A 57,671-nucleotide genomic window follows, 5' to 3' on the forward strand; every position below is an offset into this window, starting at 1 on the left:
CACATTTTTGGCTTGATGATCGCTTTCCGGGATGCGATACAGTAACGAAAGTCGGATGTGCAGATATTCAGAAACTGGAGGAGTGGGGCAAGGTACATGGCCTTGACGGCAAATGGATTCACCGTGACCCCCGTTTTCCTCACTTCGACCTTTTCGGGGATCGTCAGTTTGATATCCTCTCTAAGGAAGGATATGGGGAGCACATTCGCAGATTTCGTTTGAAAAAGCAGAAGGAACGCCCTTAAACCAAAAATAAGACGCCATAAGGCGTCTTATTTTTGGTATTCGAAGGAAGGTTCCTTCCATTTTTCATCTAGTTCCACAAGGAGGGAATGGCCGTCGAAATACCATTCATCATCCGCTTCAATGAAAAAGTGAATCGTTCCTGTATCCGTTTGAGCAATTGGATCGACGGGTTCTGACAGGCTGATGGCTAAAGAAAAACCCGGCTGCAGGCCTCCGACACCGCCGTACCGGACATAGAAACGGAGGTGTCCTTCTTCCTCTATGTCAAGCTCGTCTTTGTACCATTTTGCTGCTTCCTCAGTTACTGTTAAATTCATGATTTCATCTCCTGTTCGTTCAGATGGTCTAATAGTGCTGTATCCTGTGTTTCATCTGTTCAAACCTGTTTCTGCATTATTTAAGGCTGCGTTTTTTATCTGGAACAGGATCGAATCCCCCTTTGTGAAAGGGGTGGCATTTCGAGATGCGTCTTACAGTGAGGTAAAAACCTTTAAAGAATCCAAACCGGCGAAAGGCTTCAAGTCCGTATTCGGAACATGTCGGTTGAAATCGGCATGTCGGCGGGAAGAATGGACTGATGCCCTTCCGGTAAAACTGGATCAATGCAATCATTATGTGTTTCATCGCTTGCGAACCTTAGTTTTGTTCCTGTTTCTTATCATAAGTCACCGTTGCTACTGCATCGTGCAGGTGGATGGATTCTTCATTACGACAGGAAACTTTAAATGCCTCCACAAAGTCGTACTCATACAAATCTGCTGCAACTAGACGTACGATATCCTCGACGAAACGAGGGTTTTCATAAGCCTGCTCCGTCACCATTTTCTCATCCGGACGCTTGAGGACCGGATGAATACGTGCACTGGCATTGCTTTCCGCCGCTTCTAAAAGGGCAGCTTTCCAATCTAAGTCCTGCTCATCGTAATCATCGGTTAATTTCACTTCCATCGTGACATTCCCACGCTGGTTATGCGCACTGTATTCACTAATTTCCTTGGAGCAAGGGCATAATGTTGTGATTTTCCCTGTCAATGCAACTGTTATATCATGACCTGTCTCCCCATCATATTCTACCCGTATGGTTGCATCCGCATGGTTCATGCCTGCAAGATCGGAATAAGGTCCTTTCCGTTCAAAAAACCAAGGGAAGGTTACTTCTACTTCTGCGTCTTTTTGTTTCAGGCGTTCCGCAAGTTCCTCTGTGAACTGCTTCAATGTAGCTATATCGACGGCGAAGCCTTCGTTATGATACTTGTCGAGCTGCTCTGTGAAGCGGCTCATATTTGTTCCTTTACTGCCTTTTTCAATCGAAGAACCGAAAGAAAAAGTACCGATGGTTGTTTGGATCTGAGGTGTGAGGTCGCTCGGAATCCGAATCGGATGCTTTACATTCGAAATCCCGACCATATCGATATCAAATAAGAAATCTTTTCTTGAGTTTTGCAGATCGGCCATTTTATCTTTTTCCATAGGCTTTGTGCGCGGTCCCGGTGCTACGGATCCGAAAAGCTTATGGCGCTCTTCTTTAGAAGGAAGTTGTTTGTTTGTATTAAGCTCTGTCTTGTTCATGACAATGACTCCTTTCAGACCTTCAATATATGTGAAAGTATACAATATGTACTTCTAAATATACAACGGAATGCTTGCAGGATGTGCACTATCCTTTAGGGTATGCTATAAAATAAAGCCTATCCCGGAAAGGATAAGCTTCCTTCATGGATATTCACATCCAGGTAATTTTCGGTTCGGTCTTGTCGATGATCCGTTTAATGTTGGATCGGTGCCGATAAATGACGAAAACCGTAAATAATCCAATGATTATACTCAAACCGAAATCTTTGGTGAGAACGGCTGCAATAATGCCGATAACTCCGCTGATCATCGATGACAGGGAGACATATTTACTGATATACAAAAGGATGAAGAAAGATAAGACCAAAATCAGAAATACGAGCGGGTTCACGCCTAAGATGACACCGGCAGATGTAGCGACCGCTTTTCCTCCTTTGAAACCTGCAAAGACAGGATACATATGTCCAATGACTGCAAATATACCTATGACAAGAGGAATGACGTCAGCACCGGCGAAGAAAGGGATTGCTGCAGCCAAGGTTCCTTTCAGAATATCTGATATTGTAACGATGAGGCCAGCTTTCATGCCAAGTACCCGAAACGTATTCGTTCCTCCGAGGTTTCCGCTTCCATGCTCACGGATGTCTGTACCGTAGCCGATTTTTCCAACAATCAGGCCGGAAGGGATCGAGCCTAAAATATAGGCGAGAACTATATATAGAGCATACTCCATGGCGTTCATCTCCTTTCATAGTAATAGTTTATCATGTGTCGTCCAGTTAAAGAACTGTCTGTCCAAATACTTTTTTCCTGCCGCGAGGGCAAAGGAAAAGGCTGTTGGTCCAATTTTCTGCATTTCTAGTATGTACTGATTAAAGGGAGCGAGGTTCGCTCCGACGACTCTTTATTATACCAATTGAACGGTTCATTACAAGTTTTTTTTGGAGCAGTTCTTAGATAAATGGATAGGGGAAACGAACATGGGGGGATTTGACAGACCAAACTTTCCGCTGAAGGTTTATCCATATAGGAAAATGGATATATAAATATGATGCCAGCTAACTTGTTTACAGGAGGAAAACGATGATTACGTTTAAAGATGTGACAAAAACCTATCCGGATGGAACGACGGCGTTAAAAGACGTTAATTTTGACGTTCGTGAAGGAGAACTTCTCGCCCTCATCGGGCCGAGCGGATGCGGTAAAACGACGACGATGAAAATGATCAATCGTCTCATTGAACCGACGGAAGGATTAATAGAGATACATAACAAGGATATTAAAGAGTACAACATTCATGAACTGCGCTGGAACATCGGTTATGTCCTGCAGGAAATCGCTCTGTTTCCACATATGACCATCGAAGAGAATATTGCCGTTGTACCCGAGATGAAAAAATGGAAGAAAAAGGATCTATCGGCCCGTATCGATGAGCTGATGCATATGGTCGGACTGGACCCTGATAAACACAGGAAGCGTAAGCCGAGTGAATTGTCCGGTGGTCAGCAGCAAAGGGTCGGTGTCATACGTGCTCTCGCTGCCGATCCTGAAATCATTTTGATGGACGAACCGTTCAGCGCTCTCGATCCGATCAGCAGAGAGCAGCTTCAAAAGGATATACGTTCGCTTCAGCAGGAGATTAAGAAGACGATTGTTTTCGTTACCCATGATATGGATGAGGCACTGGCACTCGGGGATCGGATCTGCTTGATGAAAGAAGGGGAAATCGTCCAACTGGACACCCCGCAAAACCTTGTCCTTAACCCGGTGAACAGCTTCGTGGAGGATTTCATCGGCTCAAGAAAAACACCGTGGCAGACGGCGGTCGACGTCATTATGGAACAATCCGGTGATGCTGTTTATTCTGTGGACGATTACGAGAGCGGCCGTGTACCGACTCATGGAATGTTTCATCTTCGCAAGTCCGATGGTACGAACGGCGGAGCAGTCATAGATGGACGCCGGGAGGTTGTTCCGGAACTGGATAATGGGATGGTCTTGAAAGATGCAGTTGCCCTGTTTGAGAAACACAAGTATGACAGCCTGCCTGTCGTTCGCGGCAATAAGCTGATCGGAACACTTTCCTATAAAGATATCGTTCTCTTTCTCAAAAGCCAGTCGAAGGAGGAAGAGGTATGAATCAATTCATCGAGGTGTTCAGCCAGAGACAGGACATTCTGCTTGAAAAGATATGGGAACATCTGCAAATCTCCATTATATCACTCGTCATTGCTACGTTGATTTCTGTCCCTCTCGGTTTACTGTTGACGCGCAAACAGAAAATTGCAGAACCGATCATTGGACTTACGGCAGTCCTGCAAACGATCCCCAGCCTTGCGGTCCTGGCTTTTCTTATTCCGCTGTTCGGGATCGGTCAGACACCGGCAGTTATTGCTTTGACCGCCTACGGACTACTTCCGATCCTGCGTAACACGTACACAGGTATCAAAGGGGTCGATCCTGCTTTGAAAGAAGCGGCTACAGGTATGGGCATGTCCTCTTTCCGAAGGTTGTCTAAAGTGGAACTGCCTTTGGCGATGCCGATCATTATGGCAGGAATAAGGACGTCTATGGTCCTGATCGTAGGGACGACGACCATTGCAGCATTAATCGGAGCAGGCGGGCTCGGTGATCTAATTCTGCTTGGGCTCGACCGCGGCGGCGATGCCAATCTCATTCTTCTTGGTGCGATACCTGCGGCGCTGCTTGCCATCCTTCTCGATTTGATTTTGCGTTTATTTGAACGAACATCAGCGAAGTCCGGATTCCGGTCTTTGATCAGTTTACTGGTAATCGCTGCACTTATCGCTGTGGGTCCGCTCGCATTCGGAGGCAAAGGGAAAGATGACCTTGTCCTCGGTGCAAAGCTCGGGTCGGAGCCTGCTATCCTTATCAACATGTATAAGCTTTTGATAGAAGACGAGACCGACCTCCAAGTAGGCTTGCAGGCTAATTTAGGGAAAACGGACCTGGTCTTCAGTGCACTCGAGGAAGGAAGTATTGATATCTATCCGGAGTTCACCGGAACAGCCATTGTATCCCTCCTTGATGAAGAGGCAGAAAGCAACGATAAGAAGGAAGTCTATCTTCAGGCAAAGCGTGGGATGGCAGAAACGTACGATATGGCTTATTTGGAACCGATGGCATTTAATAATACGTACACGGTTGCCACCACGGAAGAAATAGCAGAACGTTACAACCTGGAAACCATGGAAGATTTAAAAGCTGTGGAAGATCAGCTGACTGCAGGTTTCACCTTGGAATTTAACGACCGACAAGACGGCTATCAAGGGATGAAAGAGCTGTACGGACTCGATCTTGCCGAAGTGAGGACCATGGACCCCGGTCTCCGTCAAGGTGCTATATCGAGCGGAGATGTGGATATCATTGACGCTTATGCCACGGATAGTTATATGGTAGAATTAAATCTAAAAGTGTTGGAGGATACGAAGAACCTTTTCCCGCCTTATCAAGGTGCACCATTGATGAAGCAGGAAACACTGGAAGAGTATCCGGAGCTTGAGGAAATCCTGAATCAGTTGTCAGGAAAGATCTCCGATGAAGAAATGAGAGAAATGAACTATCAGGTAGATTATGAAGACCGTTCCCCGGCTGATGTTGCAAGCGAATATTTGGTTGAGGAAGGTTTAATCGAAGAATAGGAGTCGTTAACGTGACCTTTCAAAATCCATCGAAACAAGAGATAAAAGAACTGCTCCAAAACTCGAAGCGTATTGCCGTCATCGGCCTCTCTGATAAGCCGCACCGTACATCGTATCAGGTAAGCGAGGCGATGCAGCAGGCAGGTTATGAAATCATCCCCGTCAATCCGGCTGTTGAGGAAGTGCTCGGTCAAAAAGCAGTAGCAAGCCTTGCGGAGGTGGAGGGACCCATTGACATTATCAATGTCTTTCGACGTTCTGAATATCTTCCTGAAATCGCTGAAGAAGCCAAAAACGTCGATGCGAAAGCGTTCTGGGCTCAACAAGGCGTTATTCACGAGGGAGCTTATGATATACTGAAAGATGATTCCAAACTTGTCATCATGGATTTGTGTATCAAAGTGGCTCATGCCCTTTATCGATGATATATCTGTGATTTTTCGTTTAAATCCCTGCATCTGCGGGGGTTTTTTCGTTTTTTTTGGAAGAATTATGTTTGCGAAACCATATAAAATCGCTACAATATAACAAGCGATGTTTTTTGTTGTCAGTGCAATACACTTTTTTTGAATGAACAACAAGCTTCTCTTAGGGGGTATAAGAAAGGTCAAGGTAATCCCTGACTTATTCCATAGGGTCTCTTGAGGTTCCATATGTAAAATTCGTTTACACAATCGAACGTTTGTTCTATTATGGTAATAGTTGTTGGTTAAGAAAGGAGCCGATGGTAAATTGTCGAGTCAAAATCAAACATACACAGATGATTCCATACAAGTACTAGAGGGACTGGAGGCTGTCCGAAAGCGGCCGGGGATGTATATCGGATCCACCGATCATCGCGGACTCCATCACCTTGTCTATGAAATCGTCGATAACGCCATCGATGAAGCATTGTCTGGTTTCGGCGAACAAATGACTGTCACGCTCCACAAAGATGGAAGTGTTTCTGTCGAGGATGAAGCGCGCGGAATGCCGACGGGAATGCATAAAACAGGAAAGCCGACCCCGGAAGTCATCTTGACTGTCCTGCACGCCGGAGGGAAATTCGGTCAAGGCGGTTATAAGTCGTCGGGAGGTCTGCATGGCGTAGGTGCTTCTGTTGTAAATGCTCTTTCGGAATGGCTGGAAGTTCATATTGCCAGGGACGGAGAGAAGTTCTATCAACGGTTCGAGAACGGCGGTGTTCCGGTTACGTCTCTTGAGAATAAAGGGAAGACGCGGAAGACAGGTACGACTATCCGATTTAAGCCTGATCCGACCATTTTCTCAGTTACGAAGTTCAACCTGGAAACGTTATCGGAAAGGCTTCGCGAAGCGGCTTTTCTTCTAAAGGGGTTCCGAATCATCCTGGTTGATGAACGGAATGAAAAAGTTCAGGAAGTTTATCAATATAACGATGGGTTGGAGTCGTTCGTCGGTTACTTAAACGAGGAGAAAGATACGCTTCATCCTGTCGTGTCATTTGAGGGCAGCCAGTCCGGTATTGAATTGGATTTCGCTTTTCAATTCAATGATGGTTTTGCTGAGAACATCTTGTCCTTCGTAAACAATGTACGGACGAAAGACGGCGGTACCCACGAGTCGGGAGCGAAGACAGCGATTACACGTATTTTTAATGACTATGCAAGAAGAGCACAGCTGTTGAAGGATAAGGATAAGAACCTGGAAGGTAACGATATCAGAGAAGGGTTTACAGCTGTCATTTCTGCGCGTATCCCTGAAGAGCTGCTGCAGTTTGAAGGCCAGACAAAGAGCAAGCTCGGGACATCGGAAGCAAGATCAGCCGTGGACAGTGTCATCGCTGAGAAGCTTTCCTACTTCCTGGAAGAGAATCCGGACATTTCTTCCATGCTGATTAAAAAAGCGATCAAAGCTAAAGAGGCAAGAGAGGCTGCTCGTAAAGCAAGGGAAGATGCGAGATCCGGCAAGAAGAGGAAGCGCAAAGATACGTTGTTGAGCGGGAAGCTGACTCCTGCCCAGTCGAAGAACGCCCAGAAGAATGAGCTCTATCTTGTAGAGGGTGATTCTGCCGGTGGTTCAGCGAAACAAGGAAGGGATCGAAAATTCCAGGCTGTCCTTCCGCTTCGTGGTAAAGTTATCAATACAGAAAAAGCCAAGATTGCTGACATCTTTAAAAATGAAGAGATTTCCACGATCATTCACACAATCGGTGCGGGTGTCGGAGGAGACTTCACATTAGAAGACTGCAATTACGATAAAATCGTCATCATGACCGATGCGGACACTGACGGAGCGCACATTCAGGTGCTTCTTTTGACGTTCTTCTTTCGTTATATGAGGCCGCTTGTAGAAGCTGGCAAAGTCTTCATCGCTCTCCCGCCGTTGTATAAGGTGAGTAAAGGCAAAGGCAAGAAGGAGAAAGTCGAATACGCCTGGGATGAAGAAGGCATGCAGAAATTATTAAAAGAATTCAAGAATGGTTATTCGATCCAACGTTACAAAGGTTTAGGGGAAATGAACGCAGATCAGCTTTGGGAAACGACGATGAATCCGGAATCACGTACATTGATTCGAGTCACCATCGATGATCTTGCTCGTGTAGAACGCCGTGTGACGACACTGATGGGGGATAAAGTAGAACCTCGACGGAAATGGATTGAATCCCACGTCGCTTTCGGAATGGAAGACGAAGCGAATATATTAGAAAATGATAAAATCCAATCGTAAAAGGAGGACCTCCTGTTGTCTGAGGCAGAAAAGTTTTTAGATTTACCATTAGAGGAAGTTCTCGGAGACCGCTTCGGGAGATACAGTAAATACATCATCCAGGAAAGGGCCCTCCCGGATGCAAGGGACGGCTTGAAGCCGGTGCAACGGCGGATTCTTTATGCCATGCACCAAGAGAAAAATACCCATGATAAAGCCTACCGGAAATCGGCAAAAACGGTCGGTACAGTTATTGGTAATTATCACCCGCACGGAGATTCTTCGGTCTATGAAGCAATGGTGCGCTTGAGTCAGACGTGGAAGGTGCGGCATCCGCTTGTGGAAATGCACGGGAACAACGGCAGCGTAGATGGAGATCCGCCCGCGGCCATGCGTTATACAGAAGCCAGACTGTCTGCAATATCTTCGGAGCTCCTGCGGGATATTGAAAAGCAGACGGTTGAATTCATTCCTAACTTCGATGATACGATTGAGGAACCGACCGTTCTTCCTGCCAAGTTTCCCAGTCTGCTTGTAAACGGGTCTACAGGGATATCTGCTGGGTATGCTACCGAGATACCTTCTCATAATTTAGGCGAAGTCATCGATGCGGTAATCATGCGCATCGATAAGCCGAAATCCACAGTCCCTGAATTAATGACGAAGATTCAAGGTCCGGATTTCCCTACGGGCGGTATTATACAGGGGGTTGCCGGAATTCAAAAAGCTTATGAGACCGGCAAAGGTAAAATCGTTCTTCGCGGCCGGGCGGAAATCCAGCAGCAGCGTGGCGGCAAAGAACAGATCGTTATTCATGAAATACCTTATGAAGTGAATAAAGCGAGTATGGTTAAACGGATGGACGAGCTTCGTATTGATAGAAAAGTGGAAGGGATCGCCGAAGTTAGGGATGAGACCGACCGCACGGGCCTGCGGGTGGTTATCGATTTGAAGAAAGATGCAAACAGCGAAGGCGTGCTGAACTACCTTTATAAGCATACGGACCTGCAGATTTCCTACAACTTCAATATGGTTGCCATTCACGAACGGACGCCGAAGTTGATGAGTTTACCTTTGATGCTGGATGCCTATATCCACCACCAGAGAGAAGTAGTGACGAGGCAGTCGATCTACGACTTAAATAAAGCGAAGAAACGTGCGCACATTGTAGAAGGATTAATTAAAGCTATTTCCATCCTCGATGAAGTCATTGCAACCATTCGGTCATCTAAGGATAAAGCAGACGCGAAACACCAATTGATGGTGCAGTATGACTTCAGCGAAGAGCAGGCGGAAGCCATTGTTACGCTCCAGCTCTACCGTCTGACGAACACGGATATTACGGCACTTCAAAAAGAAGCGGCTGAGCTTGCCGACCAAATTGCCTATTTGGAGAAACTGCTTGGTGATGAGAAGGAAATGATGAAGGTCATCAAAGCAGATCTGCGTTCCATGAAAAAACAGTACAGCGAGAACCGCCGTACAACGATCGAAGAGAAAGTGGAAGAACTAAAGGTCGATCTTGAGGTTACCGTTGCAAGTGAGGACGTCATTGTTTCCGTTACGAAAGACGGTTACCTGAAACGGACGAGCCCGCGGTCATACGGTGCCTCGAACGGGGAAGATTTCGCCCTGAAAGACGGAGACCATCTGCTCCGATTGTTCGAGATGAACACAACGGACACCATTCTGTTATTTACGAATCTCGGGAAGTATCTGTTTCTTCCCGTTCATAAACTTCCGGATATACGCTGGAAGGACCTTGGTCAATATATATCCAACATCGTTCAGGTCGATAAGAACGAATTTATTGTGGAAGCCATCCCTATTCGTACATTTGAAGCGGACCGGTACCTCCTCTTCTTTACGAAGAATGGAATGGTGAAGAAGAGCGAATTAGGGTTGTATAAAGCACAGCGGCATTCCAAAGCTTTGGTCGCCATTAACTTGAAGAACGATGATGAAGTAGTGGATGTCCATTTGACAGATGGAAATTCCGATATTTTCATCGCTTCCAATAAAGCATATGGACTATGGTATAAAGAGGAGGAAGTAAATACTGTCGGCCAGCGGGCTTCCGGGGTCAAAGCCATCACGCTTAAGGAAGACGAACAAGTCGTATCCGGACAGGTCTTTAAAGCATCGGAGGACCCTTCCATCCTTCTTTATACCCATCGAGCAGCGGTGAAACGGATGCGTTTGAAAGAATTTGAATGTACAAGTCGAGCCAAACGAGGGCTCATCATGCTGAGAGAGTTGAAGAAAGACCCGCATCAGTTGATTGATGTGCACCTTGTGCAGCGCGACGATCAAATCGTGCTAATGACGGAGAAGGATCAGATAACAGAATTGAAGCCGATGGATTTCAAAGCCAATGACCGCTACAGTAACGGTTCTTACGTCCTTGATACAGAGGAGCATGGCCGGGTGGTCGAAGCATGGCTCAAGTCGGAATATGAAATCCCTTTTCGTGATGAATCCGAGGATACGGATAACGGTTAAGGTATAAGAAGCGCCCTGATATCAGGGTGCTTCTTTTTACCTCGTTGTATTTTCAGAAAAATGTGATAAGATGAATGTATATTCATCGCTTGGAGGTGATGTATGAGTGAGCTTAGGGACAGGATCATTGGACATTCGCTGATCTTATTTGAAAAACATGGGTTTCACGGCGTTTCCGTTCATGAAATCGTGCAGGCTTCCGGTACTTCCAAGGGAGGGTTCTATCACCACTTTCAATCAAAGGATGAACTGCTGTACGTCATTCATGACATGTTTCTTACATATGTATGGAGGGAAGCGAGGGCAGCAGACGACACGCATCCATCTCCGGTTGCCAAGGTACAGGCGATCATACGTGCTTTCGTACACGTATTCGACTTATATCAACCCCACATTTCCGTCTACTATCAAGAGAGCATCTACTTAAAAGCACCCTATGCAGAAAAAATAAATCAAAAACGCGATGAATTTAAGCAGCTGATTTTTCACATTGTGGAGGAAGGGCAGAAGACAGGACATTTCCGAAGGGAGCTTCCTCTTGAAGTTACGGCCATGGCGATACTCGGAATGGTTAACTGGATGTACAAATGGTATAGAAAAGACGGCCCCTATACGATCGAACAGATAGCAGATGTCTACACAGACCTCGTACTTCACCTTTTGTTACCGGGAAGAGAGGACCGGACATATTTTGATCACTTATTGAAGGTGCCTTTTTTTTACGAATAAAAGAAAGCGTTTTCTTTTTTGTTTGATTACAGACCAACCAGTCGGTCTTCCAACTTGTAAGGAGGATATCTATGAATTTTGAATGGACAAAAGAACAGGAAATGACGAGGAACATGGTGCGTGACTTTGCGGATAAAGTTATCGGACCGAGAGCTGTTGCCATTGATAAGAACGCGGAGTTTCCAGAAGATATCTTTAAAGAAATGGGCAAGCTTGGTCTCCTCGGCATTCCGTTCCCGGAAGAGTACGGCGGTTCCGGTGGAGATACGGTGACTTACGCACTTGCTGTAGAAGAAATCGGACGTGTTTGCGGGTCCACAGGACTCAGTTATGCTGCAGCGGTTTCCCTCGGGGCAAGTCCTATCTATTATTTCGGAACAGAAGAGCAGAAACAGACGTTTTTGACACCACTTGCTAAAGGAGAGGGGCTTGCTTCTTTCGGTTTGACGGAGCCGAATGCAGGATCCGATGCCGCTGGCACACAAACCCGCGCGGAACTGAATGGTGATCATTATGTCATCAACGGGGAAAAGTGTTGGATTACTAATGCGGAGTATGCTCGTTCGATAACTGTGACTGCCGTTTCCGGTAAGCGTCCGGACGGGAAAAATATCATCTCTGCTTTCATCATTCCGAAAGATACCAAAGGCATGAAGGTGACGAGTCCGTACGACAAAATGGGAGTACGCGGCAGCAACACATCAGAGATTATTCTTGATCATGTCATAGTACCAAAAGAAAACCTGCTTGGAGATCCGGAGGCAGGATTCAAACAGTTTCTTTATACGCTGGACGGCGGGAGAATATCTATTGCGGCACTTGCTGTCGGTATTGCTCAAGCTGCATTAGACAGGGCTTTAGCCTATGCAAAAGAACGGAAGCAATTTGGCCAACCGATTTCCAAATTTCAAGCTATTCAATTTAAACTGGCCGATATGGCGATGGAAGTCGAGCTTGCAAGGAACATGGTTCATAAGGCGGCTTGGTTGAAGGATAAAGGAAAGCCATTTACGAAAGAATCCGCCTATGCCAAACTGTTCGCCTCTGAAACGGCTTTCCGCGCAGCAAATGAGGCGATTCAGATACACGGAGGATACGGTTATATGCGCGAATATGAAGTGGAACGCTTTCTTCGCGATGCGAAACTCCTGGAAATTGGAGAAGGTACATCAGAAATACAGCGGCTTGTTATCGCCCGCTCATTAGGCTGTTAATTAAAGGAAGGAGGAAGCGTTATGGCTTTATTGGAACAGACCGTTGGGGAACTCTTGTCAGAAAAAGCAGCGCAGCATCCGGATCAGGAGGCTTTTGTCTATCCTGGTTTGTCGATAAGGAAAACTTACAGGGAATTTGAAGAAATGACGGATGAAGTGGCTAAAGGCCTGATGGCTCTTGGTGTTGAAAAGGGAGAACATATAGCTATTTGGGCGGACAACAAGCCGGAATGGCTATTAAGCCAGTTTGCCTCCGGAAAAATGGGTGGCGTTCTCGTAACCGTCAATACGAACTACCGAACTCAGGAACTGGAATACTTATTGAAGCAGTCAGATGCTTCCACTATCATTCTTGCAGAGGATTTCAGGGGAACGTCCTATATGGATATTTTGAAAGAAATCTGTCCTGAGCTTGAAACATGTGAGAAAGGCGCTTTGGAAAGCGAACGACTTCCATTTCTAAAGAATGTCATCGTATTAAGCGAGCGCTCATATAAAGGATGCTACAACTGGCAGGATCTTCTCGATATGGGACTGACTGTTTCAAACGAGGATCTCTCAGAAAGAAAAGAGACGCTTCATTTCCGGGATGTCATTAATATGCAGTACACTTCCGGGACGACAGGGTTCCCTAAAGGCGTCATGTTAAGTCACCATAACATCGTGAATAACGGAAACCAGGTGGCCGACTGCATGCGGCTTACAAACGAAGACCGCCTATGTATACCGGTTCCTTTCTTCCACTGCTTCGGATGCGTACTAGGAACTTTGGCGGCGGTTTCTAAAGGCGCGACAATGGTTATTTTAGAGCAGTTCGATCCTCTGGAAGTATTAAAAGCGGTTACGAACGAATCTTGTACAGCGCTTCATGGTGTCCCGACGATGTTCATTGCTGAATTGAACCATGAAGATTTCGAAAAATGGAAACCGACAACCCTCCGTACCGGCATCATGGCAGGTTCGACTTGTCCGATGGAAGTGATGAAGCGGGTGATGGACGACATGGGTGCAGGAGAAATAACCATTGCATACGGACAGACGGAATCCTCCCCGGTGATTACTCAAACGAGAGCCGATGACCCGATCGACCTTCGTGTGACGAGCGTCGGCCGCGTCCATCCGCATGTCGAAGTGAAAATAATCGAACCGGCCACCGGAGAAGAGCTTCCTCCGGGTGTACCAGGTGAACTGTGCACACGCGGATATTTAGTAATGGCAGGATATTATAAGAATGAAGAGGCAACGGAAGCGGCTGTTGATCCGGACGGATGGCTGCATACGGGAGATGTTGCTGTCTGCAGTACGGAAGGATATATCGAAATTACCGGAAGAATCAAGGACATGATCATCCGTGGAGGCGAAAACGTCTATCCCAGAGAAATCGAAGAGTTCTTATATAAACATCCGGACGTTCTCGATGTACAGATCGTTGGAGTGCCTGATGAGAAATTCGGGGAAGAAGTCATGGCATTTCTCATTCCAAAGGCAAACGTCACATTGGCAGAAGAGGATATTCGTGCGTTTTGTTCAGGCAGTATATCGAAACATAAAATTCCGAAGTATATCTGTTTCGTAGAGGAGTTTCCGATGACGGCCAGCGGTAAAATACAAAAATTCCGTTTAAGGGAAAGCGCGCTTGAAATACTGCAAACAGAAACGTGAGGAGGAAACACCTATGTTTTCCAAAGTATTGATTGCCAACCGGGGAGAAATTGCTGCCAGGATCATTCGGACGTGCAGGAAGATGGGCATTCAAACGGTCGCTGTTTATTCGGAAGCGGACCAGGACAGTGCGTATGTATCCATGGCAGACGAAAGCTACCTTATCGGTAAACCAAGAGTAAGCGAATCTTATTTAAATGCGGATAAAATTCTCGACGTCGCTGTAAAGTGCGGCGCACAGGCCGTTCATCCCGGGTATGGTCTATTAAGCGAACATGCAGGTTTTGCGAGGAAGGTGGAAGAAGAAGGGATGACTTTTATCGGTCCTCCTTCAAAGGTTATTGCCAAGATGGGAGACAAAGTAGAAGCTAGAGCGGAAATGAAAAGTGCTGGTGTTCCGATTATCCCCGGTACGGATGGTTCGGTTGATTCTGTGGAAGATGCAAAGAGAATCGCAGATGAATTCGGCTATCCAGTCATGCTGAAGGCAGCGGCAGGCGGCGGAGGGATCGGTATGCAGGCGGTCCATAATGAGCAGGAATTGGAAAAGGCATTCGCAGGGAACTCGAAACGGGCGGAGACATTTTTCGGAGACGGCAAGATGTTCTTAGAAAAACTGATTGACAAGCCGCGCCATATAGAGATTCAGGTGCTCGCTGACGAACACGGGAATGCCATACATTTATTTGAGCGGGAATGTTCGATTCAACGCAGGCATCAAAAAGTACTCGAAGAAGCACCATCCCCGTCTCTATCTGAAGCAACGCGGGAAAAGATGTATAGAAGTGCTCTGAAAGCGGTGGAAAGTCTCGGCTACACGAATGCGGGTACGCTTGAATTTCTCGTAGACCAGGAAGAGAACCACTATTTCCTGGAAATGAATACGCGTTTGCAGGTGGAACATCCCGTTACAGAAGAAATTACAGGGGTGGATATTGTTGAGCAGCAGCTGCGCATTGCAGCTAAGGAGCCGTTGTCCTTTGGACAGGAGGATGTACAAAGGAATGGGCATGCGATAGAAGTGAGGATTTATGCGGAAGACTCCAATACTTTCTATCCCTCTCCCGGCAAACTCACAAAGCTTCGTCTTCCCGAAGGAGATGGAATCCGTCATGAGACGGCCATCTGTGAAGGTTCTGAAGTCACCCCTTTCTACGATCCAATGATTGCGAAATTAATAGTCCACGGCGGGGACCGTAAAGAAGCCGTAGAACGACTGACGCAAGCCGTGCATGCGTATGAAATAGAAGGAATTAAGTCAAATTTGATGATGTTGAAGCGGATCGTTACGCATGAGAACTTCATCATTGGCGACACGAAAACAGATTTTATTGAGGTCCATTATTTACCGACGTTAACGAAATGAGGAGGATGAAGAGATGAAGGAAGTGAAGGCTTCGATGGCAGGAAGTGTATGGAAATTGGTAGCAAAAGAAGGAGATTCGATAGAGGACGGGCAGGATGTCGTAATCTTGGAGTCAATGAAAATGGAGATACCAATCACGGCAGAATACTCCGGTGTCCTAAAGGAGATGAAGGTTGCAGAAGGCGACTTTGTCAATGAAGGAGATACGATCGCAGTCATTGAATAGGAGGGTCCTATGATCTCATTCCCTGAGAAAGTAAAGATAAAGGAAGTCGGTCCGCGCGACGGGTTACAGAATGAAGCGGTAGAGGTTCCATGGGAGCGGAAGGTGGAATGGATAAATCTTCTTTCTGCTGCCGGGTATGAATATATTGAATTCAGTTCTTTCGTTCATCCGAAGTGGATTCCACAACTGAAGGATGCTGATATAGTGGCGCGGTCCATCGACAGAAATCCCGGAACGACCTACGCTGCTCTCGTTCCGAATGTAAAGGGGTTGCGCAAAGCGCTGGATAACGGTGTCGATGAAGTAGCTGTCTTTATGTCGGCGAGTGAAACACACAATAAGAAGAATATCAACAAAACCATCAACGAGACGTATCCTGTTCTGCAAGAAGTCATCACAGAGTCCAAGCAGGAAGGAAAAAAGGTAAGGGGTTATATTTCTTGTGTATTCGGTTGCCCTTATGAAGGACATGTCCCATTCGAGCAGACAGCAGCAGTCGCAAAGACACTTTTGAAGATGGGGGTGGACGAAATATCTCTCGGCGATACCATCGGGACGGCCGATCCGAAGCAGGTCGACCTTTTTCTTGAGTACATGAAAGAGAGAGTCTCTTTGGAACATGCGGCGCTCCATTTTCATAATACCAACGGAATGGCGCTTGCAAATGTGACGGTGGCTCTTCAACATGGAATCACCATCTTTGATGCATCTCTCGGCGGGCTTGGTGGATGTCCCTATGCCGAGGGAGCTTCAGGAAATCTTGCAACAGATGACCTCGTTCACATGCTTCATCGTATGGGGATCGAGACGGGAATTAATGAAGAAAAACTAAGGAAGGCAGCTGCCTTCCTTGAGCAAGAGCTCGGAAAACGTCTGCCGAGCCATCAAAGACAGATAGCCGCTAAAGAGGAGGTAGGTTGATGGATACGTTCACGAAACTGGAGGCTTTGGATACCCATGTGTATCTGCTGACATTAAACAGACCATCGAGTGCCAATGCCCTTTCCAGCGGGTTATTGGATGAATTGGAAGAAACGCTCAAAGATATTCAGCGGCGGCCGGAGATACGTGTGCTTTTAATAACAGGGAGCGGAAACAAAGCATTCTCCGCAGGCGCTGATTTGAAAGAACGGGCGGAAATGGGCGAAAAAGAGGTATTGGCGGCAGTGGAGAAGATCGGCAGTACGTTTCGACTTCTGGAAACGTTGTCCATTCCAACGATTGCAGTAATGAACGGTGCTGCTTATGGAGGCGGGCTTGAGCTTGCTCTTGCCTGCGATATCCGGTTTATGAGCAGTTCTGCAAAAGCAGGGTTGACGGAAACGTCGCTTGCCATCATTCCGGGCGCGGGAGGTACGCAGCGCCTGCCCCGCCTAATCGGACCAGGGAAAGCAAAAGCTATGATCTACTCTGCAAAGCCGGTGGAGGCGGATAAAGCTCACGCCATCGGTCTTGTCGAATATGTGTATGAGCCGCAGTTCTTATTATCTGAAGCAAAAGATTTCGCCTGTGCCATCGCACGCAATGCACCAACAGCACTGAAACAGGCAAAAAAAGCGATTCAGGAAGGGCTGGATACAGATCTGGAAGCCGGCTTGAAAATCGAACACTCCTGCTACGAAGTAACCATTCCCACCAAAGACCGCCTGGAAGGGTTGAATGCATTTAAAGAAAAAAGGAAGCCGGATTATAAAGGAGAATAAACGTGGAGAAGACGATGCCCAATGAAAAAACTTGGAAAGAAAATAAGCAGCGGATTAAGGCAGGCGGGGCGGAAAAGTATCATGAAAAAAATGCCCAAAAGGGGAAATTGTTCGTCCGTGAACGCCTGAGGCTGCTTTTTGACGACGATATCGATGTGGAAGATGCTTTCTTTGCAAACTGTATGGACGAATCACTCCCTGCGGACGGTGTTGTGACGGGAATAGGAAAAATTAACGGCGAAGATGTCTGTGTGATGGCTAACGATTCAACTGTGAAGGCAGGCTCGTGGGGGGCACGAACGGTAGAGAAGATCATACGCATCCAGGAAACAGCAATGAAACTTAATCTGCCGATGCTGTATCTCGTTGATTCCGCAGGAGCACGTATTACAGATCAAATCGATATGTTTCCGAACAGACGCGGAGCCGGTAGAATTTTTCACAATCAAATAAAATTGAGCGGTCGTGTCCCGCAGGTCTGCCTTCTCTTCGGTCCATCTGCAGCAGGTGGGGCTTATATCCCGGCTTTCTGCGACATCGTTGTCATGGTCGATGGTAATGCTTCTATGTATCTTGGATCACCGAGAATGGCAGAGAAAGTTATCGGTGAGAAAGTGTCATTGGAAGAAATGGGCGGGGCAAGAATGCACTGTTCGGTTTCCGGTTGTGGCGATGTTCTCGCCAAAGATGAATCGGAAGCTGTCCAATTTGCAAGGGACTATTTAAGCTACTTCCCGCAGAGCCATAAGGAGCGGCCGAAGAAAAAGACGCCACTTGCACCGGGAGACTTTGACAAATCCATCGGTGACTTGATCCCTTCCAATCAAAATGCGCCCTTTGATATGTATCAGCTGATAGACAGGTTGATTGATGAAGGTTCTTTCTGTGAAATCAAAAAGAAGTTTGCGCCCGAACTCATTACAGGTCTCGCACGAATCGAAGGAAGAAGTGTCGGTGTGATTGCCAACCAGCCGCGTGCAAAAGGCGGTGTCCTGTTTCCTGATTCTGCAGATAAAGCTGCTAAGTTCATTCAGCTATGTGATGCGTTCCATATACCCCTTCTCTTTCTTGCCGATATTCCAGGCTTCATGATCGGAACAAAGGTGGAACGCGCCGGAATCATCCGGCACGGGGCCAAAATGCTGTCTGCCATGAGTGAAGCGACCGTTCCTAAAATATCAGTGATTGTAAGAAAAGCATATGGTGCGGGATTGTATGCTATGGCAGGTCCTGCGTTTGAACCGGATGCATGTCTTGCTCTTCCGTCTGCTCAAATTGCCGTCATGGGACCGGAAGCAGCCGTGAACGCTGTGTATGCAAACAAAATAGCGGAACTTCCGGAAGAGGACCGTCCCGCTTTTATTCAGGAAAAGCAGCAGGAGTATAAGGAGAACATTGATGTATACAGACTGGCATCTGAAATGATCATAGATGATATAGTGGAACCGGATGCACTTCGTTCTGCCTTGGCTATTCGTTTCCAGGCTTACGAACGAAAGGACATCATCTTCACAGAAAGAAAGCACGGTGTTTATCCCGTTTAAAAAAAGCCCCTGATCCTTCTTGGACCAGGGGCTTTTTTTATTCTCTCTCATTCAAATGGGAAGCACCGATCTTCCTTATTTCTTCGACCGTATCCGGATTTTCAAGCGCACTCAAATCACCGGATGAATGATTCAAATATGCGGATTTGATGGCCCTTCTCATCACTTTCGCATTTCTCGTTTTTGGTAAATCTTTGACGAAATGCATGTGCTTCGGGGCAAGCGCTTTGCCAAGTTTCCTTTCCATATATAGCTGCAATTCTTCTAAAAGGACATCTCCTTCTTCGTACAAGGGGGACAAGATGACGAAGGCGACAGGCTCTTCTCCTTTGATTGCATGCGGGACCCCGATGACACCTGCTTCACTAACGGCCTCGTGATCAACAAGGACCGATTCGACTTCAGCAGGACCAAGCCTTTTTCCGGCTACATTGAGGACATCATCCGATCGCCCGGTAATGGTAAAATAACCTTTTTCATCTTTTAAAGCCCAGTCTCCGTGGACCCACGTGTCTTTAAAACGGTTCCAGTAAGTGGATAGATAACGTTTATCATCTTGATAAAAACTATTTGTCATCCCTACCCACGGAGTTTTGATAACCAGCTCTCCTACTTCATTCGTTACAGATTCCCCTCGCTCATTCCATACATCCGCATCCATACCTGGAAGTGCTGCATTGAACGTGACCGGTTGAATCGGCTTGATCAATACATTTCCTAAAATCCCTCCCGAAATTTCCGTACCGCCGGAATAGTTGAAGATCGGTACTTTTTTCTGACCGGCATGCTTAAACAGCCAGTGCCAGGGATCGGGATTCCATGGTTCTCCAGTGGATGCAATGAGCTTCAAAGAGGTTTTATCATGTTGTCGCAGCCACTCTTTCCCGTGCCTCATTAACGAACGGACGAGAGTGGGGGATATTCCTAAGTGAGTCACCTTGTACCGTTCAACCAGTTCCCATAACCGTGAGGGGGCGGGATAGTCCGGTGTTCCTTCGAAAAGGACGACGGAAGCTCCGTTAATCAGGCCTCCATAGACGAGAAAAGGCCCCATCATCCATCCCATATCCGTGTACCAGAACACCGTGTCCCCTGCTCGGACATCCATACAGATACCTGCGTCAAATGCCGCTTTTATCGGAAAACCGGCGTGAGAATGGACAGCTCCTTTTGGTTTTCCAGTCGTTCCTGACGTATAAATAATCATAAAAGGATCGTCTGCATGCATGGGTTCTGTTTTGAAAGCGTTACCATTTTTCCTTAAAGAAGACCACTGTACATCCCTGTAAGGATTCCAGTCGATTTCTATACCTGTCCTTTCTACAACAATAATGTGTTCAAGGGAAGGACAATGATCAGCAGCAAGGTCTGCTTCGTCTTTCATTCGAATCGATTTGCCGCGCCGGAAGAAACCATCCGCAGTAATGAGAGCTTTTGCCTTGGAAGCCTTTAATCTAGACAGAAGTGCTTCTTCCTTGTAACCGGAGAATGCTGGTGAGAAAACGGCGCCTGTTTTGGACAGGGCGAGCATGGCAATCACTGTTTCGGGAATCATCGGCATGTACAGAAGGACATTGTCTCCTTGTGTGATTCCAAGACTATTCAAACCATTTGCAATGCGGTTCACTTCGTCATGGAGCTCTTGGTACGTATAAGAAAGGCGCACACCATCATCACCTTCCCAGTAGAGAGCGACAGCGTTCTTCTTAAAAGGGTTCCCTGCCCATCGATCCAAAGCCAAATGAGCGACATTCATTATACCACCATCAAACCATTTCGGGAACGCAGGACCGGCGGAGAGATCCAGCGTTTTCTTAAATGGGGTGTACCACTCCACTCCAAGCTCGTTTACAACTTCTTTCCAGAACCAGTCGGGGTCTTCTACAGACTTTTGGTGAAAAGAGTCATAATCAGTAAATCCAAGTTTTTTCATCCATTGGAATAACCGGGTAGATTCAGCCTGTGTGGGATCAGGCATCCATACATTTTCGTGCTTGGACATAAGCAAAAACCCCCAGAATTCAGAATTGTCTTTCTTTTTATTATACATGATTAATAAGGATGGAGGAATGTTTGCGCATTTTTCACAAATAATTCCTTGGAAAAGGTTGAAAATTTCTATCATTTTCTATACGGTGGGAAAAGTCATGGGATATTTATCCACGAATGACAAATGTACAATAAAGGAGAGAGAAAGATGTTTGAAGGAGCAATTACTTTGTTGATACTTGGGGTTGTCGGTATCATCGCCATTATAGCGGGGATCATTACCCTGATTATTTTCCGCCTGCGTTACAAGACAGCGAGTTCCAATGAAGCACTGATTGTTACAGGACCGAAGCTCGGGGACCCGGAGCAGGAGAAGAATGTGTTTGAAGACGATAACGGGAGGTCCGTCAAGATCATCCGTGGCGGAGGCTACCGGCTTAGAATGTTCCAAACCGCAACGCCTATTGATCTTACATCCTTCCAGCTGCAGGTAAACTCAGAAAAAGCCTACACAAAAGAAGGGATTCCGGTTCGGGTGGCAAGTACAGCCGTCATCAGTATCGGAAGCGAACTTGCAATTATGGCCAATTTTGCCGAGAAGTTTTTAGGGAAAAAGCAAAAAGAAAGGGAAGAGGAGCTAAAAGACGTCTTAAACGGACATCTTCGTTCCATCATTGCCTCCCTTCCTATTGAAAAAATCTATAACGACTTCAAAGAAGTTAATACACAAGTGAAGAAAATTGCAGAGTCTGATTTAAAGGGAATGGGGTTCGAAATCACTTCATTCGCCTTGAATGACGTCGAGGATGTAGATGTGGAGAATGGTTACATAGATGCACTGGGGCGTCCTCATATTGCGGAAGTGCAGAAAAAAGCCAACATGGCTGAATCCGATGCAACGAAAGAAACACGCATCTATCAGGCGAAGAATGACCAGGAAGCGCAGGATGAAGAAAACCGCCGTTTGACTGCTGTTGCAGAGTCAAGAAAAGAAAAAGATATCAAAGAAGCAGAATTTGAGAAGGAAACAAACCGCGCCAAAGCGAATGCAGAGCAGGCAGGAGAACTGGAACGTCAAAAGCTCGCTCAGCAGATCAAAGAAGAAGAGCTCCAAGTCCAGTATATTGAGAAAAAACGAGCCGTTGAATTAGAAGCGGAAGAAAACAAACGGAGACGGTCGATTGCAGATGCAGAGGCTTATGAAGTAACAAAACGGGCTCAGGCGGAAGCGGATAATGAAAGAATTAAAGGGGAATCAGAAGCAGAAGTCATTCGTCAACGCGGAATTGCAGAAGCGGAGTCGAAAGAACGAATGGCGAAAGCAATGGAGCATTACGGAGAAGCGGCCATAATGGAAATGCTGATCAACGTTCTTCCAGAATACGCAGAAAAAGTTTCTCAGCCGCTCAGTCAAATCAAAGATATGAAAGTGATTGATATGGGGGGACAGGACAGCAAAGGCGGCACTGCAAAAGTTGCCAGCAGTGTTACGTCTACGATGCTCGGTATTCAGGAATCACTGAAGGAAACGACCGGGATGGATTTGAAGGCGATGCTGGAGAGTTATGTGTCCAGAGGTGCTGTCCATTCCTTTCATAAAGAGGAAGAGAAGTACAAAGAAGCGGCTGCTGCAAAGGAAGAAAGGGAAGACGAATCGAATCAGCCGTCAGAACGAGAGAAGAAAACAGAAGATGATGCAAATCAGCATTAAAAAGAGAGGCGCACAGATCTGGAAAGGTCTATGCGTCTTTCTTTTACTTGTTTTTCCTAATAGATACGTTTAAGGGATAGACCGGTTGGGGTATTATAATTCTCAGGCATATAAACAGCATGGTCTTTTATTTCTTACATAGTTCACAAATACTTAGCCAGTAATTAATTGTTTCAAAATTGAATTAATGGTAAAGTCAAAAACGTAGAGACCTTAGGTGCACATGAAAGGTGCATCGGAAGGTTTACTGCGCAAAAAGGAATACGAGTATGCTAGATGTTACTAGGAGGTAGGATTATGAGAATTATTGTAGCAGGGGGAGACGGTTTTTGCGGTTGGCCGACAGCATTATACCTATCCAAGCAAGGTCATGATGTAACCATCGTAGATAATTTAGTACGCAGGAAATATGACGATGAGCTGCGGTCCAATTCCGTGACACCAATCGCCACTCTGGAAGAACGGGTAGCGAAGTGGAAAGAAGTGACCGGTAAAGAAATCAAGACATTTATCGGGGATTTGAATCATTACGATTTCCTGAGCGAAGTATTCCGTCAGACAGAGCCGGAAGCTTTTGTGCATTTCGCCGAACAGCGGTCCGCGCCTTATTCCATGATTGACCGCGAACATGCGGTCTATACTCAATCAAACAATGTCATCGGTAACTTAAACGTGCTGTATGCCATTAAAGAATTTGCACCGGAGTGCCATCTGATTAAACTCGGCACGATGGGTGAATACGGAACACCGAATATTGATATAGAAGAAGGATATATTGAAATAGAACATAAAGGACGTAAAGACCTGCTTCCTTACCCGAAACAGCCGGGTTCTTTCTATCACTTGTCCAAAGTGCACGACAGCCATAACATCATGTTTGCGTGTAAGATTTGGGGAATCCGTGCGACAGACTTGAATCAGGGCATTGTTTACGGTCTACATACCAAGGAGACGGCGCTTGATCCGCTGCTTGTGAACCGAGTAGACTATGACGGCGTCTTCGGTACGGCTCTTAACCGTTTTATCAACCAGGCAGCAATTGGTCATGATTTGACGGTGTATGGAAGCGGAGGGCAGACAAGGGCTTTCCTTAACATCGAGGATACCGTCCGCTGTGTGGAAATTGCAGCAGAGAACCCTGCTGACAAAGGAGAATTCCGTGTATTCAACCAGTTCACAGAGTGGTTTTCCGTCATGGAGCTTGCGGAACGTGTCCAGCAGATAGCGAAAGAAGAAGGACTGAACACAAATGTCCAACAGATTGAAAACCCGCGAATAGAGAATGAAGACCATTATTACAATGCGGTAAATACGAAACTGAAAGACTTGGGTCTGGAACCGCACCTCCTGACAGATGATGTCATCCGGGGCATTCTTAAAACAGCGATCGAACATAAAGACCGTATTATTAAAGAGAACGTATTGCCGTCCATTACTTGGAAGTAGGGAGTTTTCCGCTTTGAAAATCGCCATTATTACCGAAACATTCCTTCCATCCACGGATGGAGTCGTAACAAGATTAAAGGAAGCAATCAAATACCTGATCAACCAAGAGCATGAGGTCATAGTCATTGCTCCGGATCTTGGAGTGACAGAATATGAAGGGGCGATTGTCGAAGGGGTTAAACCGACAACCATGCCTTTTTACAGATCCAAAGAGTTTTCGCTCCCGCAGCGACGCGTAAAGGATCTGCTTATCAAACATGACCCAGACCTCGTCCACGTCGTTAATCCGGCCCTCGTCGGGGTCTCAGGGGTATATTATGCGGACAAATTAAACTACCCGTTGATTGCATCCTATCATACCCATGTACCGAAGTATCTTGATTATTACAGGCTTTATCCATTCAAGCCGCTCGTATGGTGGTATTTCAGGAAGCTTCACAACTATGCAGATGTCAATTTATGTACATCGAGAGCGATTAAACAGGAGCTTGACGATAAGAAGTTCCATAACGTAAGTGTTTGGGATCGGGGGGTGGCTGTGGATCACTATCATCCGCGGCATCGGACTTCTGCGATGAGAGAAAGGCTTTCCGACGGTAATACGGAGAATAAGCTTCTTGTTTTCGTAGGGCGACTGGCGCCTGAGAAGGAGATCCATAAGCTCAAGCCTTTACTTGAATCAAGGGACGATATATCGCTTGCCATCGTAGGGGAAGGGCCTGTCAAAGACCAGCTGGAAAAGACGTTTGAAGGGACCAATACGGTGTTTACAGGGTTGCTCCACGGAGAGGAACTTGCTCAAGCGTTTGCTTCATCGGATGCTTTAATTTTCCCATCTGTAACAGAGACGCTCGGGTTGGTTATTCTTGAAGCGATGGCTTCGGGGCTGCCGGTTGTTGCAGCGAAGAGCGGGCCTACCATGGAACAGGTAGAAGACGGCAGAACAGGCCTGCTGTTTGAAAATGAGAATACAGAAAGCATGATCGCTGCTATTAAGCGTCTGGAAGATGATGATCTGTATGAAGAACTGTGCAGCAACGCAAGAGCTGAAGCAGAGAAATACAGCTGGCAGAAACCATCGGAACAAATTCTTGATTACTATTATGAAACGATAAAAGTTTTCAACGAGAACGAAAGTCCATCGTCCAAAAAAACCAAAATGAAAGTCACAGAGTAATACTCTGTGACTTTTTTCATTGAAACTTAGTAGCAACTCCGAACCTGAAGAATGATACAATCAACAACGGAACATAAGTTCGTGGAAATATAAAACAAAAGTCGTTTAAGATTCTAACTTACAACTTAGTAGCAACTCCGAAAGAAAAATATAAAACACTCAATAAAATGAAAAAAGACCCGGCATACGTGAAATAAAAGGCTGGAAAACTAGGCAGCCGAATTAAAACTTTACTGGATTCTAAAGAAAAAAGCAATGAATAAATGAGGAAGTATGAACGTGGATTTTGTATAGCAGTCATAAAGATGATCTATAGACGGAATAACTAATAAGTGCAACGTCATGATCATTGCTTGGTTAACAAGGAACGATCAACTGATTCATGGAAGAAAAACAAAGCAGATGAGTAATACGAAAAAAACACAATATGAACAAATTGTGTGGTTTAACAAAGTAAAACCAGTAATTGATGCAATTTTGGATCTGTACATTTTTTATCTACATTGTCTCAATATCAAAAGTATACTTAGTTATTGAGACGGAAAGTCATTATTTTGAATGACTCAGTATAATATATATTATGTAAACTAAGAAAATTATTAAAATAAGTAAGCGAGTCATTTGTCTTCTCTCTTTGTTGGTTAACTGCTATAAGAATGATTTGCGAACATTTGTTCCGGGGGCGGTATTTTTGGCACTTAGCATCTTTCATTCCCTTTGTTTTTCTACTGGCGATGAAGTACTCTAAAAGAAATCATAAGTTAAAGGAACGATTCCATGAAAAAACGATTGTTATTTTCCCTTTTAGCTGTTCTGGTGTCCATAATTAGATATATTTCTAAGAACCCCTCCAGCTGCTGCCGACTCGATGCTTCTTTGGTAGAACCTGGTGATTTGTTGTTCTCTCCAATTGGTAAGAAAGAATCATTTTATATCGGACATGTGGGCATCGTAACTGGAGATAATCATGTGCTTCATTCTGTGCCTGCAGGAATTATCCGAGATCCTCTTCCGTATTACTTACAAAAATTTCGTGGGATCGAACGGTACAAACCGAAACAAAAAGATGCGGGCCTGCGTGCTGCGCAGTATATTGATACTCACTATCCCAATCATACACCTGCAGACTACACAATCATGACGACTCTAGGAAGCAGAAGTCACCAGCAGTATTGCAGTAAGATTGTCTGGCAGGCGTATTATTACGGTGCCGGGATTAATCTGGGAAGACAGCCGAAGCTCGCTGTTGCTGTTCATCCACAAGTCTTAAAAGACAGCCGGTATTTTCTTCGAATGGAACGTTTGACATAACAAAAACGCTGCTGTGAAGCGTTACACAGTAGCGTTTTTGTTTAACTCGTTCATGAAAACGGTCTCGGGTAGTATTTCAATGGATGCTCCCTGACTTAACAGCTGTTCAGCTCGTTCAAGTTTTGTTGTTTTTTCTCCATTTAAATAGTTATCATACGTTTTAGATCCCACCACTACATAATTGGTTGTTGACTCAATCTGAGGGTGCCAAACGGCTCCTGCACGTTTGATTTGTTCTACTGCGTCTTGTCTTTTCAACCCATTTAATCTCCCTGTAAAAGCAATCGTACAATCGGCATACGGGTGATTGTGATTTATTTCTTTGGTTGCTGCAGCAAATGTATGGCCAGTAGATTTCCTGGCCTTTTTTCGTTTGTTGATCCGGGCCGGTTCATATCCACCGTCGAAAATCATGCCATTTGTTGTCCCCGTCTTTTCTATTAAGTCTTTGAGGTTTACGGCGCCAAGTTCTTTTTTTGCTTCAAGAAGGATAAAGGCGGAGGCTTTAGCATCTTCCAGGGCATGGTGGTGATGGAAAGCAAAGCCCAGGTGGTCAGCCACGACATTTAATTTGTATTTTGGGAGATCCCATGTTTTTTTTGCAATATTGACGGTACAGTTGTATGCAAGCATAGGATACGGAAGTTGGTAAGCATCGAGCACAGCTCGAAGTACGCCGATGTCAAACGGGGCGTTATGAGCGACCACCAGCTTCCCTTCCACCATCTGCTTTATCTCCCTTTCCCAAAGAATGTCGAACGTTTCGGCATCAGCTACATCCTCCGGAGTAATTCCGTGTACTTGAATATTGATTGGTGCGAAATAATTGTTCTTCGGTTGGACGAGCCTGTAATACTCCTGAACAATTTCTTCATTATCATACTCAACTATTCCGATGGAACAAACGGAAGAGCGTTCTCTGTTGGCTGTTTCAAAATCGAGAGCGATAAAATTCATAAAATGCTCCTTTATTAACGTTTTACCTCTATCATAAAATGAATGCAGCCTCCCCGTCTATCGTCAAGCCTTATTGTATAAATTTGACCTTGCCACTGGAGTCTAAATTGTAAAAAAATATGGGTGCACACAAACTGAAACTCGTGGAAGACCTGGAGAAACACTAGGCGTCGTTTTGATCGCTTTTGATTCAAAATATAAGAACAAGAAACACGAACATTAGTTCTCCCCTTCGCATTTTTGGCATTTTCGGCATGAAACGAATAAAAAACACATCAAATCGATGTGTTTTTTGTGTTAATTTTTATAAACGCTCCATTTTTGTTCGATCGGTGTCCGCGTTTTCGTTTTTGGTTCGTGATCAAAAAAGCCCATGTGGATGAATCCGACAATCTTCTCTCCCTGTTCGACTCCTAATAAACGACGAACTTTCGGTTCATGAATCTGCGGGTTTGTTTTCCATACGACGCCGAGTCCTCTCTCCCATGCCAGCAGCTGGAAATTCTGAAGCAAGCAGCTGATTGCTCCAAAGTTCTCTTCCCATTGTTTCTGTCGCGGGTCCTCTTCCATAACCGCAATTAAAAAGGCAGTCGGCTGGCTGAAATAATTTCTCCTGTTTTCCTGCATGTCTTTAGGGAATGTCTGAACCAGTGATTCAACAAACCCCTCTTTCTCTTCTTCTGGTATGTAGATAAACCTCCAAGGTTCCCTTAAGCCGTGAGTTGGTGCCCAACAGGCATCATCCAGGAGCTCCTTTACTAATTCCTGAGGGACAGGCTCATTGTTGTAGCCGGTTTTTACTGATCGTCGTTCCCTGATAATTTTTGCTAAATCTGATTTAGTCGTTTCCATTATTGTTCCCCTTTATCTGGTTTATGATAAAGATAATGATAATCCTTCTCAATTATAGTGTCAAGCATCCATTTAACTACTGAAGATACTTAAAGATGTATATTTATCTCCATAAAAAAAAAGAACTTCTTTATCCTTATGGATGATTGAAGTTCTTTTTATATTGTTCGGAGTTGCTACTAAGTATTATTCCGAGTGGTGTTTGATGACAGTTTTACCATCTTTAAACTCGATTTTGGACTGTTTCAGCAGCTGTCCCAACGCCCGTTTGAAAGCTGCTTTGCTGATCTGGAACTGATTCCGGATGGCTTCTGGATCGCTCTTATCATTTAGGAACATGACTCCATCGTTTTCTTGGAGAAAATCATAAATGATCTCGGCATCTTCCTTCATGCTTTCCTGCTTCAAAGGTCGTAGAGTCAGATTAATGGTACCATCATCCTTTACGTCGATTACCCTTGCCGTTACTGTTTGTCCAAGCCGAGGCTCTTCCTTTCGCTCACTGGGATGAATAAAGCCTCTGTACCCTTCTCCTGTAAGGACTGCTGAACCTGATTTAGTCGCTTTATACACTCTTGCGGTCACTTCCTGGTTGATCAACGTTTCCGGCGCTTTCTCCAGATCGTCCATGACCTCTTGTTCCGATATTGGTTCTGCTACAAGGCGACCCTTTTTATCGGTTTCCAGACTGACGAACAAATAGTCCCCTTCTTTCGGCCATGCGGATTTCAGTAACGGGAGTTCATCGGAAGATACGAGAATATCCTTACCTTGAAGACCGATATCGACAAATACCCCCATAGGAGCCATGTACTCGACGACTTCTGCCCATCCATAGGAATCCCTTGTGACATCCGGAATATCCATCGTAGCTGTCTCGGTGCCTTTTTTATCCGTGTAAATAAAAGCATCAACGATCTGACCGATTTCCATCTCGCCCTGGATTTCTTCATCAGGTATGATGATTTCCTTCGTTCCGTCAGTGGCCGCAAAACCGCCGGTGATCTTTTTTAGGATCTCTAATTTTTGTATGGTTCCCAGATTTTTATTTTCGCTCATTTTATAGCCATCCTTTATAAACATAATACTCCCTATTATAGCTTACCTTACCCCGTTTTAAAATGGGCTCTTTATGTAAATGCAAATGAAAAGAGCGCGGCACTTGCCGCGCTCTACGCTGGTGATTAATACCACCAAGAAGCTCCTACAATAATGAGGAGAATAAACAATACGACAATCAACGCGAATCCTCCACCATATCCTTTACTCATTCCAAATCCCCCCTTTCTACTGTATATGCAGAAAGGGGCGAATTGGTTTGGGTGAATAATAATAGAGGGGTTCCGCGCATGGTTTACATAAGTTCGGCCAACAGTTCATAGGAACGCTTTTTCTTATTAAAGTCATAGATATTGGTAATCACTAAGAATTCTTCCGTTCCGTATTTTTCTGCTAAAAGGTCAAGCTCCCTTTTTACATGGTGAGGATCTCCTATAATGCAGCGACGCCTGTTGCTGCGAATCTTTTCAATCTCTTTCTCCGTGTACGTACGTGCGCTCGCTTCTTCTACAGAAGCGATTCTCGTTTCTAATCCTTTCTCCACTTCAAGAAGCCACAAATCCTGACTTGCTGCCAGTCTTTCTGCCTCTTCCTGCGTGTCTGCACAAACGACGAAAACACAAACGTTTACTTGCGGCATCTTTAAACTCTTAGAGGGGCGAAAACGTTCTCTGTAGGTACGAACAGCTTCCTCCCCTTTATCAGGACTGATAAAGTGCCCCATCGTAAATCCAGTGCCATATAACGCTGCGTGCTTCGCTCCACGCTCGCTCAAGCCGAGTACCCACATAGACGGTACTGTCTTCGTGGCAGGGCGAGCTGAAACTCCATAATACTCGTGTCCTTTAGGAATATCTCCATGAAGGAACTGCTGCAGCTCCTTTACCTGCCTGGAGAACGAGTGAAGCGGTTTTTCCATTCCATCCGTCAAAGCAAGCCTCGTCCTTTTTCCACCTCCAGGGGAACGACCGACACCAAGATCGATTCTCTCCGGATGGAATGCTTCCAATACCCGGAACGTTTCAGCAACTTTCAATGGACTATACTGCGGCAGGAGCACTCCACCAGATCCAACCCGAAGCCTTCTCGTAGAAGCCGCGATCTGACCAATTAATATCTCCGGTGAAGATCCCGCGAGGCCATTTGTGTTATGATGTTCTGCTACCCAATAACGGTGATAACCCAGTTGTTCCGTATGAACGGCAAGCTGAATCGTTTGCTGCAACGCTTCTTCTGCTGTCTGCCCTTTTGATATAGGACTCTGATCTAAGACACTCAGCCTCATGTGTGCCCCTCCTAACGGTAAACGTCGGACATAATCTTTTTCAAAATAAAAATCTGTTCCTCAAACAAAAGTTTATATCTCTTCTTCAATACGTCGAACTCTTCTTTCCCATCATCCGTAAGGCTGTACCAATACACCTTCTGACGTTTCCGATCATGTGACTTATAGTCTTCCTTCCGGTATAATAACCCCTGCTCTGTCATTTCATGAAGGGTGTCGAGAAGTGTTGAAGGCGCCGGTACCCAATTGTTGGTCAACTGTTTAAATTCGGCCTTGAAATGCTCACTGATCATCGGTTGACGGAGTTGCAGAAGGTGCATAATATAGAACTTGGTGAACTGAGCAGCACTCATGTTCAAAGCGAATCGCTTCGGATTGTTTTTGTGTGACAATGGTTCCACCTCCATTGATTGCATTGCTTGTTACTATTTTACAATAAATGAGGGGTCTTTTGTCGACTATTACGCACATTCGTTCGCTTATTGTATGTTTTTTTATTTCATTCGGAGTTGCTACTAAGTTTTAAGTGGGATGATTATTGAAAACGAAAGCCGATTTTTCCGAAATTACCGCTGTTCTTTAAATACTCAAATGCCTCAACAGGTTGATCGGGCTTAAACAGCTTGTCTACCTGAGGATGAATGTCATTCTCTTCAATGAATGAAAGCATTTCCCGGAACTCCTCCGCACTTCCCATGGTTGATCCGAGAATGTTTTGCTGAGCATAAAAAAACTTCCGGATATCAATGGTTACTTCATCCTCCGTCGTCGCTCCAAAAGTAACAAGCGTTCCTCCTTTTCTCAGGACCTCCAACGATTTATGGAATGTAGCCTTGCCGATGCTTTCGATAGACAAATCAATCGTTTCTTCCGCGAGCTCCTCTTTCCAATCGCTTTCTGTCATAACTGCAGCATCTGCACCGATCGCAAGCGCTGCCTCCAGCTTTTCTTTCGAACGGGATGTTACGATAACACGAGCTCCTTTCGCTTTGGCGAATTTAAGAGCAAAGGTAAGGACACCACTTCCGATGCCGGGTAACAACACCGTCTGACCTGCTTTAATTTGCCCCCTGGTCACTAAAGCGCGGTAGGCTGTAAGAGCAGCTAATGGAAGAACTCCGGCTTCTTCGAAAGATAGATGCGACGGTTTCTTTTCTACGTGTGCTTCGGAACAGCAGTAATATTCAGCAAATGCTCCATGATCCGGCAACCCTACAATTTCAAACCCTTCCGGAGGATATTCGCTTTTCTTTTCCCAACCGAGACCAGGATTAATAACTACTTCGTCCCCCTCTCGAAATCGCTGTACATCCTCTCCAACCGCTTCGATAACTCCCGAGGCATCAGATCCGGGAATTAATGGCGCATCCGTTCCTTTATGCCTCTTTGTAACCACAGCTACATCTCTTCTGTTCATACCTGCTGTATGTACCTTAATTAATACATCCTTACCTGTCGGCCGCTCCATATTCATTTCCTTATATTGAAGACCTTCCAAACCATCTTTTCGTTCGTGGACAATTGCTTTCATAATTAACGTACCCCTTTCCGTGTCAAGATGCTATTAGTCTACCAAGAAGGAACCGTGGATCCAACTATATTGACTCCAAAATAAAAAGCCCTTTGTCGGTGATAGACAAAGGGCTTGATATTATAAAAGATAGAAGATAGCTGTAAAAAGAAGGGGCAACACTTCCGTTTTAGTCAGCTAGAACTTGAACTTTTACTGTCTTGCGTCCGAAATCAAGTGCAGAAGCACGATCCTTCATGTAAACATCAATTTTGTTTCCGTTGATAGCTCCGCCGGTGTCTCCAGCAATCGCTGTACCATAACCTTCTACATACACCTTAGAACCAAGCGGGATAACGTTAGGGTCAACGGCGATTACTTTAAGGTCAGGATTCGCTTTCAAGTCGATTCCTGTTGCCGTTACACCGCTGCATCCAGCACAGTTTGCTGTGTAAGCAGTAGCAGAAGCAGTGATTTCTTTGACTACATCATTGCTTGTACCTTTATTGGAAGTGTTTGTCTGAACAGCTTCTTTTGTACTCTCTTTAGGTGCACTTGCCTCTTTTGGTGCGCTCGTTTCTTTCGGCGCACTTGCTTCCGGCTGTTCCGTTGTGTTAGGAGCAGATGCTTTTGGCTGGACAGATGCCTGACCGTCTACTTTGAATTGGTCACCAGGGTAAATGAGGGTGGAAGATAGGTTGTTCCACGCCATCAACTGATCTACGGAAATATTGAATTTTTGGCTAATGGCGAACAACGTATCTCCGGACTTCACTGTGTACGTGGATGCGTTCGAAGATTTAGGAGATGTAGAGTTCGTTGCGTCATTGGATACTGTTAACGTTTGATTAGGATAGATGATATTAGAATTCAAGCCGTTCCAAGATTTCAAATCATTTACAGATACGTTATGTTTTTGTGAAATACTCCAAAGGGTGTCACCCTTGTTGATACTATATTCTTCGGCACTGACAGATGTCGCAAATGCACCGGTAAGTGCTACGGTAGCTGCAACAGAAAATACGGTTTTTTTCATGAGATTCTGCCTCCTCTTGTTTGGTCGATCACCTTCGTACTTGCCCCGTGATCAGGTCACATTTACAAGAATACCAGAATCTTCATGGATTTTAAGAACAAACAAGCAACAGTTTGATTGCAAAGATAACATCTATATTTCAGTCCCATTACAAAAAGGGCATTCGTAGCATGAAAATGCCAAAAATACCCTCATAGAGCCTTTTATCGACAGAATTTACGGAATATATTTTCTTTTTTCTTACATTATTGATACCACGACTGTAAGAAATAAAACATAATTTATCAAAAAAAAGCACCTGTCTTATTGCTAAGAACAGATGCTTTCTCTCTATTAAGCGTACATTTTTTTAACTTGCTTTTGAACTTCCGCATCTTCCAGAAACTCATCATAGCTCATCTCTTTGTCTACAATACCGTTAGGAGCCACTTCGATAATGCGGTTGGCAATCGTCTGAATGAACTCATGGTCATGGGAAGCGAAAAGGATGGAACCTTTAAAGTTAATCAACCCTTTGTTCAATGCTGTAATAGATTCCAAATCAAGGTGGTTGGTCGGTTCATCCAACAGAAGAACGTTCGAACCGGAAAGCATCATTTTGGAAAGCATACAACGTACTTTCTCTCCCCCGGACAAGACTTTCGCCTTTTTCAACGCTTCTTCTCCAGAAAACAGCATCCTACCGAGGAAACCACGCAGGAATGTTTCTGTTTCATCCTCTGGCGAATACTGGCGCAGCCATTCAACAAGGCTGAGCTCCGAGCCTTCAAAGAATTCAGAGTTATCCTTAGGGAAATAGCTTTGTGAAGTTGTGATCCCCCACTTATAGGTTCCTTCATCCGGTTCCATTTCACCCGTCAGAATTTGGAACAACGTCGTTTTCGCCACTTCATTGGAACCGACGAAGGCAACTTTATCATCTTTGTTCAAAGTGAAGCTGATCCCGTCCAGCACTTTGACGCCGTCTATAGTTTTTGTAAGGTTTTCTACCGTCAACAAGTCATTCCCGATTTCCCTATCCGCTTGGAAAGCGATGTAAGGATATTTCCTTGAAGAAGGCTGAATATCATCTAATGTAATTTTCTCCAGCAGCTTCTTCCTGGACGTCGCTTGCTTCGATTTAGAAGCGTTCGCACTGAAACGAGCGATAAATTCCTTCAAATCGTTAATCTTTTCTTCCTTTTTCTTGTTTTGTTCCTGAGCCATTTTGAGAGCCAGCTGGCTGGATTCATACCAGAAATCATAGTTGCCTACATAAATCTGGATCTTACCGAAATCAAGGTCTGCAATATGTGTACAAACATTGTTCAGGAAGTGGCGGTCGTGGGATACGACAATGACCGTATTTTCAAAACCGATGAGGAAATCTTCCAGCCATTGAATCGCTTTAATGTCCAGGTGGTTGGTAGGCTCATCCAGAAGAAGGACATCCGGATTTCCAAAAAGAGCTTGTGCAAGAAGCACTTTCACTTTATCAGAGCCCTCCAGCTCACTCATCTTCTTCTCATGAAGATCTTCATCGATCCCAAGCCCCTTGAGAAGGCGGGCAGCATCAGAATCCGCTTCCCAACCATTCATTTCAGCGAATTCTCCTTCGAGTTCCGCTGCACGCATACCGTCTTCTTCGGTGAAGTCGCCCTTCATATAAATGGCATCTTTCTCTTTCATCACTTCATACAAACGGGCATGCCCCATAATAACGGTTTCGAGTACGGCGTAATCGTCATATTCGAAATGGTTCTGCTTCAAGACAGCAAGGCGCTGATCTTTCTTCAGCGATACTTCTCCCGTCTGCGGTTCGATCTCTCCGCTCAAAATTTTCAGAAACGTTGATTTCCCTGCACCATTCGCACCGATAAGTCCATAACAGTTACCAGGCGTGAACTTTATATTGACATCTTCGAACAGCTTTTGATCTCCGAAACGAAGACTCACATTGTTTACATTCAGCATAAATTAATCCTCCAGTGTTAACGTAGTAGACCATTAAGAATTATAACATTCATCCCCTCGGAATGAACAGAAGAAAAGAAAAGCGATTGCTCCATGGCAACCGCTTTTCTTTATGATTGGGATTTATAGTAGAGACTGTTATTTTCCACAACCTGAAGGACTTTATTTTCTTCCTCCATCGGGCTGCCGCACATAGGACACTTCTTATCATCATTCGTTCTAAAGTTATCTCTCATCCAACAGTTACAATCATCGGATGTACACACCCAGATTTTTGTATCTTCTTCTTTGATTTCAGCCTGGTTTTTTTTACCGAAAGCCATGATGTAGCCTCCTTTAGACTTGAAATGATATAAAAGAGACTGACCCGAAAAGCCAGTCTCTTTATATTTGTGTTTTTATATTTTTGTTACGTTTGCAGCCTGTGGCCCGCGGTTTCCTTCTGTAACTTCAAACTCTACAGCTTGACCTTCTTCAAGAGATTTGAAGCCTTCTTCGTTGATCGCGCTGAAGTGTACGAATACATCGTCTTCGCCCTCAACTTCGATGAAACCGAAACCTTTTTCCGCGTTGAACCACTTAACTGTACCTGTTTTCATAGGGATGGATCCTCCAATATTTCTAAAATTAATATGCGTTCATTCATGAAAATCACATATTATGAAAAGTACCCTAAAAAGGATCACTCTTTATAACATGTATTTTCTTAAATTTGGCAAATGGAAACCTTGTCTAAACTATACTATGACTCACCGGTGAAGTCAAGTATAGACGCCTCGCGCCCCTGCTTATTACATTATATCCATGAAGGCGTATTTTATTCCATTCTTTCTATAATTCCACAAGCAATTCTCTTTCCCGCGTTTCCACTCGGCTGCGATTGGTAATCGTCGGGACCTTGATGGATGATGATCGCCTTACCGATCACATCCTCTACTCGAAAACGATCGGTAAAGAAAATCATTCTTGCTCTGCCTTCATTGGAAAACAGAACTGGAAAATCACCTGCGTGGTTTCCATGAGGCTCATTGTCCGGATTCCAGTGGCCTCCCGCAGATGCAAAAGGTTCTTTGCCATCTCCGATCTCACAAACACCTTTTTCATGGATGTGGAACCCGTGCGGGCCGATTTGTGCTCCGTTCTTCGACGCCTGGAAAGCCGGCAGTCCTTCTACTTGAACAAAAACTTCCACGCCGTAAGGCATCTGATAGAATTGAACCGCCCCTTTTAAGTCCGGAGCAAGTGGACTTGCAAGCAGGGACGCCTGTGCCGTTTCAGATGCATACGTCTGACGATACATGCCTTGTCCCTGATAAGGATGGGAATATGGATACATATATACGTCACCTCCCTTTCCTTAGCATTCTATGCTGATTGATCCATCATCATGAATTTATTATAAAAAAACGGCCCCCGTCAGACGGCAGACCGTTTCTCATTTATTTTAATTGCTTATAAACTGCTTCGAGATGGGCTACATCAATAGGGTTTTCCAACGGGTACAACAGTCGGTCAAAACTATCCTGCGTCTGATGCATCCACTCGCTCTGGAATTGCATAAACAATTGGTCCCACTGCTCTTGGTAATGCCTTGTTACAATGCCGCTTTGGCCACCGATCGAATCGCTTAATGCATCTCTAATATAGGAGAGAAGCGTGTCCCTCAGTGCTTCTTTTTCATTACGTTCGAAGAAGGCTCTCGTGCTCTTGACTGCTTTTTTCGATTCTTTCTCGGCTTGCGGATCGATGTGAAGGTCGGCATGAATGGCTGGGAGAGGAACATCCGGCCATTCCGGCTGTTCTAAGTGGATACTTTCTTTGACCTGTTTAAGATCCTGATTAACCTTCATCATGTGGCTGGCAGTTAACTCCCTGAGTGTCTGTTCCATCCGTAGACATACAGCTTTCAGTTCCTGATTCAATTCAAATTCCACCGCTTCTGTATGTTTCCGGTATGCTTCTAAAGCCTGTTCTCTCATATCCTGCCCCCGGCCGTTGATTACGGCAGGATTGAAAAACTGTTTAAAGAAATCGTTGTAATTAAGCAGCATCCGCTCCTGGACATAATGCAGTTGCTTCGCCACTTTATTACGAACCGCCTCTTTCGCTCCAACCGGCTCCTCCTTATAGAACAGAGCCAGCGCAGAAGCCTTTTGTCTTTCCAACAACCGTTTCTCTTCTTTCCTTTGTCCTTCATTCATCCGGCTCGTTGATATAAACGCCTCGACCATCTGCTTAGCTGTTGAAACATCCGCTTCCATCGATTGAATCAAAACGGAAGCAAGCTCTTCATTCAGGAAACTTCGAAACTTTGCTTCAAAAGCTTCCATTCCAGATGACAAATGTTCCTTCTGTTGCTTTTCTTTCAAGGCGAGCAGGCTTGAGACGGAATAGAGCCGCGGTTTACGGATTTGGAAACCAAGCAGCTGCTCTTTCATGTACATCTCGACCTGCTGAAGTTCCTCCTCGGACGCTGCTAAATCTGCCGCATTCAGAAGGAAGAACATCTTATCCATGGCAAAACTGTCCTTCACCCTGCCGAGCTGCGTCAAAAAGGATTGATCCGCTTGAGAGAATGGGTGGTTATAATAAGTAACGAACAAAACAGCATCTGCATCCTTAATGTATTTAAAACTAACATCTGTGTGCCTTGCATTTACGGAGTCTGCGCCGGGCGTATCAACAAGCGTGATTCCCGCCTTTGTCCAAGCACAATCATAAAACAATTCCATGGATTCAATGAAGCAGGACTTCTTTTCATCTGCTACGTAACTTGTAAACTCGTCAAAGGGAGCTTCCATGCGTGTCCCCAAATATTCCCTCATCTCATGGTAGCCTTGCATGAATGCCTCCAGGAAAGAAAGCTGCTTCTGGTCCAAAAGATCACTCTGCGTCCCTTTCTGCCTTACTTCCTCATATAGAAGATCGAGTGTCTCTCTCTGAAGCCCCATCCGTCTCCTGATATCCGCAAGGTCTTCCATCATCTCTTTTTCATTTTTAACGTACACATCAAGCGTCCGATCAGGTTTTTCTATAGACGGTGGGGAAATCTTATTAATCGTTGCCGTTGTTGGATTCGGCGATACAGGCAGGACCGATTCACCAAGCAGCGCATTGGCAAAAGACGATTTCCCTGCACTGAATGCGCCGAATAAAGCGATGGTAAAGGATCGGTTCTTGAGTCTTTCCCGCTTCCTTTGCAGTTGTTCACGGAGACTTTGGAGTCCATCGAGCGGTGCAATGGCATTAATCGTCCGGTCGACTCGTTCTAGCGTTGCATGCATCATACTGGAGGAAGATGTGCGATCCTGATCGGAAAAATCCTCCCCAGCTTCTGTTTCCTGTCGACTCTTCCGCGTAATCCTGACTCCCGCCGTTTCACCTTTTATCCGCTTCCTTCTGTTCTCTAAATCCTTTTCCACCTTCGCTTCTACACTGGATGTGATACTTCCCGTGAAATGGGATCGAAGGCTGTTTTCATAGGACTCGATTTCCGCTTCCTGCGAACGTATTGTTTGATTAATGTGCTGAATTTCTTCATAAGCGGCAAACGCTTCTTCGTGTTTGTCTTTCCATTCCTGCTGCTGCCTCTTAAGTGCTGCCTCCCATTCCCTTTTCCATGCACCGACATAAGTTTTCATTTCCTGTCGGATATCTTTAGCGATTTGATCTGTATAAAGCAGCACATATGCGCCGGTAACGGATGCACCGCTTTCCACTAAAGAACGAAGTCGCTCCTTAGGATATTGGAAATCCATATTCTGTACCTGACTCACCAATTCTGGTGCACGCAGGCCTTGTGTATCGATGATCGACAGCATCCGTTCCCGCAGAGGCCATTGCAGATTCTCTTGAATGGATGCGTTCAATTTTTCATAAAATGTTTCTTCCCGTCTTTTTCGTTCCTCCTCCGTTTTCTTCCCGGAGAAAAGAAGGCCTACTTTAAAGTTCGGCTGCAGTGCCTCGAGAAAAGCTTCTGCGTATTCCCGAAGAGAACTGGGCATTAAATACGCATTAGGAAGGAAGTTCAAGATACGTTCCTCAAATGTTTCCATTCCTCTGTTTAGAAGGTCTTCTGTCTCATGGAAGATACCTTCGTCCACAGGGCTGTTTTCCACTTGATCCAACAGCGTCTGCTTCCGCTCTTTTAGATCTGCGAGGAAGGAGGAACGTTCTTCCTTATATGTACGAACGCTTTCCTCCATGATCATTTCGGCTTCCATCACGGCCTGATGAGAACCTTTGGAAGGACCGAGGTCAAAAAGGGCACGGAAATGTTGAGATAGTTCTGCCCAATCACTCTCCGGATGGAACGAATCCCGCATTGTCGTATAAAATACAGCTTCCGGATGAATCCCCCATGTTTTCAGGGCTGCCTCGATGCTCCGTTTGTATGATTCGAACGTCAACTCTTTTTCTTTGTGTTTATCGATCTGATTAATGACGAGAGAAAAGGGTTTCTTTCTACGCTGCATTTCGTCAAGAAACTGCAGATTAACTTCAGACTGGACGTGGTTGTAATCCATCACGTAGTACATGTAATCCATTTTATGCAAAGAGGCTTCCGTGATCAGTCGATCGGCATCATTAGTAGAGTCCACTCCTGGTGTATCAACAACAGATACATGGGAGGGCAGTCCTCCTTCCGGCCTCTGAATCGTCAGTTCCTTCACCGCATCTCCATCTCTGCATAAATCCTTTACCATATCCATAGAAATTTTTTCTTCATAACATACAGGATCTTCCTGATCAAAAAATACAATTGTCTTTTCTGACCCCGTTTTTAACCGGACAATGTTTGCACTGGTGGGGATGGGACTGGAAGGGAGCAGTTCATGGCCGAGAAGGCGGTTGATCAGCGTCGATTTACCGGCTGAAAAATGGCCGGCAAAGCCGATTATTGTTTCCTCTTCCTTCACCTTTTCTATCAAGTCCAAGAGTTTGACAGCAGAGGCTGCATCCCCTTCCTGATATAAATAGTCGTACACATGCATTAGTTGGTCTAATTTAGAATCCGTCATCGTTGTCATCTCCAAACTCCTTTTCCCGTACATTCTCCCATCATTTTACTCTGAAATCGCTCTCTTACTCAAGAGGGAAATCATCGATGTACGGGATGGGCTCCTGTGTATCCACATGCCCAAGGACTTTTTTTACACGGATTCTTTTCCCGTTCATGAATTCTCCAAAGTCGAAAGAAACCCCGCTGGTATCCCCGCCCAAACCAAAACGAACGATTTTATCTCTGGGTTGATAACTGCATGTATGGATGGTTCCGGACCACTGAGAATAGCGTTTTGAAAATATCGGTCCTGTCGTATCGTTCAAAAAGCGGAAGGCCTCTTCTCCGTTCATTCTTTTTTGCGCATCCATGAGATGACCTAGACGCTCATGCGAATCCGATAAGTGCCTTCGGTTTTCATTTTCCAAATGAAGAAAATGATTGGTACAAACTAGTGCCTCATGAATGCGGACACCTCGCGGGGAACCTTCAATTGTTTTAGTCACACCATTGCAATCTGTTACCACGTAATTAAAGGAGTGGCGGTGAGGGAGCCTCTTCAGCATGTCGACGGCCTCTTCTGTCGTTCTGCACGTCTCAAGTATGATTCTGGTCAATGTGCAGCAAATAAACCCGTCACCAGGATGAACACGGTTGACAAAGTTGTAGCCGATACACAATCCGTAGGCGTTCATTCCATCCGTACGACCTAGAATTCTCTGTCCGGGTCCGATGGTGGGAGTCCCTTTTGTTGGAGCATAAATAAGAAACCTGCCTTCATATGTTTTCGGATGATAGTCATAATTTCGTGTAAAAAAGGAATCGCCTGTCAAAATCGAACAGCCGGACTTATCCCATTCCTGCTGCCACCCGCTGTATTCGTGCACGACATCATCCACGGACCATTTAAGTCCCTCTGCGAGACCGAGCAGTTCTTCCCATAAAGGAGGAAAAAACTCATCCAGCAAATGCTTGACCACTGATTTTTCAGACTTATAATGCCGAACGGAACGAGGACGCCGATTCTTATGGTAGTTCAAAAGACGGGACGATTGTAACCCGCGGCCCTGTTCATATCCGAAATCCCCGTATCCCCCCCGAAAAGCAAAAACGTCCGTATAAATATCCTTCATGCTTTACAGTTCCTCTGCATGACGCCCTGCAATCACGCGATGGAGATCAGAATGATGAAGGATATGGTTATGGTCAACCCCTGGAATCAACAGGACGTCCAATCCCCACGTCTCCTTCACCCAATTCTTAAGGAGTGGATGAACAATAACCTCATCCTCATCACCGATAAAGATGGAAACGCGATCTTCCATGCCGGAAAACAGATCGTTGACGATATTCTCCGGAAACCTCGACAGAAGCAGGCGGAAACTTAGTTTCAAACGGTTGCTGTAATGGAATTCATCTGGTATCTCTGCGACATGCGCATCATCAAAGCGGTGTATGTTCATTTTGTGAAGCGCTACGAGAGCAATCATTTTCTTGTCATGAATGACGTAATCGACATCTGTTTCGGGCTTCCCTTGTTCGGTAGCATCGTCATGATAGACAGGAAGGGTTGGATGGAAGAAGGGAGCAATGAATAGATACTCCTCTGCTATATCCGGATGGAGATCCATCAACCTCAAAATATTCGCGCATCCCATGGAGTGGCCTGCAAGCACAATCCGCCCGTATCCCTGCTTCCGAATGAAGTGGATAAAATCTGATAAATCGTCATCATATTGTCCCAAATAGTCAATATCCCCTCTTTTTCCTTTCTGGTCGTATCCTCTAAGGAGGGGCAGGAAGACATCTGCCTTTCGTTTACAGAAAGATGCGAATTTCTTGTGGTGATCCAGTTCAGCTGTGATTCCATGAATCATAATGATCGCTTCTTTGTTACCGGGTGAACGTTGGAAAGCTATGTAGGGAAGAGAAGAGAAATCCCTTGCCCTGTAGTGGGACCAGGTCGCCTTAGTCATGAATGTCAGCTCCTTTTCAGCAAATAATTACGGAACTCTTCACCGCAAACTTCTTCTGCAAATCTCTTTTCTATTTCATCCACATACGAACGTGATAAATACCGCCCGGCACCCCTGTGGATTTCTTTTGCATAATGGAAAGGGGGCGCACTCTCCGGCTGTTTTTCCCTGACTGTGAATGATAAAGCTTCCACTTGGTTTCCGGAAGCAAGGGCGACAGGGAGCACCATCGGTCGATAGCCGCCCCTGTCGACACCTTCCCTCCTGTAAAGGTATTGTCTTGCTTCCTCGTTAATCTCATACACGACACCTTCAACATTGCCTTCTGCTTCTACAAGATCTGCCCTTGCCCCGTCGGGAAGAGGGTATGTGAATCCAAGGCGGTAGCCCTTCGCCGATCCTCTTCCGGTAACGTTTTGAAATAGACGATCGACCCCATGTTTTGCGAATCGTTCATCATCCATACAGGAACCGTAAGCAAAATAATAGCAGGAGCCCCCGTTTATCAACAGGCGGTGGACTTTCCAATTGCCGGATGCTACTGGTTTTCCCAATGACTCTTCAGAAGCGACATAGACATATGCTTCTTCCTTTCCACTGTCGGTCCAGACAGGAAGGCTTTTTCTTATAAAAGTTCCCTTATCCGTTTCCGGATCATATTCCTCCAAAGCATCGAGAGAAACAAGGTCTCTTTCATCGACCTCATACAACTCCCCATATGTCCAGGCTCCTGGCTCCTCCACAAGCAGCGGATAATAGGATTCTCCTTCATATAGCCTTCCGTTTACACGTGCTTCCTTTGCGAGAAGGGGCGCCTGAGACAACACATGATGGTTTTCCATCCCTGTCATCAAGGATCCATAAACAAATACAAGCATGGGTATCCTCTCCGTTCTTTTTTTAGTGTTCAAATGCCCGAAGCACAGCTTTCTCAACAGCGAACGCAGCCATCGCCCCGAGTCCGTTAACATCACATGCTACTTCATCCCCGTGCATGGTAAAAAGCGTATCCCCATCTACATAGGTATGAGAAGGACGGATGGTTCTAGCCAACCCATTATGGGAGATGGATGCAAGTTTATTAGCTTCCGACTTATGTAACGAAGCATTAGTCAGAAGAACGCCGATCGTCGTATTCCCTTGGAAGGAATCAGTGACTGGTGCCGTGGAGACGTTATTCATCAAATGTGTTTCCGTCCGCAGAAATTCTCCATTTTTATGCAGACCGGCAACTATTCTTCCCGTGCCTGGGTCAACCACATCACCAAAACAGTTTACTGCGATTACCGCTCCTACTTTCACCTTTCCAGATTGGAAAGCATAACTTCCGATGCCGCCCTTCATGCTGTTCTCTCTCCCAAAGAGCTTTCCGACTGTCGCTCCAGTACCGGCACCGTATCTTCCATTGCTGAAGGGAGGGTTCTCCCACGCTATCCGTGCCGCTTCATAGCCCATGGCTGCATCGGGACGGACAGCAGGTCGGGACGGATCAATATCATATAAAATAGCCCCCGGGACAATGGGGACCTTCACCGGGCCTGTCTCAAACCCAATATGGTGTTCTTCCAGCCACTGCATGACCCCGCTTCCTGCAGAAAGACCATATGCGCTTCCTCCAGCAAGAAAAAGCCCATGTACCTTTTGAACCATATTTTCCGATCGCATTAGATCCGTCTCCCTCGTTCCAGGAGCACCACCACGGACGTCAACCCCAGCGACCGCCCCTTCTTTACTCAGGATGACGGTGCACCCTGTTGTACCGGTGTTATCTTCCGTCTGTCCTATAAAAAAATCGGATACGTTCCTGATATCTATTTCTTTCATCCAGCAACCTCCTGTTGTGTTTCTATTTGATCCTTTCAGGGAATCAATATCACTGAAGCCTGTAAAGAAAGGGGTAAGACCATATGAAACGAAAGAGGCTGACGATCCACGGGAGAGTCCAGGGCGTTGGATTCCGGGCAGCAGCAAAGCAGAAGGCTGATTACCTCGGCATATGCGGGTGGGTGAAAAACCAGCCGGACGGGACCGTCTTAATGGAAGCAGAAGGAGAAGAAACGGTACTTAACACTTTTGTCGATGAGATTTCCAAAGGTCCCACGCCCTTCAGCTCCATCCGTCATATCGACCAGGAAGACCGGGAGGATTCTAAGCAGCATAACAAATTTAAAGTCATTCATTAAAAGACCGCAGTTCCGCTGCGGCCTTTTTTTCATTATTTCTGGTTCATCGGGCGAACAATAATTTCATTGACGTTGACCGAAGCAGGTTGACTTACCGCATATCCTACAGCTTTGGCAATATCATCCGCTTCCAGCGGCTTCATGCTGCGCTCCTTAAACATCTCAATCACATCCCCGTCTGTAATGTGATCCGTCAATTCCGTTTCCACCGCTCCAGGGGAAATATTCGTGACACGGACACCCGTCTTCGACAATTCCTTCTCCATCCCCATAGAAAGTGCCTTTACTGCATATTTTGTTGCACTATACACAGTACTCGACGGGAAAACTTCATGACCTGCGACCGAAGAAACATTGATAATGTGTCCAGTATTCTGTTCGATCATTGTCGGTAGGGCTGCATGGATTCCGAACAGTACACCTTTGATGTTTACATCCACCATTTGTTCCCACTCGTCCACGTGATCATTCTTGAGAAAAGACAACAGCATGACACCAGCATTATTTATCAGGATATCTACACTACCGAATGTATCCTTTGTCGTTTGAACAAGATTTTCGACATCTTCCCGCTTCGTCACATCCGTTTCTACAACCTTCGCCTCAACTCCATGCTCCGATTCGATAGCATCGGCCAGTTTTTTCAGACGCTCAGATCTTCGGGCAGCAAGAACAACGTTTGCCCCGTTCGATGCGAGTTCATGAGCGATCGCCTTTCCAATACCACTGCTCGCTCCGGTTATGATAACTGATTTTTTTTGTAGATTCGTCAAGATCCCTACCTCCTAAGTAAGTACAGTTCTTTATGTATCTACCCGCATAAAGGGAAAAGTATGCACCGGGAGGTATCAAAAAAACCGCCTCTCTATATAGAGAGGCGGTTCCTGGTTATGTTACTTACTGTTCTTCAAAGAACTTGCGGTTAATTTCGATGTATGGGGTTTCTTCTTCCGGTACCTCGTCTTCAATGTAGATTGCTTCTACCGGACAAACGGCTTCACATGCACCACAATCTATGCAAATCGCAGGATCGATATAGAACATATCTTTCCCTTCCTCGATACAATCAACCGGGCACACATCCATGCATTCTCCCGCTTTTTCATCTTTACATGGGGATGTAATTACAAATGCCATCGATTTTCTCCTCCTTTACGAATAGAGTTCGTGTGCTTATATTACTATATTCACCGATAATGGTTAAGATAAACACCACCATCTATAATAACGATTTTATCGAAAAATCGCAATTCCTGTAATCATTCGACTTTCTTCGCGTGCGCGTGAAAAAAAGAAGACGATGCCTGGGCATCAGTCCTCCCATATCCGCTCGACGGTATATTCCCCTCCAAACTTCTGAACGAGGAATACATCCGGGCGCGTCAGCCGCTTCCATTCATAGAATCCAATTTCGCGTTTATACTTTTGAAGAAGTAAAGCGAGCAGATTCCCATGTGTCACAAGGAGAACGTTCCCACAATCCTCTTGCTCCAATTCTTCGATGAGGGAGAGGACTCGTTTCTTCGCTTCCTTCGAGGATTCTCCTCCGGAAAGCTTAAGTTCAGGATCCTGGAAGGTATCATGCAGAACTTCTTCCCAGTCATTGAGTGGTTCATGGCTTAATACTCGTTCTTCCAACCGTTCGTCGGTTTCCAACTCTAGCCCTTTCTTTCTGGCATAGGGTTTAATTGTTTCAACGGCCCGTAAAAAAGGACTGGAGATGATTCGGTCCACTTCATGACCGGCGCGGTCAAGGAAATAAGCAAGTGTTTGTGCCTGCCTGATGCCCTGTTTCGTCAACGGCGAATCTTCATGCTGTCCTTCTGTCTCACTATGGCGAACGACTATCAATTTATCCATAAAAAACTCATCCTCCCCTTCCATCAGCTTACCTTCATTATCGCCGATGAATCGAGTGTTTACAAGAAAAGTTGGTGAATTGTTTCACTTTATATACGGACTTTCTGGTATAGCTTCATTAAAACAGCAAACCAGTTCCTAACTATGGAGGGAACGAAGTCTGTCTCTCCACCAGATATTAGGATGTCCAGCTTTTTCCTGCAGTATTCTACCGGGCAACATAAAAAAACCAGAAAGGTTTCGCCCTTCCTGGTCTTATCTGTTTATGCTTCCTTAAAGTATTCTTTATAAAATCCGCCCATGCGGCCGGAATTATCGATGACAAAATAAAATTCTTCGCTCTCATTTTTGACATCATATACTTTTCCAGGTGTTAATACATTGTGGACGACAAATTTCTTGGCGTCGTTGTGAATACACTCCACCTGTTTTGTTGTTTCGTTTTGTTCCCATGTTTTATGAATCATGATCCAACCTCCTCGCTGCTTGCGTGTCTTCTATCATACAACGAACAAAGAGACTCAACAAGAGGTTGTTAAAATGTCCGCTTATACCATTCCGAAGCAGCCTTCACTTCATTAGCCGTCAATTGATGCCCCATCTGCTCCCAATGCTCCTCAACTTCCGCTCCTGCTTCCTCCAACAGTTTTTTCAAATCTTTTGTTTCCTTGGCGGGGCAGATCGGATCATTTTCCCCTGCCCCGATAAATACCGGAAGGCCGGGGTGTTCAGGAAGTTGGATTTCTCTTCTTGGTACCATTGGATGGAAGAGGATGGCTCCTTTCAATGCTTTTTCATAGTGGAACAGAAGACTTCCCGCTATATTCGCACCGTTGGAATAACCGACGGCAATAACCTCTTTACGATCGAAACCATAATGATCTGCTGCTTCATCGAGGAATTGATTCAGCTCTTCTGTTCTAGCGACCAAATCCTCTATATCAAACACACCTTCTTGAAGTCGTTTAAAGAAGCGAGGCATTCCGTTTTCTGTGACGGTTCCACGGACAGAAAGAACCGCTGCTTCCGAATCAATCATCTCAGCTAACGGAAGGAGATCCTGTTCTGTACCACCGGTTCCGTGCAACAATAGCAAAACGTTACCCGATGGGTTGGCCCCTTCTTTATAAATATGTTTTCTGTTCATCATAGTACCCTCCTTGAGTTTAATTTACATAATATAAATACAGTTAATTGTAAGTGTTATTCTTACTTATATTATCTTTAATTCGAGACAATGTCAAAATACTACATACGTATATGCCTTTCCATCCGTTTAAATAAAAGCGGCAGAACGAGTACAATAGTCAATAACCGAATGGTTTGAAGCGAGCTTACGACGGCAGGATCTCCTCCCGTCTGGCCGGCGGTAATAGACATTTCCACTAATCCTCCAGGCGCCAGAGCAAGGACGGACGTGACAATATCGACACCTGTCCAGAATGAAAACAAAAAGGCAAACAGGATCCCTACAGCGATTATGAAAACAGAAAGAGATAGAAAGTAGAAGCAGCTCTTACCTGCACGGACAATCTCCCTCGGCATGATCGTATGGCCGAGATACGTCCCTACCATCAGCTGAGAAGCTGAAAATAAAGAGGACGGGAGCGAATACAGGAAGAGCCCGGAAGTCTGAATGGCCCCAATAACAATCATAGGCAGGACGACGAGCCCTGCGGGTATCTTATGCTTTCCCTTCATGCCGATGAAGAATACGAGAATATAAAAGAGGACCGTCCACAAAGGCCCGTTGACGGATAGGGAATAATCAACCGCGGCGGTATTTTCTCCCCCCCACATATGGGTGACAAAAAAAGGTATAATGAATAAAACACTCATGAGACGCAGCGTATGAAAGATGGTGACAAGCCCGCTGTTCCCTTGCAGCGATTCACTGATAGCGATCATTGCAGATAAACCACCGGGAGAACTTCCGACCATACTCGTCGTCTTATCCATTCCCGTCCGTTTCGATATCCCCAACCCGATGACGAGGCAGATTCCTATCATTAGAAAAGAAAGCAGCGTATATGGAAGCATATATGGGAAAATACTCGTGAACGTATCGGAAGTAAACGTATGGCCGATTTGAATTCCCAACAGGACAAAGGCAATATCTCTTGCTAATGGAAACGTACTGCTTTCCATATGGAAAAGGGATTTAGCAAACACAATGGCCGTCACAGGACCGAGAATGAACGGAATTGGAATGTGGAGCAGCTGGAACATACAACCGCCTAAAAGAGCAATGGCATAGGTGGAGAGTGAAGGATACCTCATGTTTCCCTCCCCTTTCAAATTTTAAATTTTATTAAAGAGGTGCTTTTATGAATAAATGGCTCTACGGATACGATAAGATGAAAAAAAAGTACAGACACATTCATATCAGACCCTATGAAGAAAAGGATTTCGAAACGTTGATAAACATTCAGAAAAAAGCATTCCCTCCTCCGTTCCCCTCTGATTTGTGGTGGACCAAAGAGCAATTAAGTCAACAGCTTGCCGCTTTTCCCACCGGTTGTTTATGTATAGAAGTGGAAGGAACGATCGCTGGTTCCATGACGGCGATGCAAGTACACCTGGATGATGACAAAGACCATACTTGGAAGGAGATCACAGCAGACGGCTCCATGGAGACGCACGACCCGGAAGGGGATACTTTATATGTCGTCGACTTGTGTGTCGATCCGGACTGCCGTTCCCTCGGACTCGGCAGACAGTTGACACAGGCCATGTATGAAATCGTTATTCAGTTCGGGCTGACCAGGCTTGTAGGGGGCGCACGGATGCCTCTTTACCATAAATACAGCCACGAATGGACAGCAGAGGAATATGTGAATCTCGTTATAGCTTCTGAGATACAAGATCCTGTGCTTACTTTTTTGTTAAAGTCCGGGCGGTCTCCCATCCGGCCTGTCCCAGGTTATTTGGAAGATGCGGAATCCTGCAACTACGGTTTATTAACAGAATGGAAAAACCCCTTTCTCTGAATTCTTGTAAAAAGGACAGCCGGTATCCTCTAATCAGGATACCGGCTGTCACCTTGTTTGAAGAACTCCACGTTCCAGCATATGAAAAAGTTGATCGGCCAACTTCTTCACACCAAGTTTTTCTCGTTGTGGAAACAGGATGGAATGGAAAATCAGATCCCCGAGCAGTTCTGTATCGACATCATGATTCCAAATCCCTTCCTCTTTACTGGCATTGATCCAATCAAGCATCTTCTTATATGTCTCCATCAAATTCTGATGGACTTCCGTGCGGATAAAGAAAGCAAGGCTTTTATCCCCGGACTGCAGTTCACGGATCATCTGATCGATATGATGAACCTCTGCATGTTCAAGAAGGACGATCAAGAGCCGGTAGAGCTTTTGGTTCGGTGCGATATCCGCAGGGATTTCAGATATTTTGGATTCCATCTCATCCATCATTGCCTTCATATAGGCGAGGATCAGTGCTTCTTTGTTTTCGAAATAATCATAAAAGGTGCTTCTGCTCACATCAAGCATTGTTGCAAGTTTCTTGAAGTGGATACCTTTGATTCCCTCGGTACGCATGACTTCGCCTGTCACCTTGAATATTTCCTCTTGTGTCAGTGCCCTTTTTCTTCCCACTTCCGTTCCCCCTCATCCTTTCATTATACCATTACCCAAGAAGAATGAGGATGGGAGAACAGGATCATCAGCGGAACAAGTGCTTCAAGTACCCATACCCTTTTTCTTCCATTTCTTCTGCCGGTACAAATTCGAGCGCAGCGGAGTTGATGCAGTATCTCAATCCACCCTTGTCCCGGGGACCGTCATCGAAAACGTGGCCAAGATGAGAATCCGCCTGCTCCGATCGAACTTCTGTCCGGAACATACCATGGGATGTATCCAATTCTTCTTTCACCTTCTCAATGGGCTTCGTGAAGCTCGGCCAGCCGCAACCGGCATCGTATTTATCCTTGGAACTGAAAAGCGGTTCTTTGGAAACGATGTCAACGTAAATTCCTTCCCCTTCATGGTCATGGTATTCGTTCTGAAATGGACGCTCGGTACCATTTTCCTGCGTCACCATATATTGAATATCCGTTAATTGACTGCGGAGTTCCTTTTTATCCTTCGGAAAGCTCCAATGGTTTTTGATGAAATCTGCTCTTCCGGAGCCTTTTTTGTATCGCTTGTAATGAAACTTGCTCTTCTTGTAGTAGTCCTGATGCTTGTCCTCTGCAGGGTAAAAAACTTCAGCAGGGAGGATTTCCGTCACAATCGGAGCTTTAAACTTACCGGACTCCTCCAAACCTTGTTTACTCTCTTCGGCCAAACGCTTCTGTTCTGCACTGTGATAATAAATAGCTGTCGTATAAGACTGGCCTCGGTCTGCAAATTGACCGCCGGCATCTGTCGGGTCAATCTGCTGCCAGAACAGCTGCAGGAGACGCTCATAAGGGAAGATCTCCGGGTCGTAGGTGATTTGCACAGCTTCCCGGTGTCCCGTTGTCTCTGATACAACTTCCATGTATGTCGGATTTTCCGTATGGCCTCCGGTGTAGCCGGAAACAACGGAGTGGATACCCGGACGTTCGTCGAACGGCTCCACCATACACCAGAAACATCCCCCGGCAAATGTTGCTTTTTCTACTTGATTACTCATTATTAAAAACCTCCTAAACGTAGGTTCATGCTTTTCCTGCATGTTCCTATTCTTTCTAATTCATAAAAAAAAATCAAGTGACACGCACAGCCTAAATATACAATTTAGGCTGTGATGCTCCTTGATCTTCTTGCTGCTCGGACTCTGAACTCCCGAAACTGCTCGATTCGGAAGCATTTGACGTCCCTTCTTTCTCTTCCTTTTCCGGCGATGTTTCTTCTTCATCCGGCTCATTCATGATTTTCATCATATTAATCATCGCCGGGATGTTCTTCAACATCGGTCCGTATTGCTGCATCATCGGAGCCGCTGACTGCATCGCTTTCAACGCGGTCTGCATATAACCGATCCATCCTGCCCCTCCGCTTTTAGCAGCTGTGCCTGCTGCACCTAACGCCTTCGTACCCAAACCGGATCCGCCTCCGAAGAATCCCGGGACTGCAGATCCTGCATTACCCAGGAAACCAGGAGCTCCGAAGCCGGGTGCGCCGAAGCCGGGTGCGCCGAAAGCACGCATGGCCCCTCCAGGTCCCCCTCCTTGGAAAAAGGGTGCTGCAGAACGCATCATATTCGGTTGGACGGCTTGTTGAAACCCTCGAAACTGCCCCATAGGAGGGTATGGTGGTTGACCTGTAGGAAACATATAAACCCCTCCGAAACTTTAGAATACTGTAGCATATGCCCTTCTTTCAATCTGGTTTGGGCTCATGCGTCCGGACAATCGGCTGGAAGCTTCCAATCGATAGGTTCTTCCCCATGCTTTTTCAAAAATTCGTTTACGCGGGAGAATGGTTTACTCCCAAAGAATCCACGGTGAGCCGCAAATGGACTTGGGTGAGGGGAAGCGATTACCATATGCTTCTCTGTATCTATAGAAGCGCCTTTTTTCTGTGCGTGTTTTCCCCATAAAAGGAACACTACCGGTCGTTCTCTTTGATTAAGTATTTCTATGACAGCATCTGTAAATCGCTCCCACCCTATCCCCTTATGGGAATTAGGCTGCTTCTCTCTGACGGTCAGGACATCATTCAGAAGCAGGACCCCTTGTTCCGCCCAATGCAGCAGGCAGCCGTGATTAGGTGCTGGGATGTCTAAATCATGGTGCAGTTCTTTATATATATTCCTTAAACTCGGGGGAATGGTAACATCCGGACGAACGGAAAAACTGAACCCGTGCGCCTGTCCCTTGCCGTGATAAGGATCTTGGCCGAGAATGACTACTTTGGTAGCTTCCCTGGGAGTGAAAGCAAGAGCATTCAATATTTCCGACTTAGCAGGATAGACCCGATGCTCTTTATATTCCTCGTTCAACTTCTGTTTCAGTTGAAGGAAATAATCCTTCTCTTTTTCCTCTTCAAGCAACTCATTCCAATCATTATTTAACATACGTACCCCTCCCTCCAAATGGTGCAGTATTTCCCCGTTCTCTTTTAAGATTTCCCAGTCTATATTTCCCGGGCAAGCGCACGTAGCGACAATAGGAAGATTAAACCGTCGTTCCATGTCATACGCTTTTATTTCGTGTCTGATCCTTTGTCGAATACTTGTTCATTCCGTTACTGAAAAGTGAATTCCAATGTGGATCCCCTTACTCCCGCACGGATTTGCAGTTTGGCAGGAATTTCTTCTTTCAGCTGTGGGACGTGGGAAATGATCCCAAGCAGCCTGTTTCCATCTTGGAGACTGCGAAGGCAGGAGATTGCCTGCTCTAAGGAAATTTCATCCAACGTTCCAAAGCCTTCATCAATGAATAAGGTATCCAGCTGGACACCACCCGCATGGGCCTGTACTACATCAGCCATACCAAGGGCAAGACTTAAAGAAGTTTTGAAGCCTTCTCCTCCGGACAGGGTTCGAACCGAACGTTGTTTTCCTGTATGGTGATCAATTATTTCCAAATCCAGCCCGCTCTGAGCTCCTCGTTTGGCAACTGCGTCACTGCGAATCAGCTGATAGCGGTGATCGGTCATCTGATCCAGGCGCACATTTGCCTGAACAAGGATTTCATCAAGATAAGAAGCTAGAACATAACGTTCAAGAGAAAGGCGGAGATGGTTGTCCCCTTTTGCCAATTGGGCTAGTTCTGCAATATCGTAATACTTGGAAGCCAGTTCTCCTTGGTCATCCATGAGCATATTTATCTTCTCCCGGATTTCCCGGTTCTTTCGGTACGCTGCGCTCCGTTCATTGAAAGCTTCCTGCTTAATGGCGAGTATTCGGCGTTTTTCATCAAGGAGAGACTGGAGCTCTTCCAAATCCGGCTTATGCTTATCAGCAAGGCGTTGATCGAGATCTTTCACACGGTCTTTCACTATGCTTTTCCTCTTCTCATAATCATCGACAATACGCTGGTTCTCAGCTATGAACCCCGGAGAACGCACCGCCTGCTTATATGCTTCATGATCATGGAAAGAAAATTGAACGAGCGTTTGATCAAGTTGTTTTTTCGACTTTTTAACAGCTTTATCCAGATCCTCCAAATAACGCCCACCTTCTTCGACAGCGGTTGTCAACTGCTGCAGCTGCTCCTTCTTGGTGCGGTGTTTCTCCTTCAACTCTTCCCACTCATTTAGAGCTTTAACATAGAGACCGCGTCGGTTCTCTGCTTTTTCTTTCAGCGTTGTGACATCAGTGGATGAGAACGCATAATTTTCTTCCATGGCCTGCACCTTGGAAAGGATCTTGACGTGTTGCTGCTCTTCTTCGTGCAGACGACTTCTCGTTTCTTCCTGAGCGGATCGAAGCTTCGCCGAACGTTCTTCCACCTGTTCCAGTTCTTTCGCCGCTTCCGTCAACGATTTCCACATGGCATCAAGCTCTTCAAAGCGCTGCTCTGCCGCTTTCAGATCCTCTTCAGATTGAATAATGGCCCGTTGAATGGCCTGTTCATCCAGCGTTTTCACATAACCATCCCATTCTTCCATGGCCTTCTCCGTCAGCTGTCTCTGCGCTTCTCCAGCCGATGTAACTGTTACCAATTGGCGCTGCATTTCTTGATAAGCAGCATCATCCTCTTGATAAACTTGTTTCAGGCGGTCTAGCTCTTCCTGAGCCGGGACATTTAATGGACGATCGACCGGGCGGGGATGATCGCTGCTTCCACAAACAGGACACGGCGTGTCTTCTTCCAGCTTCAAAGAAAGAGTGTACGCATGATGATGGCGGATTTCTTCGAGAGAATCCTCGTAAGCCTGCTTGGAAGACTGTTGACGGACCTCTGCGTTTTTATACTGTTTCATGAAAGATTGATAGTTTCTGCGCATCTCCTCAAGTTTACGCCAATGCTCCTGCAATTGCCGAAGCCCATCCAACCGCTTATAGAGTACGTCTATTCGCTGCTTCGTTTCATACCAGGAATCGGACGTTTCCCGCTCTTTTCTTCGTTGATTTTTCAATTCTTCCGCACGGTTTTCGCATTTGCCCAATGCTTCCTTCCGCTCGGCCAGCTTCTTTTCCTTCGTTGCAATGGATGTTGTGTATGCTTTGCTGTCTTCGAGCAGTTTATTATAAATGGCTACATTCTCCTGCTCTTCCACTGCTTGCTCCCAAGAGCTTTTCAACTGTTCCCGCTCTTCCTCTTTTCCTGAAAGCTTGTGATAAGCCTCATCGATCTGATGGAATTCTTCACGAATAGTTTTAAGACTTGCAAGTTTATCTTCATACGATTTCTGCCACTTCTGCCATTCCTCCATCCGTTCCTTGTATTGTTTCTCATAGGGAGTGATCTCGGCGGCTCTTCTTGCGGCTTGCAGCTCTTTCTCTGTTTTTTCCACTTCGCTGTGCTTCTGATCCAGTGCGTGCTTCTCTTCATCAAGCGATGCTTTTTCCTCAAACAATTCCAGGAGCTGCTCCGAGTGGTGGTACCGTTTTTTCCATTCATCGACTTCTATTTCTAGTCGTTCCACCGCTTCTTTTTCCGCAGCGACAAGTGTTTCCTGTTTTTCCAGGCGATCATCCAGGCGCGTATTGAAACGGGATAGTTCCTCGCTTTCATAGGTGGCTTCTTGATCTTCCCAAACGACTTGATTCCGTTCCTGCTCGATCTTCCATTCAAACTGTTTGATTTCTTCTTCCAGCTGTTTGGACTGTGTTTTAAAGTATTCGGTTATGTCATCAAAGAACTTCGTTTTGAAGATACGTTGAAGTATCTCCTCCCGTTCCTTACTGTTCTCGGAAATAAGCTTACGGAATTCCCCTTGAGGGATCATGATCATCTTACGGAATTGTTCATAATCTAAACCGATGATTTCCTCAATATATTCGTTGACTTCCTTCACCTTCGATGCAACCAGCTGTTCCTGATCGTTTGTTAAGAGGAACAGCTCCGCACGAGCCGGGTCTTCCTTAAACCCTTCTCCCCGCTCCTTCTTTCTTGTCTGTTTGGGCATTCTTACCACCCGATAGGTTTTCCCTCTCAGCTCGAAGGAAAACTCCACAAACGTCGGATCATTAGGATGGGCGAAGTGACTCCTCATTGTATCCTGATCCCGGTCACTTCCGCTCGCACGCCCGTATAAAGCAAAGCACATGGCATCAAAAATTGTCGTTTTACCAGCTCCGGTAGGTCCGGTAATTAAAAAGATCGATTCACCGCCGAGCATTGTAAAATCGACCACTTGTTCATTCCTGTAGGGACCAAATGCTCCCATTCGAATAGCTAATGCCTTCATATCAACGCCCCCTGTCCTCCTGTTTCAAGTGCTGCACCGCATCTTCCACCAACCGGCTTCGATGCTCTGATATTTCGTCTCCCTTTATATCTTCATAAAAAGATCGAAATAGATCCTGATACGATAATGTCTGTCGCTTTTTCACTTCATGGAGATCTTCCAGATTCGCATAGGTAAGGGATCTTCTTCTCTCCAAATGAAGTATATTAGGATAAACTTGACGTAATTTTCCCATCGGATCAATCAGCTGGCCGTCATCCAATAATCGAATGTGCAGATAATTCTCTGGGTTTCCTGCCGCCTCTCCTACCATAAGATCTTCGAAAAATCCCTCAACGATTTCAAAATCTCTCTCTGGAACAAGGGGAACTTTAGTAAATGTAGTGTCTCCCGACTCATCCATTTCGACAACTGTGACTGACTTTTTATGATTGGCTTCCGAGAAAGAGTACTTTAGAATGGATCCGCTGTAGCGGATATAATCCCTAGTGATTCGCTGGGATTGATGCAGGTGCCCGAGTGCTACATAAGAAAATCCATCATATAATGCAGCATCGACATAGGGACTGCCTCCAATCATGGAGAGCCTTTCTTCGGACTCGCTCTCCATTCCTCCAGCTAAAAAGGCGTGACCTACCCACACGTGCCGTTCCTCTTCGTTAAATCTATCCTTTATATCCTGCACAAGCGCTTCTGCCGCCTGCTGATGAGAATGGATTGTATCATCTTCCAGAACAGATGCCGCTTCTGCCGGCTCGACGTACGGAATTAAGTGAAAATGTACCGGGCCGTGCGTATCGTATAACGTAACAGGCTGTCTGTTCGGCTTCAGTTTCGTATCAAGGAAAAGTCCCTGCCTCCTGAACAGTTCACTACCAAATTGAAGGCGGTCAGGACTATCATGATTACCTGAAATGGCAAGTACAGGGATGCCCAGGTCATTAATTAAAGTTGTCAGGGTCTCGTTTAACAACTCCACTGCCTGCTTTGGAGGAATGGAGCGGTCGTAGAGGTCTCCTGCAATCACCACTGCATCCGGAGCCTCCGTTTTCACTATCTCTATGAATTTAGCGAGAATCCAACGCTGATCCTCCGTCATATGTACCGAGTTTACGATTTTGCCGAGGTGCCAATCCGCTGTATGGATGAATTTCATGCCTACTCCTCCTCTAACATATATTGTTCGTAAAGTCTGTCAAATGCTGATAAGGCAGAGGGGAAAGGAGCATTCCATTCCAAGTATCTGCTGATCTCATCGTACGTCTTCGCTTGTCTCGGAAAACTGTGGTCTTTAAACATCCACTCTGCAAGCTGTTTTTCTTCATTTAAAACCAGGTTACCGCGGTAACGCATCATATAATGGTAAAACGATCTCATTTTCTGTTTCCTCCTCGATCTTCTTCCTTATTTTTATCACGAACGGACGAATTCGGCAAAACATTACGGTTTTTTCCAATAAATTCAGCGACAAAAGAAAAAAAGAACCCCCTGTATATCGAGGATTCTTCTGTCTTATAAGTATGACAACCCTTTACCCGTTGGAATCATCCATAAACGCTTCATGCGCTTCCTTCTTCTTCCTGTAAACGACACGCGATAGGAGAATGCTGATCTCATAAAGAATGATCAGAGGAACCGCCACGACAAGCTGAAGAATGAAATCCGGAGGGGAAATAATGGTTCCGATAATAACCAGTACGAAATATGCATACTTTCTAATTTTGACTAGAAAGCCTGGGGTAACGATACCAAGACTTGTGAGAAACATAACCAGAATAGGAATCTCAAACAAGATGGCAAACGGGATGGTCACACGGAATAAGAAGCGGAAATATCTTTCCACTGTATAGATCTCATTAAACATTCCATCGTTAAGCGACAACAAGAAAGGAAGAATCAGATGGACAAACACGAGATATCCGAATGTCAGTCCTGCCAGAAAAAGAAGGAATACAGCAGGTATGTA

At 45.5% G+C, this 57,671-nt stretch carries 56 protein-coding genes (2 of these 56 running past the window's edge); 20 read left to right on the forward strand and 36 right to left on the reverse strand.

The window, feature by feature from the left end:
* Positions 1-245: the 3' portion of a hypothetical protein gene (locus tag AXG56_RS04940; protein WP_026577422.1), read on the forward strand. 76 nt of this gene lie to the left of the window's left edge; only the last 245 of its 321 coding nucleotides appear in the window; its start codon lies beyond the left edge, outside the window; its stop codon occupies positions 243-245.
* Positions 246-272: 27 nt separating this feature from the next.
* Here AXG56_RS04940 and AXG56_RS04945 read toward each other — a convergent pair whose 3' ends face one another.
* The 4 genes from AXG56_RS04945 to plsY form a co-directional block, all read right to left on the reverse strand.
* Positions 273-563, reverse strand: coding sequence for a HesB/YadR/YfhF family protein (locus AXG56_RS04945; protein WP_026577421.1), 291 nt, complete (start codon positions 561-563; stop codon positions 273-275).
* Between the two features lie 76 nt (positions 564-639).
* A complete protein-coding gene (gene yidD / locus AXG56_RS19095) occupies positions 640-870 on the reverse strand; it encodes a membrane protein insertion efficiency factor YidD (protein WP_008638194.1) in 231 nt (76 codons plus the stop codon).
* Between the two features lie 12 nt (positions 871-882).
* Positions 883-1,815, reverse strand: coding sequence for a GTP cyclohydrolase FolE2 (folE2, locus tag AXG56_RS04950; protein ID WP_039871546.1), 933 nt, complete (start codon positions 1,813-1,815; stop codon positions 883-885).
* Positions 1,816-1,969: 154 nt separating this feature from the next.
* Complete coding sequence (gene plsY / locus AXG56_RS04955) at positions 1,970-2,551, reverse strand: glycerol-3-phosphate 1-O-acyltransferase PlsY (RefSeq protein WP_008638189.1); 582 nt, start codon at positions 2,549-2,551, stop codon at positions 1,970-1,972.
* Between the two features lie 350 nt (positions 2,552-2,901).
* On the opposite strand from plsY, the gene AXG56_RS04960 reads away from it, so the two are divergent.
* The 13 genes from AXG56_RS04960 to AXG56_RS05020 all read left to right on the forward strand — a co-directional run bounded on the left by AXG56_RS04960 (position 2,902) and on the right by AXG56_RS05020 (position 19,093).
* A complete protein-coding gene (locus AXG56_RS04960; RefSeq protein WP_062513446.1) occupies positions 2,902-3,957 on the forward strand; it encodes an ABC transporter ATP-binding protein in 1,056 nt (351 codons plus the stop codon).
* Entirely contained in the window at positions 3,954-5,480 is a 1,527-nt protein-coding gene (locus AXG56_RS04965) for an ABC transporter permease/substrate-binding protein (protein WP_062513449.1), read from the forward strand. Before AXG56_RS04960 ends, AXG56_RS04965 begins: the two co-directional genes overlap by 4 nt.
* Before the next feature lie 11 nt (positions 5,481-5,491).
* Positions 5,492-5,905 (forward strand): CoA-binding protein, encoded by a 414-nt coding sequence (locus tag AXG56_RS04970; RefSeq protein WP_062513451.1) that lies wholly within the window; start codon positions 5,492-5,494, stop codon positions 5,903-5,905.
* A gap of 307 nt (positions 5,906-6,212) precedes the next feature.
* Positions 6,213-8,168 carry a DNA topoisomerase IV subunit B gene (gene parE, locus AXG56_RS04975; RefSeq protein ID WP_026577416.1) on the forward strand — a complete coding sequence of 652 codons (1,956 nt, stop codon included), beginning with the start codon at positions 6,213-6,215 and terminating at the stop codon, positions 8,166-8,168.
* Positions 8,169-8,183: 15 nt separating this feature from the next.
* Entirely contained in the window at positions 8,184-10,649 is a 2,466-nt protein-coding gene (gene parC / locus AXG56_RS04980) for a DNA topoisomerase IV subunit A (RefSeq protein ID WP_062513453.1), read from the forward strand.
* Positions 10,650-10,751: 102 nt separating this feature from the next.
* A complete protein-coding gene (locus AXG56_RS04985) occupies positions 10,752-11,378 on the forward strand; it encodes a TetR/AcrR family transcriptional regulator (protein WP_008638179.1) in 627 nt (208 codons plus the stop codon).
* Positions 11,379-11,449: 71 nt separating this feature from the next.
* A complete protein-coding gene (locus tag AXG56_RS04990; protein ID WP_008638178.1) occupies positions 11,450-12,592 on the forward strand; it encodes an acyl-CoA dehydrogenase in 1,143 nt (380 codons plus the stop codon).
* A 21-nt stretch (positions 12,593-12,613) separates the two neighbouring features.
* Complete coding sequence (locus tag AXG56_RS04995; protein ID WP_008638176.1) at positions 12,614-14,254, forward strand: AMP-binding protein; 1,641 nt, start codon at positions 12,614-12,616, stop codon at positions 14,252-14,254.
* A gap of 13 nt (positions 14,255-14,267) precedes the next feature.
* Entirely contained in the window at positions 14,268-15,620 is a 1,353-nt protein-coding gene (locus tag AXG56_RS05000; protein ID WP_062513455.1) for an acetyl/propionyl/methylcrotonyl-CoA carboxylase subunit alpha, read from the forward strand.
* A 13-nt stretch (positions 15,621-15,633) separates the two neighbouring features.
* A complete protein-coding gene (locus AXG56_RS05005; RefSeq protein ID WP_008638172.1) occupies positions 15,634-15,846 on the forward strand; it encodes an acetyl-CoA carboxylase biotin carboxyl carrier protein subunit in 213 nt (70 codons plus the stop codon).
* Positions 15,847-15,855: 9 nt separating this feature from the next.
* Positions 15,856-16,767 carry a hydroxymethylglutaryl-CoA lyase gene (locus AXG56_RS05010; RefSeq protein ID WP_062513457.1) on the forward strand — a complete coding sequence of 304 codons (912 nt, stop codon included), beginning with the start codon at positions 15,856-15,858 and terminating at the stop codon, positions 16,765-16,767.
* Positions 16,767-17,549 carry an enoyl-CoA hydratase-related protein gene (locus tag AXG56_RS05015; protein ID WP_062513460.1) on the forward strand — a complete coding sequence of 261 codons (783 nt, stop codon included), beginning with the start codon at positions 16,767-16,769 and terminating at the stop codon, positions 17,547-17,549. The genes AXG56_RS05010 and AXG56_RS05015 overlap by 1 nt, the downstream gene beginning before the upstream one ends.
* 14 nt (positions 17,550-17,563) lie before the next feature.
* The gene (locus AXG56_RS05020) at positions 17,564-19,093 is read left to right on the forward strand and encodes an acyl-CoA carboxylase subunit beta (RefSeq protein ID WP_026577409.1); all 1,530 of its coding nucleotides are present in this window, start codon (positions 17,564-17,566) and stop codon (positions 19,091-19,093) included.
* Between the two features lie 37 nt (positions 19,094-19,130).
* Here the strand turns inward: AXG56_RS05020 and AXG56_RS05025 are convergent, their stop codons facing one another.
* Positions 19,131-21,095: an AMP-binding protein gene (locus AXG56_RS05025; protein WP_062513462.1), complete on the reverse strand. Its 1,965-nt coding sequence runs from the start codon at positions 21,093-21,095 to the stop codon at positions 19,131-19,133.
* A gap of 195 nt (positions 21,096-21,290) precedes the next feature.
* Here AXG56_RS05025 and AXG56_RS05030 point away from each other — a divergent pair, with 195 nt between their 5' ends.
* The 4 genes from AXG56_RS05030 to AXG56_RS19285 all read left to right on the forward strand — a co-directional run bounded on the left by AXG56_RS05030 (position 21,291) and on the right by AXG56_RS19285 (position 26,727).
* Positions 21,291-22,793, forward strand: coding sequence for a flotillin family protein (locus tag AXG56_RS05030; protein ID WP_026577407.1), 1,503 nt, complete (start codon positions 21,291-21,293; stop codon positions 22,791-22,793).
* 297 nt (positions 22,794-23,090) lie between these two features.
* Positions 23,091-24,239 carry an NAD-dependent epimerase/dehydratase family protein gene (locus AXG56_RS05035; protein ID WP_008638163.1) on the forward strand — a complete coding sequence of 383 codons (1,149 nt, stop codon included), beginning with the start codon at positions 23,091-23,093 and terminating at the stop codon, positions 24,237-24,239.
* Between the two features lie 13 nt (positions 24,240-24,252).
* Positions 24,253-25,416 (forward strand): glycosyltransferase family 1 protein, encoded by a 1,164-nt coding sequence (locus AXG56_RS05040; protein WP_062513464.1) that lies wholly within the window; start codon positions 24,253-24,255, stop codon positions 25,414-25,416.
* Positions 25,417-26,193: 777 nt separating this feature from the next.
* A complete protein-coding gene (locus AXG56_RS19285; protein WP_153017405.1) occupies positions 26,194-26,727 on the forward strand; it encodes a YiiX/YebB-like N1pC/P60 family cysteine hydrolase in 534 nt (177 codons plus the stop codon).
* 21 nt (positions 26,728-26,748) lie between these two features.
* Here AXG56_RS19285 and AXG56_RS18995 read toward each other — a convergent pair whose 3' ends face one another.
* The 17 genes from AXG56_RS18995 to AXG56_RS05130 all read right to left on the reverse strand — a co-directional run bounded on the left by AXG56_RS18995 (position 26,749) and on the right by AXG56_RS05130 (position 44,181).
* Positions 26,749-27,684 carry an exonuclease domain-containing protein gene (locus AXG56_RS18995; RefSeq protein WP_064503471.1) on the reverse strand — a complete coding sequence of 312 codons (936 nt, stop codon included), beginning with the start codon at positions 27,682-27,684 and terminating at the stop codon, positions 26,749-26,751.
* 297 nt (positions 27,685-27,981) lie between these two features.
* Positions 27,982-28,536 (reverse strand): nitroreductase, encoded by a 555-nt coding sequence (locus tag AXG56_RS05055; RefSeq protein ID WP_008640036.1) that lies wholly within the window; start codon positions 28,534-28,536, stop codon positions 27,982-27,984.
* A 186-nt stretch (positions 28,537-28,722) separates the two neighbouring features.
* Positions 28,723-29,595, reverse strand: a complete 873-nt coding sequence (locus AXG56_RS05060) for a S1 RNA-binding domain-containing protein (RefSeq protein WP_026577405.1) — start codon at positions 29,593-29,595, stop codon at positions 28,723-28,725.
* Between the two features lie 125 nt (positions 29,596-29,720).
* Positions 29,721-29,807 (reverse strand): YjcZ family sporulation protein, encoded by an 87-nt coding sequence (locus AXG56_RS05065; RefSeq protein ID WP_008640034.1) that lies wholly within the window; start codon positions 29,805-29,807, stop codon positions 29,721-29,723.
* An 83-nt stretch (positions 29,808-29,890) separates the two neighbouring features.
* Complete coding sequence (locus AXG56_RS05070) at positions 29,891-30,880, reverse strand: LLM class flavin-dependent oxidoreductase (RefSeq protein WP_062513468.1); 990 nt, start codon at positions 30,878-30,880, stop codon at positions 29,891-29,893.
* A gap of 11 nt (positions 30,881-30,891) precedes the next feature.
* The gene (locus tag AXG56_RS05075) at positions 30,892-31,272 is read right to left on the reverse strand and encodes a PadR family transcriptional regulator (RefSeq protein ID WP_008640031.1); all 381 of its coding nucleotides are present in this window, start codon (positions 31,270-31,272) and stop codon (positions 30,892-30,894) included.
* 143 nt (positions 31,273-31,415) lie between these two features.
* On the reverse strand, positions 31,416-32,411 hold the full coding sequence (locus AXG56_RS05080; protein ID WP_026577403.1) for a zinc-binding dehydrogenase: 996 nt from the start codon (positions 32,409-32,411) through the stop codon (positions 31,416-31,418).
* Between the two features lie 169 nt (positions 32,412-32,580).
* Positions 32,581-33,426 carry a LysM peptidoglycan-binding and 3D domain-containing protein gene (locus AXG56_RS05085; protein ID WP_062513469.1) on the reverse strand — a complete coding sequence of 282 codons (846 nt, stop codon included), beginning with the start codon at positions 33,424-33,426 and terminating at the stop codon, positions 32,581-32,583.
* 333 nt (positions 33,427-33,759) lie between these two features.
* The gene (locus AXG56_RS05090) at positions 33,760-35,379 is read right to left on the reverse strand and encodes an ABC-F family ATP-binding cassette domain-containing protein (protein WP_008640025.1); all 1,620 of its coding nucleotides are present in this window, start codon (positions 35,377-35,379) and stop codon (positions 33,760-33,762) included.
* 110 nt (positions 35,380-35,489) lie between these two features.
* Positions 35,490-35,702 carry a cold-shock protein gene (locus AXG56_RS05095; RefSeq protein WP_026577401.1) on the reverse strand — a complete coding sequence of 71 codons (213 nt, stop codon included), beginning with the start codon at positions 35,700-35,702 and terminating at the stop codon, positions 35,490-35,492.
* Between the two features lie 75 nt (positions 35,703-35,777).
* Positions 35,778-35,978: a cold-shock protein gene (locus AXG56_RS05100; RefSeq protein ID WP_008640023.1), complete on the reverse strand. Its 201-nt coding sequence runs from the start codon at positions 35,976-35,978 to the stop codon at positions 35,778-35,780.
* Positions 35,979-36,196: 218 nt separating this feature from the next.
* Complete coding sequence (locus tag AXG56_RS05105) at positions 36,197-36,715, reverse strand: superoxide dismutase family protein (RefSeq protein WP_008640021.1); 519 nt, start codon at positions 36,713-36,715, stop codon at positions 36,197-36,199.
* 103 nt (positions 36,716-36,818) lie between these two features.
* Positions 36,819-40,409, reverse strand: coding sequence for a dynamin family protein (locus AXG56_RS05110; RefSeq protein ID WP_062513471.1), 3,591 nt, complete (start codon positions 40,407-40,409; stop codon positions 36,819-36,821).
* A 55-nt stretch (positions 40,410-40,464) separates the two neighbouring features.
* Positions 40,465-41,514 carry a C45 family peptidase gene (locus tag AXG56_RS05115; protein WP_062513472.1) on the reverse strand — a complete coding sequence of 350 codons (1,050 nt, stop codon included), beginning with the start codon at positions 41,512-41,514 and terminating at the stop codon, positions 40,465-40,467.
* A 3-nt stretch (positions 41,515-41,517) separates the two neighbouring features.
* A complete protein-coding gene (locus tag AXG56_RS05120) occupies positions 41,518-42,357 on the reverse strand; it encodes an alpha/beta fold hydrolase (protein WP_062513474.1) in 840 nt (279 codons plus the stop codon).
* A gap of 5 nt (positions 42,358-42,362) precedes the next feature.
* Positions 42,363-43,235: a gamma-glutamylcyclotransferase gene (locus AXG56_RS05125; RefSeq protein WP_008640017.1), complete on the reverse strand. Its 873-nt coding sequence runs from the start codon at positions 43,233-43,235 to the stop codon at positions 42,363-42,365.
* Positions 43,236-43,257: 22 nt separating this feature from the next.
* The gene (locus tag AXG56_RS05130; protein WP_008640014.1) at positions 43,258-44,181 is read right to left on the reverse strand and encodes a P1 family peptidase; all 924 of its coding nucleotides are present in this window, start codon (positions 44,179-44,181) and stop codon (positions 43,258-43,260) included.
* Positions 44,182-44,264: 83 nt separating this feature from the next.
* Here AXG56_RS05130 and AXG56_RS05135 point away from each other — a divergent pair, with 83 nt between their 5' ends.
* Entirely contained in the window at positions 44,265-44,540 is a 276-nt protein-coding gene (locus tag AXG56_RS05135) for an acylphosphatase (RefSeq protein ID WP_008640012.1), read from the forward strand.
* A gap of 32 nt (positions 44,541-44,572) precedes the next feature.
* Here the strand turns inward: AXG56_RS05135 and AXG56_RS05140 are convergent, their stop codons facing one another.
* From AXG56_RS05140 to AXG56_RS05165, 6 genes are all read right to left on the reverse strand, one after another.
* The gene (locus tag AXG56_RS05140) at positions 44,573-45,313 is read right to left on the reverse strand and encodes an SDR family oxidoreductase (RefSeq protein WP_008640011.1); all 741 of its coding nucleotides are present in this window, start codon (positions 45,311-45,313) and stop codon (positions 44,573-44,575) included.
* Between the two features lie 124 nt (positions 45,314-45,437).
* Positions 45,438-45,677 carry a 4Fe-4S dicluster domain-containing protein gene (locus AXG56_RS05145; RefSeq protein ID WP_008640010.1) on the reverse strand — a complete coding sequence of 80 codons (240 nt, stop codon included), beginning with the start codon at positions 45,675-45,677 and terminating at the stop codon, positions 45,438-45,440.
* A 174-nt stretch (positions 45,678-45,851) separates the two neighbouring features.
* Positions 45,852-46,400: a histidine phosphatase family protein gene (locus AXG56_RS05150; RefSeq protein ID WP_062514106.1), complete on the reverse strand. Its 549-nt coding sequence runs from the start codon at positions 46,398-46,400 to the stop codon at positions 45,852-45,854.
* 263 nt (positions 46,401-46,663) lie between these two features.
* Positions 46,664-46,867 (reverse strand): DUF6501 family protein, encoded by a 204-nt coding sequence (locus AXG56_RS05155; RefSeq protein ID WP_008640008.1) that lies wholly within the window; start codon positions 46,865-46,867, stop codon positions 46,664-46,666.
* Positions 46,868-46,935: 68 nt separating this feature from the next.
* Positions 46,936-47,547 (reverse strand): alpha/beta hydrolase, encoded by a 612-nt coding sequence (locus AXG56_RS05160; RefSeq protein ID WP_026577394.1) that lies wholly within the window; start codon positions 47,545-47,547, stop codon positions 46,936-46,938.
* Between the two features lie 101 nt (positions 47,548-47,648).
* Positions 47,649-48,680 (reverse strand): AbrB family transcriptional regulator, encoded by a 1,032-nt coding sequence (locus tag AXG56_RS05165; RefSeq protein ID WP_062513476.1) that lies wholly within the window; start codon positions 48,678-48,680, stop codon positions 47,649-47,651.
* Positions 48,681-48,727: 47 nt separating this feature from the next.
* Between AXG56_RS05165 and AXG56_RS05170 the strand changes: the two genes are divergently transcribed.
* A complete protein-coding gene (locus AXG56_RS05170) occupies positions 48,728-49,390 on the forward strand; it encodes a GNAT family N-acetyltransferase (RefSeq protein ID WP_062513477.1) in 663 nt (220 codons plus the stop codon).
* A gap of 48 nt (positions 49,391-49,438) precedes the next feature.
* Here the strand turns inward: AXG56_RS05170 and AXG56_RS05175 are convergent, their stop codons facing one another.
* The 8 genes from AXG56_RS05175 to tatC all read right to left on the reverse strand — a co-directional run.
* Positions 49,439-50,014, reverse strand: coding sequence for a TetR/AcrR family transcriptional regulator (locus AXG56_RS05175; RefSeq protein ID WP_008640002.1), 576 nt, complete (start codon positions 50,012-50,014; stop codon positions 49,439-49,441).
* 67 nt (positions 50,015-50,081) lie between these two features.
* Positions 50,082-51,035: a peptide-methionine (R)-S-oxide reductase MsrB gene (gene msrB / locus AXG56_RS05180; protein ID WP_062513479.1), complete on the reverse strand. Its 954-nt coding sequence runs from the start codon at positions 51,033-51,035 to the stop codon at positions 50,082-50,084.
* Between the two features lie 91 nt (positions 51,036-51,126).
* Positions 51,127-51,678, reverse strand: a complete 552-nt coding sequence (vrrA, locus tag AXG56_RS05185; protein ID WP_062513482.1) for a VrrA/YqfQ family protein — start codon at positions 51,676-51,678, stop codon at positions 51,127-51,129.
* Between the two features lie 62 nt (positions 51,679-51,740).
* Positions 51,741-52,421 (reverse strand): uracil-DNA glycosylase, encoded by a 681-nt coding sequence (locus AXG56_RS05190; protein WP_026577390.1) that lies wholly within the window; start codon positions 52,419-52,421, stop codon positions 51,741-51,743.
* Between the two features lie 170 nt (positions 52,422-52,591).
* Positions 52,592-55,705, reverse strand: a complete 3,114-nt coding sequence (locus AXG56_RS05195) for an SbcC/MukB-like Walker B domain-containing protein (protein WP_062513484.1) — start codon at positions 55,703-55,705, stop codon at positions 52,592-52,594.
* 1 nt (position 55,706) lies between these two features.
* Positions 55,707-56,861: an exonuclease SbcCD subunit D gene (locus AXG56_RS05200; protein ID WP_062513486.1), complete on the reverse strand. Its 1,155-nt coding sequence runs from the start codon at positions 56,859-56,861 to the stop codon at positions 55,707-55,709.
* A 2-nt stretch (positions 56,862-56,863) separates the two neighbouring features.
* A complete protein-coding gene (locus AXG56_RS05205) occupies positions 56,864-57,082 on the reverse strand; it encodes a YozE family protein (protein ID WP_008640502.1) in 219 nt (72 codons plus the stop codon).
* A gap of 154 nt (positions 57,083-57,236) precedes the next feature.
* Positions 57,237-57,671, reverse strand: the 3' portion of a protein-coding gene (tatC, locus tag AXG56_RS05210) for a twin-arginine translocase subunit TatC (RefSeq protein ID WP_008640500.1). 330 nt of this gene lie beyond the right edge of the window; 435 of the gene's 765 nt are visible here — the last part of the coding sequence; its start codon lies beyond the right edge, outside the window — the gene reads right to left on this strand; the stop codon is at positions 57,237-57,239.

This window comes from Halobacillus sp. KGW1 (genome assembly GCF_001592845.1).
Classification (GTDB): Bacteria; Bacillota; Bacilli; order Bacillales; family Halobacillaceae; genus Halobacillus.

What these genes read in the sequence shown, in the direction of transcription:
- AXG56_RS04945 (WP_026577421.1), bottom strand. Translation starts at nt 563, where the DNA reads ATGAATTTAACAGTAACTGAGGAAGCAGCAAAATGGTACAAAGACGAG.
- yidD (WP_008638194.1), bottom strand. Translation starts at nt 870, where the DNA reads ATGAAACACATAATGATTGCATTGATCCAGTTTTACCGGAAGGGCATC.
- folE2 (WP_039871546.1), bottom strand. Translation starts at nt 1,815, where the DNA reads ATGAACAAGACAGAGCTTAATACAAACAAACAACTTCCTTCTAAAGAA.
- plsY (WP_008638189.1), bottom strand. Translation starts at nt 2,551, where the DNA reads ATGGAGTATGCTCTATATATAGTTCTCGCCTATATTTTAGGCTCGATC.
- AXG56_RS04960 (WP_062513446.1), top strand. Translation starts at nt 2,902, where the DNA reads ATGATTACGTTTAAAGATGTGACAAAAACCTATCCGGATGGAACGACG.
- AXG56_RS04965 (WP_062513449.1), top strand. Translation starts at nt 3,954, where the DNA reads ATGAATCAATTCATCGAGGTGTTCAGCCAGAGACAGGACATTCTGCTT.
- AXG56_RS04985 (WP_008638179.1), top strand. Translation starts at nt 10,752, where the DNA reads ATGAGTGAGCTTAGGGACAGGATCATTGGACATTCGCTGATCTTATTT.
- AXG56_RS04990 (WP_008638178.1), top strand. Translation starts at nt 11,450, where the DNA reads ATGAATTTTGAATGGACAAAAGAACAGGAAATGACGAGGAACATGGTG.
- AXG56_RS04995 (WP_008638176.1), top strand. Translation starts at nt 12,614, where the DNA reads ATGGCTTTATTGGAACAGACCGTTGGGGAACTCTTGTCAGAAAAAGCA.
- AXG56_RS05000 (WP_062513455.1), top strand. Translation starts at nt 14,268, where the DNA reads ATGTTTTCCAAAGTATTGATTGCCAACCGGGGAGAAATTGCTGCCAGG.
- AXG56_RS05005 (WP_008638172.1), top strand. Translation starts at nt 15,634, where the DNA reads ATGAAGGAAGTGAAGGCTTCGATGGCAGGAAGTGTATGGAAATTGGTA.
- AXG56_RS05010 (WP_062513457.1), top strand. Translation starts at nt 15,856, where the DNA reads ATGATCTCATTCCCTGAGAAAGTAAAGATAAAGGAAGTCGGTCCGCGC.
- AXG56_RS05015 (WP_062513460.1), top strand. Translation starts at nt 16,767, where the DNA reads ATGGATACGTTCACGAAACTGGAGGCTTTGGATACCCATGTGTATCTG.
- AXG56_RS05020 (WP_026577409.1), top strand. Translation starts at nt 17,564, where the DNA reads ATGCCCAATGAAAAAACTTGGAAAGAAAATAAGCAGCGGATTAAGGCA.
- AXG56_RS05025 (WP_062513462.1), bottom strand. Translation starts at nt 21,095, where the DNA reads ATGTCCAAGCACGAAAATGTATGGATGCCTGATCCCACACAGGCTGAA.
- AXG56_RS05030 (WP_026577407.1), top strand. Translation starts at nt 21,291, where the DNA reads ATGTTTGAAGGAGCAATTACTTTGTTGATACTTGGGGTTGTCGGTATC.
- AXG56_RS05035 (WP_008638163.1), top strand. Translation starts at nt 23,091, where the DNA reads ATGAGAATTATTGTAGCAGGGGGAGACGGTTTTTGCGGTTGGCCGACA.
- AXG56_RS19285 (WP_153017405.1), top strand. Translation starts at nt 26,194, where the DNA reads ATGAAAAAACGATTGTTATTTTCCCTTTTAGCTGTTCTGGTGTCCATA.
- AXG56_RS18995 (WP_064503471.1), bottom strand. Translation starts at nt 27,684, where the DNA reads ATGAATTTTATCGCTCTCGATTTTGAAACAGCCAACAGAGAACGCTCT.
- AXG56_RS05055 (WP_008640036.1), bottom strand. Translation starts at nt 28,536, where the DNA reads ATGGAAACGACTAAATCAGATTTAGCAAAAATTATCAGGGAACGACGA.
- AXG56_RS05060 (WP_026577405.1), bottom strand. Translation starts at nt 29,595, where the DNA reads ATGAGCGAAAATAAAAATCTGGGAACCATACAAAAATTAGAGATCCTA.
- AXG56_RS05065 (WP_008640034.1), bottom strand. Translation starts at nt 29,807, where the DNA reads ATGAGTAAAGGATATGGTGGAGGATTCGCGTTGATTGTCGTATTGTTT.
- AXG56_RS05070 (WP_062513468.1), bottom strand. Translation starts at nt 30,880, where the DNA reads ATGAGGCTGAGTGTCTTAGATCAGAGTCCTATATCAAAAGGGCAGACA.
- AXG56_RS05080 (WP_026577403.1), bottom strand. Translation starts at nt 32,411, where the DNA reads ATGAAAGCAATTGTCCACGAACGAAAAGATGGTTTGGAAGGTCTTCAA.
- AXG56_RS05085 (WP_062513469.1), bottom strand. Translation starts at nt 33,426, where the DNA reads ATGAAAAAAACCGTATTTTCTGTTGCAGCTACCGTAGCACTTACCGGT.
- AXG56_RS05090 (WP_008640025.1), bottom strand. Translation starts at nt 35,379, where the DNA reads ATGCTGAATGTAAACAATGTGAGTCTTCGTTTCGGAGATCAAAAGCTG.
- AXG56_RS05095 (WP_026577401.1), bottom strand. Translation starts at nt 35,702, where the DNA reads ATGGCTTTCGGTAAAAAAAACCAGGCTGAAATCAAAGAAGAAGATACA.
- AXG56_RS05100 (WP_008640023.1), bottom strand. Translation starts at nt 35,978, where the DNA reads ATGAAAACAGGTACAGTTAAGTGGTTCAACGCGGAAAAAGGTTTCGGT.
- AXG56_RS05105 (WP_008640021.1), bottom strand. Translation starts at nt 36,715, where the DNA reads ATGTATCCATATTCCCATCCTTATCAGGGACAAGGCATGTATCGTCAG.
- AXG56_RS05110 (WP_062513471.1), bottom strand. Translation starts at nt 40,409, where the DNA reads ATGACAACGATGACGGATTCTAAATTAGACCAACTAATGCATGTGTAC.
- AXG56_RS05115 (WP_062513472.1), bottom strand. Translation starts at nt 41,514, where the DNA reads ATGAAGGATATTTATACGGACGTTTTTGCTTTTCGGGGGGGATACGGG.
- AXG56_RS05120 (WP_062513474.1), bottom strand. Translation starts at nt 42,357, where the DNA reads ATGACTAAGGCGACCTGGTCCCACTACAGGGCAAGGGATTTCTCTTCT.
- AXG56_RS05125 (WP_008640017.1), bottom strand. Translation starts at nt 43,235, where the DNA reads ATGCTTGTATTTGTTTATGGATCCTTGATGACAGGGATGGAAAACCAT.
- AXG56_RS05130 (WP_008640014.1), bottom strand. Translation starts at nt 44,181, where the DNA reads ATGAAAGAAATAGATATCAGGAACGTATCCGATTTTTTTATAGGACAG.
- AXG56_RS05135 (WP_008640012.1), top strand. Translation starts at nt 44,265, where the DNA reads ATGAAACGAAAGAGGCTGACGATCCACGGGAGAGTCCAGGGCGTTGGA.
- AXG56_RS05145 (WP_008640010.1), bottom strand. Translation starts at nt 45,677, where the DNA reads ATGGCATTTGTAATTACATCCCCATGTAAAGATGAAAAAGCGGGAGAA.
- AXG56_RS05150 (WP_062514106.1), bottom strand. Translation starts at nt 46,400, where the DNA reads ATGGATAAATTGATAGTCGTTCGCCATAGTGAGACAGAAGGACAGCAT.
- AXG56_RS05155 (WP_008640008.1), bottom strand. Translation starts at nt 46,867, where the DNA reads ATGATTCATAAAACATGGGAACAAAACGAAACAACAAAACAGGTGGAG.
- AXG56_RS05160 (WP_026577394.1), bottom strand. Translation starts at nt 47,547, where the DNA reads ATGAACAGAAAACATATTTATAAAGAAGGGGCCAACCCATCGGGTAAC.
- AXG56_RS05165 (WP_062513476.1), bottom strand. Translation starts at nt 48,680, where the DNA reads ATGAGGTATCCTTCACTCTCCACCTATGCCATTGCTCTTTTAGGCGGT.
- AXG56_RS05170 (WP_062513477.1), top strand. Translation starts at nt 48,728, where the DNA reads ATGAATAAATGGCTCTACGGATACGATAAGATGAAAAAAAAGTACAGA.
- msrB (WP_062513479.1), bottom strand. Translation starts at nt 51,035, where the DNA reads ATGAGTAATCAAGTAGAAAAAGCAACATTTGCCGGGGGATGTTTCTGG.
- vrrA (WP_062513482.1), bottom strand. Translation starts at nt 51,678, where the DNA reads ATGTTTCCTACAGGTCAACCACCATACCCTCCTATGGGGCAGTTTCGA.
- AXG56_RS05190 (WP_026577390.1), bottom strand. Translation starts at nt 52,421, where the DNA reads ATGTTAAATAATGATTGGAATGAGTTGCTTGAAGAGGAAAAAGAGAAG.
- AXG56_RS05195 (WP_062513484.1), bottom strand. Translation starts at nt 55,705, where the DNA reads ATGAAGGCATTAGCTATTCGAATGGGAGCATTTGGTCCCTACAGGAAT.
- AXG56_RS05200 (WP_062513486.1), bottom strand. Translation starts at nt 56,861, where the DNA reads ATGAAATTCATCCATACAGCGGATTGGCACCTCGGCAAAATCGTAAAC.
- AXG56_RS05205 (WP_008640502.1), bottom strand. Translation starts at nt 57,082, where the DNA reads ATGAGATCGTTTTACCATTATATGATGCGTTACCGCGGTAACCTGGTT.